Raw genomic sequence first — 46,508 nt, 5'->3', positions numbered from 1 at the left:
GCGGAACGGCCCCAGCGGGCCCGAGCGATCCCCGCTCACGCACCGGGGTGGGCCCTCCGGGCCGGAAGCACGCGTCAGCGCTGGGGCCCGGCGGCTGGCGGGTCAGCGCAGGAAGTCGCGGGCGATGTTCGCTGCTGCTCGTTCCAGGAGGGGGCCCGCTTCCGCCATGCACCTGGCCGGGTCCGGCTCCAGCTCCGTGAGGGCGTACGCACGCCGGATCCCGGCGCGCCCCAGGGCCTCCGGCGGGAGGGCCAGGCGGCCGCAGACCGCCACGACCTCGATCCCGGCCGCGCGGGCCGCCGCCGCGACGCCCGCCGGGGCCTTGCCGTGGAGGGTCTGCTCGTCGAGGGAGCCCTCGCCGGTGATGACGAGCGTCGCGCGGTCCAGGGCCTCGGTGAAGCCGAGGATGTCCAGCATCAGCTCGATGCCGGGGCGGAAGCTCGCGCCCAGGCCGACCAGCGCGCCGTACCCGATGCCGCCCGCGCCGCCCGCGCCGGGCGACGCCGCGGCCTCGGCAGCACGCGGGCCGATGGCGTTCTCCAGGACCTTCGCGTAGTGGGACAGGGCGGCGTCCAGGACGGCCACGTCCTCCGGGCTCGCGCCCTTCTGGGGGCCGAACACCGCCGGGGCGCCCTTCGGGCCCGTCAGCGGGTTGTCGACGTCGCTGGCGAGCACCACGTCCACGTCCGGGAGCCGCGGGTCCAGGCCCGACAGGTCCGCCGTGGCCAGGTCGCGCAGCCCGCCGCCGCCCGGGCCGACCGGCTCGCCCGACGCGTCGAGGAGGCGGGCGCCCAGCGCGGCCAGCATCCCTGCGCCGCCGTCGGTCGTGGCGCTGCCGCCGACGCCGAAGACGATCGTGCGGGCGCCCGCGTCGAGCGCGGCCCGCAGCAGCTCGCCGGAGCCGTACGTGGTGGCCGTCAGGGGTGCGAGGACGCCGTCGGGGAGCAGGCTCAGGCCCGACGCCTCGGCCATCTCCACGACCGCCGTGCCGTCACGCAGCGCGAACGCCGCCGTGACCGGTTCGCCCAGCGGGCCCGTCACGCGCACCTCACGCCGTTCGAACCCGGCCGCGACGGCGGCCGCGACGGTGCCGTCGCCGCCGTCGGCGACCGGCAGGGCCTCCACGTCGACACCGGGGACGACATGGCGGAGCCCGGCTCTCACCCGCTCGGCCACCTGCACGGCCGTGAGCGACCCTTTGAACTTGTCGGCCGCCACCAGCACATGCTGCCGTGCGGCCTCAGTAACTGCTCCGTCCGTCACCTTGCATCCCTTGCTATCGAACAGGCAGTCGCGCCAGGGCCGACCCTATCCGCACGGTCAGACGGCGTGCCACCCCCTGATGTGCCGAGTTTTCGCACCATAGTGGGGCGTCATGAGCATGGAACCGATCGATCAGCCCCCTCCGGGCGCCCCCGCGAGCCACCCGCTGGAGGCCCGGCCCGACCACAAGGTCGTCGGGATCGGGGTGACCGCCGTCGCGGCGGTGGTCCTGTGGGCGTGGCTGGGCAAGGAATCCTTCGACAGCGCCTCGTCCAACGGGCTGGCCTGGGTCCTGGCCAACTTCGGCTGGCTGTTCGTGGTCGCCGCGGACATCTTCCTGGTGCTCTGCCTGGTGATCGCGTTCAGCCGGTTCGGACGGATCAGGCTGGGCCTGGACGATTCGGAGCCCGAGTTCGGGAACCTCGCGTGGATCGCGATGATGTTCAGCGCCGGCATGGGCATCGGCCTGATGTTCTACGGGGTCGGGGAGCCGCTCACGCACTTTCTGAGCCCGCCGCCGGCGAGCGGGGTGCGGGCCGAGTCGTCCGAGGCGGCCCGTACGGCGATGGAGTACTCGTTCTTCCACTGGACGCTCACGCCGTGGGCGATCTACGGCATCGCGGGCCTGGCCCTGGCGTACGCGGGCTTCCGCAAGGGCCGCGGGAACCGGCTGAGCGCCGCGTTCGTGCCGCTCATCGGGGCGCGCAGGGCCGTGTCGTGGCAGGGCAAGGTGATCGACCTGCTGGCCGTGTTCGCGACGGTCTTCGGCACGGCGACCAGCCTGGGCCTGGGCGCGCTCCAGGTGGCGGAGGGCCTCGATCTGACCGCCGGGGTCACGGCTGACCTGTCGACGGAGCTGATCATCATCGCGGTGCTGTCCGGGGCGTTCGTGCTGTCGGCGTTCTCCGGGCTGCACCGGGGCATCAAATGGCTGTCGACGCTGAACATCATCCTGGCGGCGACGCTGATGGTGTTCGTGTTCCTGGTCGGGCCGACCGTGTACGTGCTGGACTCGATCCCGGCGTCGATCGGCGGCTATCTGGAGAACCTGCTGCCCATGGCGAGCCGTACGGGCGCGTTCTCGGACCCGGCGTGGCTGGGCTCCTGGACGGTCTTCTACTGGGCGTGGTGGCTGTCGTGGGCGCCGTTCGTGGGCACGTTCATCGCGCGGATCTCGCACGGCCGCACGGTGCGGGAGTTCCTCATCGGGGTGCTGCTGGTGCCGAGCGGGGCGACGGTCGTCTGGTTCTGCGTGATGGGCGGTTCGGCGCTGCGCCTGCAGTCGACGGGCGCCGCGGACCTCGCGGACGCGGTGCAGGACGGCGCTGAGGCGTCGCTGTTCGCGATGCTGGACTCGCTGCCGATCGGGGCGGTCACGTCGTTCGTGGCGATGGTGCTGGTGATGACGTACTTCGTGACGAGCGCCGACTCGGCGTCGCTGGTGATGGGCTCGCTGACCAGCCGGGGCGCGCTGCATCCGCCGACGTGGCTGGTGGTGGTGTGGGGCGCGCTGATGGCGTCGGTCGCGGCGGTGCTGCTGGTGGTCGGCGGGCTGAACTCGCTGCAGACGGCGACGATCCTGGTGGCGCTGCCGTTCGTGGTGGTCATGCTCGGTCTGTGCTGGGCGCTGGTGACGGAGCTGCGGGAGGACCCGGGGGCGGGCCCGGCGCGGCTGCACGCGCTGCACGGGCTGCGGGACGTCGTACGGACGATGGTCGGCGACGCGGTCACGGAGGCCGCCCCGGCCCGCCACCACCGGCTGCGGCGGGCGGCGCGGGCGCGTACGGAGGGCGAGTCGGAGGGCGACGGGAGCGGCGGCGGAAGCGGCGGCGGCGAGGGGACGTTCTGACGAGGGGCGTTCTAGGGTGGCGGGGTGACCACCTCTGACTACGCCACGTACATCGCCGGTCTGCCCAAGGTGCTCGCCGGTGCGGCCACGCTGCTGCGCGACGCGGAGGGCCGCGTCCTGCTCGTGGAGCCCAACTACCGTGAGGGGTGGGCGCTTCCGGGCGGCACCATCGAGTCCGACGCCGGGGAGACGCCGCGGCAGGCGGCCCGCCGCGAGACCCTGGAGGAGATCGGCCTCGACGTGGAGCCGGGCGCCCTGCTCGCCGTCGACTGGGTGCTGGGCACCGGGCGGCCGCCGATCGTGGCGTACGTGTACGACGGCGGTGTCCTCGACGGCGCGGCGTTCCGCGCCATCCGCCTCCAGGAGGCGGAGCTCGTGTCGTGGAAGCTGGTGGACCGCGAGGACATCCCCGCGTATCTGCTGGGCGCCCTGGGCCGCCGCGTCCTGGCCGCCCTGGACGCCCTGGCGGCCGGCGGCGGTCCGGTCGAGCTGGAGGACGGCCGCCGCCCGGCGGGCCGCTGAGGGGTCGGGTCAGGCCTCGTGGTCGGGGGGCTTGATCTCCCGTGTGCGGTGGGAGTCGTCGGCCGGGGAGGTCGCGCGGGACTCCGTGCGGTGGCCGCGGGCGATGTAGTCGCGGAGGACCAGTTCGACGGCGTCCTGCGGGTTGCCGACGCCCGCGAGGACCATGACCTCCACGACGAGTTCGGCGTCGAGACCGACGTTCACCTTGGCCATGGCGTGGACCTTACAGGTCGGTGCGGATATCCGTTCGCCGCTCGGCGGAACCGCTGCGTACGCTCGGCGCATGACGTTGGTCGCGATCCTCAGCGGTGCCGGTATCTCGACCGACTCCGGCATCAGTGACTACCGGGGCCCGAACGGGCTGTGGCGGCGCGACCCGGAGGCCGAGAAGCTCGTCACGTACGCGTACTACATGGCCGACCCGGACATCCGGCGCAGGTCGTGGCGGATGCGGCTGGACGGTCCGGTGCTGCGTGCCGAGCCGAACGCCGCGCACCGGGCGGTGGCGGAGCTGGAGCGGACCGACGGGTTCGCCGTGCGGGTGCTGACGCAGAACGTGGACGGGCTGCACCAGCTCGCCGGGATGCCGCCGCGCAAGGTGCTCGAACTGCACGGTACGGCACGGGCCGTGGTGTGTACGGGGTGCCGTGCCCGCTCGTCGATGGCGGAGGCGCTGGAGCGGGTCGTGGCGGGTGAGCCGGACCCGGCGTGCACGGCGTGCGGCGGGATCCTGAAGTCCGCGACGGTGATGTTCGGGGAGCGGCTCGACCCGGTGGTGCTGGGCGAGGCCATGGGCATCGCGAAGGCGGCCGAGGTGTTCGTCGCGGTCGGCTCGTCGCTCCAGGTGCAGCCGGCCGCGTCCCTCGCCGGGATCGCGGCCGAGCACGGCGCGCGGCTGGTCATCGTGAACGCCGAGCCGACGCCGTACGACGGGCTCGCGGACGAGGTGGTGCGCGAGCCGATCGGCACGGCGCTGCCCGCCTTGCTGAAGCGGCTTTAGAACAGGGTGTCGGCCGGTGCCTTCGCGCCGCTTTCGAGGCCTTCGCTGCCTTTGAAGGCTTCGATGCCTTCGAAGGCGAGGAGGCGGCGTTTGCGGTCGAGGCCGCCGCCGTAGCCGGTGAGGCCGCCGCTCGCGCCGATGACGCGGTGGCACGGGACGATGATGCCGACCGGGTTGCGGCCGTTGGCGAGGCCGACCGCGCGGGACGCGGCCGGGTTGCCCAGGGCCTCGGCCAGTTCTCCGTACGTGCGCGTCTCGCCGTACGGGATGGTCCTGAGCTGCTCCCAGACGCGGCGCTGGAACGGGGTGCCGTCGAGGTGGAGGGGCAGGTCGAAGTCGGTGCGCTCGCGCGCGTGGTAGGCGTCGAGCTGGCGGACGGCCTCGGTGAAGGGGCGGGGGTCGGGGGTGCCGAAGGTCTCCTCGGGGGGCCGGTGGCGCTGCCCGGTCATGTAGAGGCCGCTGAGGACGCCGTCGGTGGCGACGAGGGTGAGCGGGCCGTACGGGCTGTCGACGACCGTGTGGTTCCTGATCATGGCGGGCCTTCCTCAGGCGGGCAGGTGGTTGATGGGGTGGCTGTCCGTGGCCCACAGGTACTGGACGGCGTACGCGCGCCACGGGCGCCAGCCGGCGGCGTTCGCGGTGAGCGCGGCCGGGGTCGCGGGCAGGCCGAGTGCGGTGGCCGCGCGGCGGACGCCGAGGTCGCCGGGGAGGAACGCGTCGGGGTCGCCGAGTGCGCGCATGGCGATGACCTCGACGGTCCAGGGGCCGAAGCCGGGCAGGGCGAGGAGCCGGCCGCGGGCGTCGTCCCAGTCGCTGTCGGGGCCGAGCTTCACGGAGCCGTCGGCGAGTGCGGCGACCAGGGTGGTGAGCGTGGTGCGGCGGGTGCGGGGCAGGGCCAGGGCTTCCGGGTCGAGGCCGGCCAGCGCGTCGGGCGTGGGGAACAGGTGGGTGAGCCCGCCCTCGGGGTCGTCGACGGGGGTGCCGTGCGCGGTGACGAGGCGGCCGGCGTGGGTGCGGGCGGCGGCCGTGGAGACCTGCTGGCCGAGCACGGCCCGTACGGCGAACTCGGCGGCGTCGACGGTGCGCGGCACGCGGCGGCCGGGCGCGCGGTCGACGAGCGGGGCGAGGTGCGGGTCGGTGCGGAGCTGTCCGTCGACGGCGACGGGGTCGGCGTCGAGGTCGAGGAGCCAGCGGCAGCGGCTGATGGCGTGGGTGAGGTCGCGCGGGTCGGTGAGGTGGAGGCGGCACGCGATGTGGCCGGTGGCCGGGGCGAGGGCGACGATGCCGTGCCCGTACGGGAGGGTGAGCGTGCGGCGGTAGGAGCCGTCGCGCCACTCCTCGACGCCGGGTACGGCGGTGGCGGCGAGGTGGCCGAACAGGTTGGACGGGTTGAGGGGCGTGCGGTACGGGAGGCGGAGGCTGATCGTGCCGGGGGTCGCCGCGGGGCGGGCGGCGCCGCGGTGCGCCCGGGTCCGGAGTTCGCCGGGGGCGAGCGCGAAGACCTCCCGTACCGTCTCGTTGAAGGCGCGGACGGACGAGAACCCGGCGGCGAACGCCACGTCGGCGAGGGGCAGGGACGTCGTCTCGATGAGGACGCGGGCGGTCTGGGCGCGCTGCGCGCGGGCCAGGGCGAGCGGTCCGGCGCCGAGTTCGGCGCGGAGCTGGCGTTCGATCTGGCGGGTCGAGTAGCCGAGCCGGGCGGCGAGGCCGGGGACGCCCTCGCGGTCGACGACGCCGTCGCGGATGAGCCGCATGGCGCGGGCGACGGTGTCGGCGCGGGCGTTCCACTCGGGCGAGCCGGGGCTGGTGTCGGGGCGGCAGCGCTTGCAGGCGCGGAACCCGGCCTGCTGGCAGGCGGCGGCGCTCGGGTAGAAGACCATGTTCTGCGGCTTGGGCGGCACGACCGGGCAGCTGGGGCGGCAGTAGATGCGGGTGGTGAGGACGGCGGTGAAGAACCAGCCGTCGAAGCGGGCGTCCTTGGACTGGACGGCCCGTACGCAGCGCTCGGTGTCGGTGTGCATGGTTCCAGCATCGGTGACCGGGCCGGGGGCTCGCTGGCGGAAATCCGACATGAACCTCGCGCTGCCTGCGGCTGCGTCCCGAACCGCGAGGCCCCTGGGCAGCGGTCGGCCCCCTCGCCCCTGACGAGGGGTGAGGGGGCCGGGTGCGGCCGGCGGGGGGCCGGTGTCAGGCCGTGGCGGCCTGGGCCGGGGTCTCCGCGGCGGCCTTCAGGCCGTTCAGGACGGCGGACAGGCCCGTGATGACCTCGGCGTCGTCCGCCGGGTGGGTCTCGGCGAAGCGCGTGACGGAACCGGGGATGGCGAGCTCCACGCCTTCGAGGACCGTGCCGCCGGCCACGCCCGCGGCCTTGCGGGCCTCGGCCTGCGCCCAGGCGCCGCCGTACTGGCCGAAGGCGGTGCCGATCACGGCGACCGGCTTGCCGGCGATGGCACCGGCGCCGTAGGGGCGGGACAGCCAGTCGATGGCGTTCTTCAGGACCGCCGGCATGGTGCCGTTGTACTCCGGCACGACCAGCAGGAAGGCGTCGGCCTGCGCACCCGCGGCGCGCAGCCGGGCGGCGGCCTCGGGCAGGGCCGCCTCGGTGTCGATGTCCTCGTTGTAGAAGGGCAGGTCGGCGAGGCCCTCGAACAGCTCGACGGTGGCGCCCTCGGGCGCGATGCCGACGGCGGCCTCGGCGAGCTGGCGGTTGTGGGAGCCGGCGCGGAGGCTGCCGACGAGAGCGACGATACGAGCGGACATGGTGACTCCTACGAGGTAGGCCGCGGGGAGCGGGGGTGCGTAACCGGACCGAGGTCCGTTGAAAGTTGTACCAGCTAAACGGACTCCGGTCCACTTTCATTCCCCGCGGCGGTACGCTGCTTCCATGACCTCCTCTCCGCTGCCGCACGGACGTACGGAGCTGTCCCTCTCCCCCGCCGGGGCGCAGCCGCAGCTCCGGGCCGACGCCGCCCGCAACCGCGCCCGCCTCCTGGAGGCCGCCGCGCGGCTGGCCGCCGAGCAGGGCGCGGCCCACCTGACCATGGAGGCCGTCGCCTGCGCCGCCCAGGTCGGCAAGGGCACGGTGTTCCGCCGCTTCGGCGACCGCGCGGGGCTGCTCCTGGCCCTCCTGGACCACCAGGAGCAGCAGTTCCAGGCCGCCTTCATGGCAGGGCCCGCCCCGCTCGGGCCCGGTGCGCCCGCCGCCGAGCGGCTGCACGCGTTCGGGCCCGCCGCGCTGCGCCACGAGCACGAGCACCGCGACCTGTACCTGGCGGCCGCCCAGCCGGACCCCGCGCGGCGGCATGCCGTCCCGGCCCGTGTCGTACGGCGTACGCACCTCGTCGCACTGCTGCGGCAGGCGGGCAGCGAGGCCGATGTCGAGCTGGCCGCCGAGATCCTGCTCGGCTACCTCGACATCGGCCTCGTACAGCATCTGCTCACCCGGCGTGGCATGTCCCTGGAGCGGCTGGAGGACGGCTGGCACGACCTCGTCGCCCGGCTGCTGCCCGCCGGCTCCCGGCCGTCAGCGGGGCAGCGCGAAGTCGATCACGTGGATCGGTGACGGTGTCGTCCCGCCGGACTTCTCCTGGTACATGATCGACAGCACGTCGTCCTGCCGTACCCGGGTCTCGTCGACGACGACCTCCCCGAAGGCGTTGAGGCCGCTGCCGTCGAACAGCACCTTCCAGTCGGTGTAGCCGGACGCCTTCGATGCGCCGACGATCCGGCCGAACGGCATGATCGCGTAGGCGTTGTCGTACTTGTCGAGGATCAGCCTGGTCCGCTGGCTGGAGTTGAGCGGTACGGGGATCTCGGTCTTGCGCCAGGCGCCGGTGCCGATGTCCTTGCGGACGTGGAAGGCGCGCCCGTTGGCGGTGCGGTCGTCGACGTAGTTCGTGGTGCACTGGCCGAAGCGGCCGGGCACGTACGAGATGATCGCGTGCGGCCGGTTCGCGGAGTCGGTGGCCTGGCTCTCCTGGTTCATGAGCGAGTGGTCGGGGTTGAGCGGGTCCACGACGAGTCCGGTGTCGTTGACGGAGACCCGGTCGGAGCCGCCGGTCGTGCCGACCACCGTCCCCGCCGCGTTGCGCCAGGTGCGGCCGCGGTCGGTGGAGTGGACGTAGCCGGTGTCGTGGTTGCTGATGCCGCCGCCGTGGCACATCACGGCGCCGTTCTGCTCGCGCCAGGTGAAGAAGGCGTGCAGGGTGCCGTCGGCGCTGTAGTCGATGCCGTGCAGGTACATGTTCCGGGCGGTGCTGGAGCCGTGCTCACTCCGGTACGTGCCGGTGGAGCTGGTCCACTCGCCGAGCGCGGTCCAGCGGGTGCCGTCGTACTCGGCGAGCGCGTTGCGGCCGTTGCCGGACACGGCGACGCGGTAGCTGAGCTGGAGGCGGCCCTCGGGCGTGGCGACGAACTGCGGGTAGGTGAACCGGGAGGTGAGCCCGAGGCCGTCGAGGGTGGTCTGGACGGGGCCGAACTGGCTCGCGGTCCAGGCCCGGCCGCCCGGGTTGTCGAGCAGGCCCGCGGTCGACTTCACGTAGAAGAAGGCGTCGCTGTGCGAGTCCATGGTGAGGTGGAGCCGCCCGTCGATCCGTGACACGCCCATGGAGATGACGTTGTGCGAGTCGTTGTAGCGCAGCTTGTGGCCGACCGTGACGGTCTGCCAGGTGGTGGAGCCGAGGGCGCGGCGGGCCACGACGGCGTTGCGGTCGGCGGTGTACCAGGCGGCGTACTGGTAGCCCTTGTAGGTGAGGAGCCCGTTCTTCTGGAACGAGTTGTTGTTGACGAGGCCGTTGTACGACACGAAGTAGAGGGCCTGGGAGTCGAGGCGGGTGTCGTTGATCCGGCTGACCGCCGGGGCGGGGTCTGCCGCGTTCGCGGTGCCGGTCGTCAGCGACGCGGCGGAGAGCAGGGCGGTGGCCATGGCCGCGGCGGCCGGGGATCGTCTCATGGGCATGCTCCTAGGCGAGGTGGAACACTTCGGTGAGGGGGCGCATCGCCTCGTCGGGTCCGGCCCCGTCGAGCGCTTCGAAGAAGTCGGACATCTCGGCCTGCCAGCGGGCGTTGACCTCGGTACCGGCCATGGCCGCCCGGGCCCGGTCGAAGTCCTCGGTCTCCAGGTAGCCGACGAGCAGGCCGTCGTCGCGGAGGAAGAGGGAGTAGTTGTGCCATCCGGCGGCGGAGAGCGCCGCGAGCATCTCGGGCCACACGGCCGCGTGCCGCTCGCGGTACTCCGCCAGCCGGTCCTGACGCACCTTCAGCAGGAAGCAGACGCGCTGCACGGGTACGGTCCGCCCCTCAGAAGTCGAACTCGTCGACGTTGTTCCTGTCGAAGACGGCCGGCGGGCCGAGGACGACCTCGCCGTCCTTGCCGATGGTGTACTCGCCGAGCCTCCCGGCCGTGAACTTCTCGCCCTCGGCGCCGGTGATCTGCCCGGACGCCAGGGCGGCGGCCGCGTAGGCGCCGAGGTAGCCGAGGTCCTTCGGGTTCCACAGGGCGAACTGCTCGACGGTGCCGTCCTTGACGTACTTGCGCATCTGGTTGGGCGTGCCGAGACCGTTGACGACGACCTTGCCCTTGTACGAGGACGAGCTGATGTAGCGGGCGGCCGCGGCGATGCCGACGGTGGTGGGCGAGATGATGCCCTTCAGGTTCGGGTACGCCTTGAGGAGGCCCTGGGTCTCCTGGAAGGACTTCTGGTCGTCGTCGTCCCCGTAGGCGACCTTGACCAGCTTCATGTCCTTGTACTCGGGCTTGGTGAGCTCGTCCTTCATGAACTCGATCCAGGTGTTCTGGTTGGTCGCGTTCTGGGTGGCCGAGAGGATCGCGATCTCGCCCTTGTGGCCGAGCTGCTTCGCGATGCTGCGGACCTGGCTGCGGCCGATCTCCTCGGAGCTTGCCTGGTTGATGAAGAGCTGGCGGCAGTCCTTGGCGGTGTCGGAGTCGTAGGCGACGACCTTGATGTCCTGCTTCATCGCGTTCTTGAGGGGCGTGCAGACCGCGTTGGGGTCGTTGGCCGCGATGAGGACGGCGTCCTGGCGCTGCTGGATGAGCGTGTTGATGTACGACACCTGGGAGGAGGCGCTGGCGTCGGAGGGGCCGACCTCCTTGCCGGTGGCGCCGAACTCCTTGGCGGCCTCGATGCCGGCCTCGTCGACGATCTTCTCGTACGGGTTGTTGATCTGCTTGGGCAGGAAGGCGAGCTTCAGGCCCTTCTTCAGTTCGGCGTCGGGGTTGGCCGTGGCGCCGGACGCCGTGCCGGCGGAGTCGTTCCGCGCGGAGTCCTTGGTGGTGCCGGAGCAGCCGGTGAGGGCGAGGGCCAGGGAGCAGAGGGCCGAGGTGGCCACGAGGGTGCCGCGGCGGGTGCGGGAACGGAGGTGCATGAGGGGTGCTGCCTTTCCTGTGCGGTGCGTGGTGGCGCGGAGAGAGCGCGGGGCGGGTCCGGGGAGCGGGGGGCCGGGGCGGGTCCGGGGTGGGCCCGGGGCGCCCGGGGTCAGGTGGCCGCCGCTCGGCGTCGGCGGCGTTCCGAGACCACCGCGATGACGCGGGGCGTCAGGACCGACGCGATCAGGAGGACTCCGGTGACGACGACCTGGACCTCGCTGGAGATGTCGTTCAGCGTGAGCAGGTTGCGGAGGAGTCCGATGAGCAGGACACCGGCGACCGCGCCGCCCAGGGTGCCCTTGCCGCCGTCGAAGTCGATGCCGCCCAGCAGGACGGAGGCGATGACGACGAGTTCGAGGCCGAAGCCGTTGTCGGCGCGGGCGCTGCCGTAGCGGAGGGTGAAGACGATCCCCGCGAAGGACGCCACCGTCCCGGACAGCACGAACAGCGCCAGCTTGATGCGCTTGACCCGGATGCCGGCGAAGTACGCCGCGTCCTCCTGCGCGCCGATGGCGAACAGGGAGCGCCCGAAGCCCGTGCAGTGCAGCGCCACGGCGGCGAGCACCGCGAGCACCGCGAACAGCGCGACCGGGTACGGCAGGAACGTGCCGGGCACGGTCTCGGTGTACGTGGCCCACCGGGCGTACGTCTCGGGGAAGTCGGCGACGGCCTTGGTGCCGAGGACCACGGACGCCAGGCCCCGGAAGAGGGCGAGGGTGCCGATGGTGACGGCGAGGGACGGCAGCCCGACCCGGGTCACGAGCCAGCCGTTCAGCAGGCCGCCGAGCGCGCCGACCAGCAGACAGACCGGCACGATCAGCTCGAAGGCCCAGCCGGAGTCCCACAGGGCGCCCGCGAGCGCGCTGGACAGGCCCAGCATGGACGCGACGGACAGGTCCACCTGCCCGGCGACGACCAGCAGGACCATCGGCAGGGCGATCAGCGCGACCTCGGCGATGTCGTTGAGGGCGGCCGACAGGTTGCCGGTGCTGGAGAAGCCGTCGGTGGTGCCGGTTCCGACGAGGAAGACGGCGACCAGGAGGACGCCGACGACGCTGTCCCAGCGCAGGAACCTGGCGAGGGAGGCCTTCGAGGCGGAGGTTGAGGAGGTGGTCGGCGTGTTCGGGGTGGTCGGGGTGGTGGACGTGGTCATCGCCTGTTCCTCTTCCGCAGGGCGTTGGTGGTGCGGACCTGCACGACGCGGTCGGCGGTGATGGCGAGGATCAGCAGGGCGCCGGTGATGGCCTGCTCCCAGAACGGGTCGACCTTGAGGACGACGAGGGCGCCGGAGATCGTCGTGAGGAGGAGGGCGCCGAGCGCCGCGCCCCACACCGAGCCGGTGCCGCCCGTGATGGCCACGCCGCCGACGACGACCGCGCTGACCACGGTGAGCTCCCAGCCACTGGCCGCGCCGGCCACGACGGTGCCGAAGCGGGCCAGCCACAGGGCGCCCGCGAGACCGGCGACGGCGCCCGAGAAGACGTACGCGGCGAGGACGCGGCGCCGGATCGGGATGCCCGCGAGCCGGGCGGCCTCCGGGCTGGACCCGATGGCGTACAGCTCGCGGCCGCTGCGGTAGGTGCGCAGGAAGTACGCGGTGGCGGCGAGGACCAGGGCGGCGATCAGCGGCAGGTACGGGATGCCGAGGACGCTGCCGCTGCCGAGGGTGAGCACCGGTTCGGGCAGGTTGACGGCGTTGATCTGGCCGCCGTCCGCGAGGGCGTAGTCGACGCCCTGGAGGACGTACAGCATGCCGAGGGTGACGACGAGCGCGGGCACCTTGCCGATGCTGACGAGCGCTCCGCTGACCACGCCGCACAGGGCGCCGACGGCGATGCCGAGCAGCATCGTGGCGACCGGCCCGTGGCTGCTGCCCGAGACGAAGTCGCCGCAGGTGAAGGCGGTGAGGCCGACGACCGAACCGACCGACAGGTCGATGTTGCGGGTGACCACGACGACGGACTGGCCGACGGCGAGCAGCACCAGGATCGAGGCGTTGAGGAGCAGGTCCTTGACGCCCTGGCCGTCCAGGAAGGACGGGTTGGCGATCCAGGTGCCGAGGATCAGGAGGACGAGCGCGCCGCCGATGCTGATCTCGCGGGCCCGGAAGACCGTGTCGGCCAGGCCGCGGGCGTCGCCGCGTCGCTCGGGGGCGGCTGTGGCGGGCGGCTCGTCGAGGGCGGTGGTCACGCGGCCGCCTCCTTTCCGGTTCCTGTTCCTGCGGGCGTACGGCCGGTCGCCGCCGCCATCACGGACTCCTCGGTGGCCTCGTCGCGGGGTATCTCCGCGACGAGCCGGCCCTCGTGCATGACGAGGACGCGGTCGGCCATGCCGAGGACCTCGGGGAGGTCGGAGGAGACCATCAGGACGGCGAGGCCCTCGGCGGCGAGGGAGGACAGCAGCCGGTGCACCTCGGCCTTCGTCCCGACGTCGATGCCGCGGGTGGGCTCGTCGACGATGAGCACGGACGGCTCGGTGGCCAGCCACTTGGCGAGCACGACCTTCTGCTGGTTGCCGCCGGAGAGCACGCCGACGCTGTCGGAGAGCGCGTTGAACTTGAGCTGGAGGCGGACCGCCCAGTCGGCGGCGCGTCCCCGCTCCAGGGCCCGGCGGACGAGTCCGCCCTTGCCGAGCCGGTCGAGGCCGGTGAGGCCGATGTTGCGTTCGATGGACATCTCCATGACCAGTCCGCGCTGGCGCCGGTCCTCGGGGACCAGGGCGATGCCGGCGTCCATGGCCGCGGTGGGCGAGCCGGCGGGCAGCGTCGTACCGCCGACCCGTACCTCGCCGGCGTCGGCGCGGTCGACGCCGAAGACGGCCTGGACCACCTCGCTGCGCCCCGCCCCGACGAGTCCCGCGAGGGCGACGATCTCGCCGCGCCGTACGTCGAAGGAGACATCGCGGAAGACGCCCTCGCGGGTGAGGCGGCGTACGGACAGGGCGGTCTCGCCGATCTCCGCCGGCTGCTTGGGGTACAGCTCGTCGAGGTCGCGGCCGACCATCCGGCGGACGAGGTCGTCCTCGGTGAGCCCGTCGAGGGGCTCGGAGGAGATCCAGCGGCCGTCGCGCAGGGTGGTGACGCGCCGGCAGAGCCGGAAGATCTCCTCCAGGCGGTGCGAGATGAAGAGGACGGCGGCGCCCTCGGCGCGCAGCGCGTCGACGACGGAGAAGAGGCGGGCGGTCTCGCTGCCGGTGAGGGCGGCGGTCGGCTCGTCCATGATGAGGACGCGGGCGTCGAAGGAGAGCGCCTTGGCGATCTCGACGATCTGCTGGTCCGCGATGGACAGACCGCGCGCGGGCCTGTCGGGTGCGAGGTCGACGCCGAGGCGGGCCATCAGCCCGGCCGTGGCGGCGTGCACGGCCTTGCGGTCGATGCGGCCCAGCGCTCTCCGGGGCTGGCGGCCCATGAAGATGTTCTCGGCGATGGAGAGGTCCGGGAAGAGCGTCGGCTCCTGGTAGATCACCGCGATGCCCGCGTCCCGCGCGTCGGCGGGGCTGTGGAACTCCACGGGGACGCCGTCGAGCAGCACCTGCCCGGTGTCGGGCCGGTGCACTCCGGCGAGGGTCTTGATGAGCGTGGACTTTCCGGCGCCGTTCTCCCCCGCGAGGGCGTGCGCCTCGCCTGGGAAGAGCTGCAGGGACACGTCCTGCAGGGCCCGTACGGCGCCGAAGGACTTGGAGACGTCCGTCAGGGCCAGTACGGGGGCCGGGCCCACGTCGGGCTGGTTCATGGAGAGCTCCTCAACGGCGGTGGCGGTCGGGCCCCTCACGCCGTGAAAGGTTTCAACGAGGTTTCCCGGAAGCTAGACGTGCCGATACGACAACGTCAATGGGTCACCCCCTCAAACTTTCAACCTTTGGTCGTTTCGTGATGTGAACCGGGATCATGGCGGTCACGCGCCCTTGACAGGTACGGCGGGCGCCCATAGCTTCACGCCAATGAAACGATTCATTAATCAGGAGCGCTGACGATGACGAGCCGATCCGACGTCTCCGCTGTGAAGGCAGCCCTGCGGGCCCAGGCCATCGAGACACCGTCCTGGGCGTACGGGAACTCGGGGACCCGCTTCAAGGTGTTCGCACAGGCCGGTGTCCCGCGCACCCCTCAGGAGAAGCTGGACGACGCGGCCCGCGTCCACCAGCACACCGGGGCCGCGCCGACCGTCGCGCTGCACATCCCCTGGGACAGGGTCGACGACTACGCGGCCCTCGCCCGGCACGCCGAGGAGCGCGGCCTGAGGCTCGGGACGATCAACTCCAACGTCTTCCAGGACGACGACTACAGGCTCGGCAGCGTCTGCCACCCCGACGCGAAGGTCCGCCGCAAGGCCCTGGACCATCTGCTGGAGTGCGTCGACATCATGGACGCCACCGGCTCCCGCGACCTGAAGCTGTGGTTCTCGGACGGTACGAACTACCCCGGCCAGGACGACATCCGCGCCCGCCAGGACCGGCTCGCCGAGGCCCTCGCCGCCGTGTACGAGCGGCTCGGCGACGACCAGCGGATGCTGCTGGAGTACAAGTTCTTCGAGCCGGCCTTCTACACGACGGACGTCCCCGACTGGGGCACGGCGTACGCGCACTGCCTGAAGCTCGGCGAGAAGGCGCGCGTCGTCGTCGACACCGGCCACCACGCGCCCGGCACCAACATCGAGTTCATCGTGGCGCTGCTGCTGCGCGAGGGGAAGCTCGGCGGCTTCGACTTCAACTCGCGCTTCTACGCCGACGACGACCTCATGGTGGGCGCCGCCGACCCGTTCCAGCTGTTCCGGATCATGTACGAGGTGGTACGGGGCGGGGGCTTCGGCGCCGACGTGGCGTTCATGCTCGACCAGTGCCACAACATCGAGGCGAAGATACCGGCGATCATCCGCTCCGTGATGAACGTCCAGGAGGCCACCGCCAAGGCGCTGCTGGTGGACGCCGACGCCCTGTCCGCCGCGCAGGCAGCCGGCGACGTCCTCGCCGCCAACGCCGTCCTGATGGACGCGTACAACACCGATGTCCGTCCGCTGCTCGCCGAGGTGCGCGACGAGCTGGGCATCGACCCGGACCCGATCGCGGCCTACCACCGCTCGGGCTGGGCGCAGCAGATCGTCGACGAGCGCGTGGGCGGGACCCAGGCCGGATGGGGAGCGTGAAGGTCATGGCAGAGTGGCAGCGACAGCGACAGCGACAGCACGAAGCGGTGAAGGACCTGCTGGAGCGTTCGAACCGGCTGGGCGCCGACCCCCGCAACACCAACTACGCGGGCGGCAACACCTCGGCCAAGGGCACCGCGAGCGATCCGGTGACCGGCGGCGACGTCGAGCTGATGTGGGTGAAGGGCTCCGGCGGCGACCTCGGCACGCTGAGGGAGTCCGGTCTCGCGGCCCTGCGCCTGGACCGGCTGCGGGCGCTGACCGGCGTGTACCCGGGTGTGGAGCGCGAGGACGAGATGGTCGCCGCGTTCGACTACTGCCTCCACGGCAAGGGCGGCGCCGCCCCCTCGATCGACACCGCCATGCACGGCCTGGTCGACGCCGCCCACGTCGACCACCTCCACCCGGACTCGGGCATCGCCCTGGCCTGCGCCGCCGACGGCGAGAAGCTGACCGCCGAGTGCTTCGGCGACAAGGTGGTGTGGGTGCCGTGGCGGCGGCCCGGCTTCCAGCTCGGCCTGGACATCGCCGCCGTGAAGGAGGCCAACCCGCAGGCGATCGGCTGCGTCCTGGGCGGACACGGCATCACGGCGTGGGGCGCCACCAGCGAGGAGTGCGAGGCCAACTCCCTCTCCATCATCCGCACGGCGGAGACGTTCCTCGCGCAGCACGGCAGGCCCGAGCCGTTCGGCCCGGTCCTGGAGGGGTACGAGTCGCTGCCGGCGGACGCGCGCCGGGAACGGGCGGCCGCGCTCGCCCCGTACATCCGGGCGATCGCGTCCGCGGACCGGCCCCAGGTCGGCCACTTCAACGACGCCGAAGCCGTCCTGGACTTCGTCTCACGCGCCGAGCACCCGCGCCTCGCGGCCCTCGGCACGTCCTGCCCGGACCACTTCCTCCGTACGAAGGTCAGGCCCCTGGTCCTGGACCTGCCGCCGTCCGCGCCCCTGGAGGAGGCCGTGGCGCGCCTCAAGGCGCTGCATGTCGCCTACCGCGACGAGTACCGCGCGTACTACGAACGGCACGCCGCGCCCGACTCGCCCGCGATGCGCGGCGCCGACCCGGCGATCGTGCTGGTGCCGGGCGTCGGCATGTTCTCGTACGGCAAGGACAAGCAGACCGCGCGCGTGGCGGGCGAGTTCTACGTCAACGCCGTCAACGTCATGCGCGGCGCGGAGGCCGTGTCGTCGTACGCGCCGATCGAGGAGCGGGAGAAGTTCCGCATCGAGTACTGGGAGCTGGAGGAGGCGAAGCTGCGGCGCATGCCGAAGCCGAAGCCGCTGGCGGCGAGGATCGCGCTGGTGACGGGCGCGGGCTCCGGCATCGGCCGGGCCATCGCGCGGCGGCTCGTCGCCGAGGGCGCGTGCGTGGTCGTCGCCGACCTGAACGCGGAGAACGCGGCGGCCGTCGCGGACGAGCTCGGCGGGCCCGACCGGGCGGTGGCCGTCACCGTGGACGTCACGAGCGAGGAGCAGATCGCTGCGGCGTTCCGCGCGGCGCTGCTGGCGTTCGGCGGCGTGGACCTGGTGGTGAACAACGCCGGCGTCTCCGTGTCCAAGCCGCTCCTGGAGACGTCGGCCCGCGACTGGGACCTCCAGCACGACATCATGGCGCGCGGTTCCTTCCTGGTGTCCCGGGAGGCGGCGCGGGTGATGATCGCGCAGGGCGTGGGCGGCGACATCGTGTACATCGCGTCCAAGAACGGTGTCTTCGCGGGGCCCAACAACGTCGCGTACGGCGCGACGAAGGCCGACCAGGCGCACCAGGTGCGGCTGCTCGCCGCCGAACTGGGCGAGCACGGCATCCGCGTCAACGGCGTCAACCCGGACGGTGTGGTGCGCGGCTCCGGGATCTTCGCGGGCGGCTGGGGGGCGCAGCGGGCGGCGGTGTACGGCGTGGAGGAGGAGAAGCTGGGCGAGTTCTACGCCCAGCGGACGCTGCTGAAGCGGGAGGTGCTGCCGGAGCACGTCGCGAACGCGGTGTTCGCCCTGACGGGCGGGGAGCTCACGCACACGACGGGCCTCCACATTCCGGTGGACGCGGGCGTGGCGGCGGCGTTCCTGCGCTGATTCATCCCCCACCCCGCCCCTTCCCGAATCGGGGGCTCCGCCCCCGAACCCCCGCTCCTCAAACGCCGGAGGGGCTCAATGCGAGCCCGTCCGGCGATTGAGGACAAGCGCCGTCCAGGCGCGATACGGGCGTCCGGGGGCGGAGCCCCCGGTTGACCACCACCCACCGAGGACCCCATGCCATCCACCTTCGCCGCCGTCGACCTCGGCGCATCCAGCGGGCGCGTCATACTCGCCCGCGTCACCCCGGACACCCTGGAGATCGAGGAGGTCCACCGCTTCCCCAACCGGCCCGTCCGGGTCGCCGGGGCCCTGCACTGGGACATCCTGGCCCTGTACCGCGGCGTCCTGGACGGCCTGCGGGCGGCGGGTGCCGCCGCGGGGGGCCGGCTCGACGGGGTCGGGGTCGACAGCTGGGCCGTCGACCACGGGCTCCTCGACGCCACGGGCGCCCTCCTCGGCAACCCCGTCCACTACCGCGACGCCCGCACCGACGGCACCGCCGAGAAGGTCGCCGCCGTGCTTCCGCCCGATGAGCTGTACGCGGCGACCGGGCTTCAGCACCTGCCGTTCAACACCGTGTACCAGTTGGTCGCCGCCCAGGGCACGCCCCAGTTCGCGGCGGCGCGGCGCGCCCTGCTGATCCCGGACCTCATCGCGTACTGGCTCACGGGCGAGGCGGGTACGGAGATCACGAACGCGTCGACGACGCAGCTCCTCGATCCGCGTACCCGCGACTGGTCCCCCACCGTGGCCGCCCGGCTCGGGATCGACGTCGGTCTGTTCCCGCCGCTCCGCGGGCCCGGGGATCCCGCCGGGCTGCTGCTGCCCCACGTCCTGGCCGAGACGGGGCTCGAAGGCCCGGTCCCGGTGACGGCCGTCGGGTCGCACGACACGGCGTCGGCGGTCGTCGGGGTCCCGGCGGCCGGGGACGACTTCGCGTACATCGCGACCGGCACCTGGTCGCTCGCCGGGGTCGAGCTGGACGCGCCGGTCCTCACCGAGGCGTCCCGCGCCGCGAACTTCACCAACGAGCTGGGCGTGGACGGCACCGTCCGCTACCTCCGCAACATCATGGGCCTGTGGCTGCTCCAGGAGTGCCTGCGCGCCTGGGAGGCGCAGGGCCGCCCGCAGGATCTCGACGCTCTCCTCGCCGGGGCCGCGGAGGCCGAGCCGCTCCGTTCGGTCGTCGACGCGGGCGACCCCGCCTTCCTGGCCCCGGACGACATGCCGCGCCGTATCGCGGACGCGTGCGCCCGCACCGGGCAGCCGGTGCCGCGCACCCCGGCCGAGTTCACGCGCTGTGTCCTGGACTCCCTCGCGCTGGCGCACCGCCGGGCCGTCGACGAGGCGCGGCGGCTGTCGGGCCGGTCCGTCGGCACCGTGCACATCGTCGGCGGCGGCGCGTACAACGCGCTGCTCTGCCGGCTGACGGCGGACGCGACCGGCCTGCCGGTCGTCGCGGGCCCCGCGGAGGCGGCCGCCCTCGGCAACGTCCTGGTCCAGGCGCGCGCGGCCGGCGTGATCGGCGGGGGCCTGCCGGAGCTGCGGGCGCTGCTCCGCGCGACGCAGCCGCTGCGGTACTACGATCCGTCAGGCGGCCGTGCGGCCTGGGACGAGGCCGCGTCCCGGATCGCGGAGCGGACAGAGCAGCGGACGGAGCGGCAGACGGAGAAGGAGGACGAGACGTGCGCGTAGCCCTCTTCGTCACCTGCGTCAACGACACCCTCTTCCCCCGCACCGGGCAGGCCGTGGTCCGGCTGCTGGAGCGCCTCGGCGTCGACGTCGACTTCCCCGCGGCGCAGAGCTGCTGCGGCCAGCCCCAGTTCAACACCGGCTACCGCCACGAGACCGAGCCGCTCGTACGGCGTTTCGACGCGGCCTTCGAGGGCTACGACTACGTGGTCACGCCCTCCGGATCCTGCGCCGCCATGGTCCGCGACAACTACCCGCGCATCGGCGCGAAGGCCGCGGCCGAGCACCGTGGCCGTGAGCTGGCCGACGCGGCCGCGCGGGCCGTGCCCCGGACGTTCGAGCTGACCGAGTTCCTCGTCGACGTCCTCGGTGTGACGGACGTCGGCGCGTACTTCCCGCACACGGTCACGTACCACCCGACCTGTCACGGGCTGCGGGTGCTGGGCCTGCGGGACCGGCCGCGCCGGCTCCTGGAGCGGGTCGGGGGCCTGGAGCTGCGGGAGCTGCCGGGCGCCGACGAGTGCTGCGGCTTCGGCGGCACGTTCGCCGTGAAGAACGCGGACGTGTCGGCGGCGATGGGCGCGGACAAGGTGCGCGCCATCCGGGCCACCGGCGCCGACATGGTGTGCACGGTCGACAACTCGTGTCTGCTGCACATCGGCGGGACGCTCGCCCGGCAGGGCGCGGCGGTCCGTCCCGTGCACCTGGCGGAGATCCTCGCCTCGACCGAGCAGGAGCCCTACGTATGAGCGGCGACCCCCGGACGTATCTCGGCATGCCCGCCTTCCCGAAGGCCGCGCACGACGCCGTGCGGAACCCGACGCTGCGCGGCAATCTGCGGCACGCCACGCACACCATCCGCGACAAGCGGGCGAAGGCCGTCGCCGAGCTGGCGGACTGGCAGGAGTTGCGCGCCGCCGGCAAGGCCGTCAAGGACCGGACGCTCCGTCACCTCGACCACTATCTGGTGCAGTTGGAGGAGGCGGTCACGGCGGCGGGCGGCACGGTCCACTGGGCCGCCGACGCGGACGAGGCGAACCGGATCGTCACGTATCTGGTGAAGGCGACCGGGGAGCGCGAGGTCGTCAAGGTCAAGTCGATGGCGACGCAGGAGATCGGCCTCAACGAGGCGCTGGAGGCCGAGGGCATCCGCGCGTACGAGACGGATCTGGCGGAGCTGATCGTCCAGTTGGGCGAGGACCGCCCGTCGCACATCCTGGTCCCGGCGATCCACCGCAACCGGGGCGAGATCCGCGACATCTTCCGCGAGGAGATGGGCCGTTGGGGCCGCCCGGCGCCGGACGGGCTCACGGAGACCCCGGCGGAGCTGGCGGAGGCGGCACGGCTGCATCTGCGGGAGAAGTTCCTGCGCGCCAAGGTGGGCGTCTCGGGCGCCAACTTCATGGTGGCGGAGACCGGCACGCTGGTGGTCGTGGAGTCCGAGGGCAACGGCCGTATGTGCCTGACCCTCCCCGAGACGCTGATCTCGGTCGTGGGGATCGAGAAGGTGGTGCCGACGTGGCAGGACCTGGAGGTGTTCCTCCAGTTGCTCCCCCGGTCGTCGACGGCGGAGCGGATGAACCCGTACACGAGTACGTGGACGGGGACGACGGACTCCGACGGCCCGCAGGACTTCCACCTGGTGCTGCTGGACAACGGGCGCACGGACACCCTGGCCGACGGGGTGGGCCGGCAGGCGCTGCGCTGCATCCGCTGCTCGGCCTGTCTGAACGTCTGCCCGGTGTACGAGCGGGCCGGCGGCCACGCGTACGGCTCCGTCTACCCGGGCCCGATCGGCGCGATCCTCACGCCGCAGCTGCGCGGCACGGCCGGCGAGGTCGACGCCTCGCTCCCGTACGCGTCGTCGCTGTGCGGGGCCTGCTACGAGGTGTGCCCCGTGGCCATCGACATCCCGGAGGTGCTGGTGCATCTGCGGGAGCGGGTGGTGCAGGGCGGCGAGGTGACGAGGAACGGTACGAAGGTCACGCTGCGGCCCGCGAAGGGGCACGCGGCGGAGCGTGCGGCGATGCGTGCGGCCCGCTGGGCCCTGGACCACCCGGCGGCGCTGCGGGCCGGGCAGCGACTGGCGTCCCGCACCCGCCGCCTGCACCCGGAGCGGCTCCCGGGTCCGGGGCGGGCGTGGACGGACACGCGGGCGCTTCCGGAGGTGCCGGAGGAGTCGTTCCGTGACTGGTGGCAGCGCACAAGAGGAGGCGACGGCCGATGAATTCCGGCTACTCCGGCAGGGATCGTGTCCTCGCGCGGATCCGCCGTGCCCTGGCGGACGTGCCGAGGGCCGAGCGCCCGGCGGACGCGCCCGTGGAGCGCGCGTACCTCCGTGTCCACGGCGACAGGACCACGGACGAGACGGCCGAACTCCTGGCCGGGAACCTCGCCGACTACCGGGCCCTGGTGCACCGCGCCACGGAGGACGAGCTGCCGGGGCTGCTGGCCCGGCAGCTCGCCGCGCGTGGCGCACGCTCGGTGCTGGTCCCGCCGGGGCTGCCGCACGCGTGGACGGCCGCCGTGGACGCGACGCTGGTCCACGACCTGGCGGGGAGCACCGCGCGTGAGCTGGACGCGGTGGACAGCGTCGTCACGGGCTGCGCGGTGGCGATCGCGGAGACCGGCACGATCGTGCTGGACGGCGGGCCCGACCAGGGCAGGCGCCGTATCACTCTCGTACCGGACCACCACGTCTGCGTGGTCCGGGTCCCGGACCAGGTCGTCGACTCGGTGCCGCAGGCCCTGGAACGCCTCGACCCGCGCCGCCCGTTGACGTGGATCTCCGGCCCTTCGGCGACGAGCGACATCGAACTGGACCGGGTGGAGGGCGTCCACGGCCCGAGGACCCTGGAGGTGGTCCTGGTCCGGGCTCCGGCTCCGGCTCAGCCGGCCGCGGCGGTCCAGTGATAGGTGACGTCGGGTTCGTTCTCCTCGTTGCGGCCGCCGTCGTCGAACGTGCCGGCGGTGAAGCCGTGCCGCTCGTAGAAGGCGCGGGCGGCGTCGTTGCGCTGGAAGACGTGCAGCGAAAGCTCGTGCGGTGACGCCGCCCGTACGGCCGCGAGGAGCGCGGTGCCGATGCCCCGGCGCCGTACGTCCGGCCGCAGGTAGAGGTGGTCGAGCACGGTGCCGTCGAGCGCCGCGAACCCGACGACGCCGGCCGGTCCTTCGCCCTGCTCGGCCACCCACACGGCACAGCCCGGCAGCACGACGGCCTCGATCCAGGCGCGGGTCTCCTCGTCGCTGTGCAGACGCGGCAGGTACGGCATGGCGGCGGCGCGCGACGCCAGGAACACGCGCGTGATCGCCTCCGCGTCGGCGGCCCGTGCCCTGCGAATGCGTACGTCTGTCATGTTCCGGCTTCCCCCTGTACCGATCCCCTCGATCAACCGATCCCCTCGATCAACTGATCAACTGATCAACTGATCAACTGCGACCCTACCCGGGTCCGGCACCCGTCCGCCCGGAGATTTGTCACGCCCCGTACACTGCACGGCCGCTGCTCACACCGACCACAGCACGGGGGAACCACCACATGAACGTCATCGGCTTTCCGCTCATCGCCGTCAGCTTCGCCCTGGCCTGCGTGGGACTCTGGCTCGCCGTCAGGCGCCGGGAGGGCCGCGCGCGGTTCCTCGTGCTCTGCGCCCTGATGGTGGGCTGTGGCCTGTGGGCAGCGTCGGGTGTCGACGCGAGGTCCTGGAGCCGGGACGAAGTGCTCGCGGTCGTCGACGACGTGGCGGAGGCGTGGGGGCGCGAGCGGGCCGCCGCGAGCGCCGCGTCCGGCCAGGGCGTGCCGGACCGCCCGGACGACTCGCACTTCATGCTGACCCTGCGCGAGACGGCCGACGAGCAGGGCGAGGGGCCGGCGGACGAGCTGACGCTGAAGTCGCCGCGCGAGGACGTGTACGACATCGCCACGCGCTCCGGCGAGCACCGGTTCTGCGTGAGGCTCGCGCCGCGTGAGCGGTTCTCGGCCGAGGTCACGGAGGGACGCTGCCCGGCCGCCTGACGGACCGGATGACGGGTTCCACCTCCACACCCCCGTGAAGTAAGGTTAGCCTTACCTCACCTCAGGGGGTGCCGTTCGCGCGCGCCCGCTGTACGGATGGAGGCGTTCCGATGCAACCCGTACCGCAGGGAGTCCCGTTGAGCACCCGAGCCGACACCGAACCGTCCACCCTGCCCGAGCTGACCGCCGCCGAGCGGGTGCGGTCCGTACTGGCCCGTGCGATCTCCCTGTCCCTCACCACCGACGGCCAGAGCTACGACCTGATCGGCATGCACACCGTCGGCCGGAAGGGGCGGATCACCCTGCACGCCCGGCCGGACAGCCCGCTCGCCGCCCAGGTCGCCACCGCGCCGCGCGGCAGCCTCGCCGCGCTGCTGGAGTTCACGGACATCGCCCCGACCGCGGTCCGCGACCGCGTACGCGCCAGGGTCACCGTCTCCGGCTGGCTGGCCCCGGCGGAGGCGGGAGACGGCGACGGTCACATCGATGGCAGCGGGCGGCTGCGCCTGGACACCGCGCGCGTGACGCTGCGGACGTCGGCGGGCGCGGTGGAGGTCGGCCTCGACGAGGTCGCGCTCGCCGCGCCCGACCCGCTCGCCGTCGAGGAGGCCGCCATGCTCACCCATCTCGCGGACGCCCACGAGGACATGGTGGCCCACCTGCTGACGCTCGCCGGACCCCGACTGCCGCAGGGCGCGGTCCGGGTGCTGCCGTTCGCCCTGGACCGCCACGGCATCACCGTGCGCTGCGAATACGGCGACGCCGGCCAGTGCGACCTGCGCCTCCTCTTCCCGTCCACGGCACGGGACGCCGCCGAAGCGGGCGAGCAGGTGCGCCGCCTCCTCACGGCACCGGGCCGCTGCCCGCACCGGGAGCACCCCTCCCATCCCTGACGCGCGCCGCACCTGATAACTTCTACATTCGCGTAGAAGTAGCGTGCCGGGGGCGGGACCGCCCGCACCCGGGGCGCGTGACGAAGGAGTTCTCATGGCCCTGTGGGACCGCATCAAGGAGTCCGCGTCGACGATGCAGACCCAGCTCATGGCGAAGAAGAACGACCTCACCAGCGGCGCCTTCCGCGACGCCAGCATGGCCATGTGCGCGCTCGTCGCCGCCGCCGACGGCACGATCGACCCCGCCGAGCGCCAGCGCGTCGCCCAGCTCATCGCCACCAACGACGTCCTGCGCAACTTCCCCGCCGACGACCTCCACCGCCGCTTCGAGGCCAACCTGGAGAAGCTGACGGCCGACTTCGCTCTCGGCAAGGTCAGCGTCATGCAGGAGATCGCCAAGGCGAAGAAGAAGCCCGCCGAGGCCCGCGCCGTCATCCAGATCGGCATCGTCATCGGCGGCGCCGACGGCGACTTCGACAAGACCGAACAGGCCGTCGTCCGCGAAGCCTGCTACACCCTCGACCTGCCGCCCCACGAGTTCGACCTCTGAGCGCCCACACGACGGCGTCGCGGTACGGGCGGTCGGCCACCGGCGATTCCCCGAACCCGCGGACGTCGCACCGCCGTCGTCAGCGCACGTGCCGGGCGAACGCCTCGTACGCCGTTTCGTCGAAGAGGACGAACCTGACCTCCTCGACCCCGGTCTCCGTGGCCCGCACCGTCTCGACGGCGATGCGGGCGCCGTCGTCCATCGGCCAGCCGTACACGCCGGTCGAGATGGCGGGGAACGCGACGGTCCGGGCGGCGAGTTCGTCGGCGACGCGCAGCGACTCGCGGTAGCAGGAGGCGAGCAGGGCGGAGCGGTCCTCGTCGCGGCTGTGCACCGGGCCCACCGTGTGGATGACCCAGCGCGCCGGGAGGCGGCCCGCCGTCGTGGCGACGGCCTGGCCGGTGGGGAGGCCGCCGCCGTAGTAGGAGGCGCGCAGCCGGCGGCAGTCGTCGAGGATGTCGGGGCCGCCGGCGCGGTGGATGGCGCCGTCGACGCCTCCGCCGCCGAGGAGGGACGAGTTCGCGGCGTTGACGACCGCGTCGACGTCCTGCCGGGTGATGTCACCGCGGACCAGGGTCAGGCGGGCGTGGTGGGGGTGGCGGTGGTGGCTCATGCGTTCTTCCTGAGGTGGCGCCAGACGGCCTTGGCTGCGTTGTGGCCCGACATGCCGTGCACGCCGGGCCCGGGCGGTGTAGCGGACGAGCAGAGGAACACGGCGGGGTGCGGGGTGCTGTACGGGCGGAGGGACACGCGCGGCCGGAGCAGCAGCTGGAGGCCGCTCGCGGCGCCGCAGGCGATGTCGCCGCCCACGTAGTTGGCGTTGCGGGCGGCGAGTTCGGGCGGCCCGGCCGTGGCGCGGGCGAGGACGAGGTCGCGGAACCCGGGGGCGAAGCGTTCGATCTGGCGCTCTATCGCCTCGGTGAGGTCGCCCTGCCAGCCGTTGGGGACGTGCCCGTACGCCCAGAAGACGTGCTTGCCGCCCGGCGCGCGGGACGGGTCGACGAGGCTGGGCTGGGCCGTGATGAGGAACGGTGCCTCCGGGGCCGTACCGCCCGACGCCTGACGCAGGGCCGTGGCGATGTCCCGGCTGCCGGGGCCGATCTGCACCGTACCGGCGCGGCGGGGCTCCTCGGCGGTCCACGGGACGGGGCCGTCGAGCGCGTAGTCGATCTTGAAGGCGGCGGCTCCGTAGCGGTAGCCGTCGTAGAAGCGGCCGAGGCCCGCGATCCGGGCGAGCGCGGTGGGCGAGGTGTCGAAGACGTAGGCGCGGGCGGGCGGCAGGTCGTCGAGCCGCTTGACCTCGTAGTCGGTGTGGACGGCGCCGCCGAGGTCCCGTACGTACGCGGCGAGGGCGTCCGAGATGGCCTGGGAGCCGCCCCGGGGCATCGGCCAGCCGTTGGCGTGCGCGGCGAGCGCGAAGACGAGGCCGATCGCGCCGGTGGCGATCCCGCCGAGCGGGGCGATGACATGGGCGACGAGCCCGGCGAACAGCGCGCGGGCCGGCTCGTCGCGGAAGCGCCGCATCAGCCACGTCGACGGGGGCAGGCCCGCCAGGCCGAAGCGGGCGAGGGTGACCGGGTCGCGGGGCAGCGCGGTCAGCGGCAGCGACATGAAGTCCCGGGCCAGCGTGTCCCACTTGCCGCGGTACGGGCCGACCAGGCGCCGGTACGCCCCGGCGTCCCGCGGCCCGAAGGACGCGGCGGTCTCGGCGACGGAACGCGACAGCACGGCGGCGGTACCGTCGTCGAAGGGGTGCGCCATCGGCAGGTCCGCGTGCAGCCACTCCAGGCCGTAGCGGTCCAGGGGCAGGTTCTTGAAGGCGGGCGATCCGACACCGAGCGGGTGGACGGCGGAGCACGGGTCGTGGCGGTAGCCGGGAAGGGTGAGCTCCTCGGTACGGGCTCCCCCGCCGACCGTGTCCAGCGCCTCGAACACGGCGACGGAGTAGCCGCGCCGGGCGAGCTCGGCGGCGGCGGTCAGTCCGTTCGGGCCCGCCCCCACGACGACGGCATCGAGCATCGACGGCACCTTCGCACCCCTTCGTCGGCCGTCGGCCGTCGTTCGGCGGCCGACGCCGACAGGATATGCGTCTCGACGTGCCCCGGGACCGCCGAGGCCACGCGGGCGAGCCGTTTTGCGACACGCTCCGTGTGTGCCGCCGTCAGGCCGGCCCGGTGTCCCTCCCGCCCCGCGTCCGGTCGCCCGTCACGGGCGGCCGCTGGGTGTACCAGCGGCGGTCGGACTCCAGTTGGGCGGCCAGGGAGATCAGGCGTTCCTCGGCGCCTCCCGGGCCGAGGAGTTGGGCGCCGACGGGGAGGCCGGCCGCCGAGAAGCCGGCCGGCACGTTGACGGCGGGCCAGCCCAGGACGTTCCAGGGCCAGGCGTAGGGGCAGGCGGCGGCCATGGTGGTGTCGGTGCGCAGGGCGCTCATGCCGTCGAAGGTGCCGATGCGCGGGGGCGGTGAGGCCGTCGTGGGCGTGAGGATCACGTCGTACGCGGTGAACAGGGCGCCGATCCGGCGGTGTTGGCGGGCCTCGCGGGCGCGCGCGGCGCGCAGGACGGCGCCGCCCAGGCGGTGGCCGGTGCGGGTGGCGCCCCGGGTGCGCGGGTCCAGGAGCCGCGGGTCCGGGTGGCGGTCGGCGTACGCGGCGATGCCGGCGGTGGCGCGGGGCAGGAAGCCCAGGCCGATGAGGCCGTAGCGGGGCCTGGCCTCCTCCACGGTGTGGCCGAGCCGGGCGAGCGCCTCGGCCAGGTCGGTGACCGCCCGGCGTACGTCCGGGTGCAGCGGCGTGGGCGTGGCCGTGAACGGCGGCCGCCAGGCGAGGGCGACGCGCAGCCGCCCGGGGTCGCGGCGGGCGGCCGCCGACGCGTCGATCGCGGGCAGCCGCAGCCCTTCGCGGGGGTGCGCCCCCGCGGCCGCGTCGAGCAGCAGCGCGGCGTCGGCGACCGTACGGGCCAGGGGGCCGTTGACCGTGAGGCCTTCGAAGCAGTCGTCGTACGGGTGGACGGAGACGCGGCCGCGTTGCGGTTTGATGCCGACCAGGTGGGTCCAGGCGGCCGGGATGCGGATGGAGCCCGCGCCGTCGGAGCCGAGCGCGGCGGGCACGAGTCCGGCGGCGACGGCGGCGGCGGAGCCGCCGGACGAGCCGCCAGGCGTGTGGCCGGGGTTCCAGGGGTTGCGGGTCGCGCCGAAGGCGGGGCCTTCGGTGAACGCCCACTGGCCGAGCTCGCAGGTGTTGGTCTTGCCGACGACGACGGCTCCGGCGGCGCGCAGCCGCCGCACGGCCTCGCCGTCGGCGGTGGCGGGCGGGATGTCGCCCGCGGTGCCGAAGCGGGTGGGGAGTCCCGCGACGTCGGTGTCGTCCTTGACGGCGACCGGTACGCCGAGGAGGGGCGCCCTGTCCCCCGCCGCGAGCCGCCGGTCGGCCTCGGCGGCCTCCGCGAGAGCGGCATCGGTCCGTACGCAACGGAAGGCGTTCAGGGTGGTGCGGGTCGCCTCGATCCGGTCGAGCGCGGCCCGCACCAGGGCGGCCGATGTGACGTTACCGTCCCTCAACTCCCTTGCCTGGCCGGTGAGTCCGAGGTCCGCTGCGGCGGTGCGGGGGGTGGTCATGCCAGCGGAGCCTACTGGCGCGTAACCTCCGTGTCAGCTCCCGCGCGGCCCCACCTCAGCTTCCGCGCGGCCCCGCATCAGCGCCACGTACAGCAGCAGCGACGCCGCGAGGCCCACCGCCCAGCCGTAGTCCGCGAACGGCTTCAGGAACGGGATCAGCCCGTCCTCGGGGAACGGCCCCTTGCCCGGCGCCGAGTGCGACCCGCCCACCGCCAGCACCCCGCCGACCGCGAAGGCGGCCACGGCGGCCGGGTTCCAGCCGCCCCGGTACCAGTAGCGGCCGCCCGGCCGGTACAGGTCGGCGAGGTCCAGCACGGTCCTGCGGACGATCCAGTAGTCCGCGATGAGGATGCCGGCGACCGTGCCGAGAAGCCCGCCGACCAGTCCCAGCCAGGTGAAGATGTACAGCTCGGGCGTCGCCGTCAGCTTCCACGGCATGATCACCACGCCGACCACACCGGTCACGAGCGCCCCTGTGCGGAAGCTGATCAGCTTGGGGGCGAGATTGGCCAGGTCGTACGCGGGTGAGACGACGTTCGCGGCGATGTTCACCGAGATCGTGGCGACGAGCACCGTCACCAGGGCGAACAGCAGCCCGAAGACGTTGTCGGTGCGGGCGGCCAGCTCCACCGGGTCCCACAGGGGCGCCCCGTACACGGCCTGCGAACCAGAGGTGACGAGGACCGACAGCAGCGCGAACAGCGTCATCGTCGTGGGCAGTCCGAGCGTCTGGCCCCACACCTGGGCGCGCTGCCCGGCGCCGAACCGGGTGAAGTCGGGGATGTTCAGGCTCAGCGTCGCCCAGAACGCGATCATCGCCATGAGGGACGGGAAGAAGACGGGCCAGAAGTCGGCGCCCCAGCCCAGCCGGGACGGCTGGCCGAGCAGCGGCCCGAGCCCGCCCGCCTTGGCGACGACCCACGCGAGCAGCACGAACGCGCCGACGATGACGAAGGGCGCCGCCCAGTTCTCGAACCGGCGCAGCGCGTCCATGCCCCGGTAGATGATGGCCAGTTCGAGCACCCAGAAGAGGACGAAGCACACCCAGAGCGTCCACGGCTGACCGCCGATCCGGGCGGCCTCGGCCCAGCCGCCGAAGAGCTTGCCGAGGAGCAGGAAGATACCCTGCCCGCCGATCCACGTCTGGATGCCGAACCACGCGCAGGCCACCCCGGCGCGGATCAGCGCGGGCAGGTTCGCGCCCCGCAGCCCGAACGAGGCCCGCGCCAGCACCGGGAAGGGGATGCCGTACTTGGGCCCGGCGTGCCCGGTGAGCAGCATCGGCAGCAGCACGATGACGTTGGCGAGCGCGATGGTGAGGACGGCCTGTTTCCAGTCCATGCCGAGGGCGACGAGTCCGGAGGCCAGCATCCAGGAGGGGATGTTGTGGGCCATGCCGACCCACAGCGCGGCGAAGTTGTAGGTGGTCCAGCGGCGCCGCGCGACGGGGACGGGCAGCAGGTCCTCGTTGGCGAAGCGGCTGTCGCCGGGGACGGCGCCCGGCGCGAGCTCGACGCGTCCGGCGGCTTCCGGTATGCGAGGGGCGGGGGGCGGGGTCGGGGGCGGTGTCGGGGGGACGGTGGCGGTCATGGCGGCGGAACCCTTCGTTCGGGGGCGGAACGAGGCCGTGCGGGGCGTGGGGGGTTCGGGCCGTGCGGGGGTTCAGGCGGTCGGCGCGTGGATGATATCGGAGCCGTACCCGTCGGTCGTGGTTTCCTTCGCCTCGTGCGACGCACGGCTCCGGACCACGCGCCCGAACGACGCTGTTGCGAGGACATCGCACCTGGTCATCGGCTGTATGACGGCTGTAGCCGCAAGGGAGTTCGTGTGCCACGGTGGGGCGCATGGAGGGGAATCGGCACACTCATGCACACGACCGCCACCACGACCACGGGCACCAGCACGGCCACGGGCATCGGCACGGCCACGCCGCCGCTGACCACGGTCCCGGCTCGGGCACGTCCGGGCGCACGCGCCTGCGCCACCGAATCGCCCACCTGGTGAGGCCCCACAGCCACGAGGCCGCCGACAGGGTGGACACGGCGATGGAGACCTCGCGCGAGGGGATGCGCACACTGTGGATCTCACTTGTCGTCCTGGGCCTCACCACCGTGGTCCAGGGCGTGATCGTCGCGTGGTCGGGTTCGGTCGCGCTGTTGGGTGACACCATTCACAACGCCGCCGACGCGCTGACCGCCGTCCCGCTGGGGATCGCCTTCCTGCTCGGCCGACGGGCGGCGAACACCCGCTACACGTACGGCTACGGGCGCGCCGAGGACCTGGCCGGTGTCGTCATCGTCGTGACCATCGCCGCGTCCGCGGCCCTGGCGGCCTACGCGGCCGTGGACCGGCTGATCCACCCCCGTGACGTCACCCACCTGTGGGCCGTCTCCGGCGCCGCGCTCGTCGGCTTCCTCGGCAACGAATGGGTGGCCCGCTACCGCATCCGCACCGGGCGACGCATCGGCTCGGCGGCGCTGGTCGCCGACGGCCTGCACGCCCGCACCGACGGATTCACCTCCCTGGCGGTCCTCCTGAGCGCGGGCGGCGCCGCACTCGGCTGGCGCGCGGCGGACCCCGTCGTCGGGCTGCTCATCACCCTCGCCATCCTGGCGGTCCTCAAGGACGCCGCTCGTGAGGTCTACCGCCGCCTGATGGACTCCGTCGACCCCGGCCTCGTCGCCGCCGCCCGGACAGCCCTGCGGAGTGTCGACGGCGTACGCGCCACCGGGCAGGTGCGCATGCGGTGGATCGGTCACGCACTGCGCGCCGAAGCCGAGATCGTCGTCGACCCGCACCTGACCGTCGTCCAGGCCCACCGCATCGCCGTCGCCGCCGAGCACGCCCTCATCCACGCCGTACCCCGTCTGACCGCCGCGACCGTGCACACCGACCACACCCCCGTCGGTGCCGACCCGCACGCCGCACTCGCCCACCACACCGTCTGAGCACCGGCGCGGCAGCGGCTACGTCCAACGGCCATGGCCGCAGCGACGCGGTCCGTCCACAACAGCGCCGTCGCCGGGGCAGCCCTCGGAGGTGCGCCGCGGCTCCGGTGGAGGACCGCCGGGTGCGCTGACGGAGAGACGGCTGTCGACGTCAGGCCCAGCCCCGCTTAATAGTCCTGGTAATCATTGTCATTTAGCATGCCCGCATCGGAGCGAGGACCAGGTCAACCGGAGGCCGGCGATGACGGACGCGACGAGACAGCGGGTGGGCGCGCGCTCGACACAGAAGCGCGCCGACGTACTGCAAGCCCTGGACGCCTGCCAGGACTTCGTCTCCGCGCAGCAGCTGTACACCAGGATGACCGCCTCCGGCCTCCAGGTGGGACTCAGTACCGTCTACCGCACACTGCAGGCGCTCGACCGCGGAGGACGACTCGACACCGTCCGCGACACGGACGGCGAGCGGCTGTACCGATGGCGATCGCCGTCGGGGCACCGCCACTACCTCATCTGCCGCCGCTGCAGCCGCAGTCAGGCGGTCGACACCGACGCCGTAGAACTCTGGGTCGAACACATCAGCGCCACCTCCGGATTCGCCGACGTCGAGCACACGCTCGAGCTCAGCGGCCTCTGCCCCGACTGCCACCCCCCTGCCCGGTAGCGGACCCGCCTTCACGGATCGCCCCCATCAGGCACATCCACTCCATCATCGCCGCGAGCTCACCACACCCCACTTGTGGCTCTTAATGAAAACGATTATCGTCTCACTTGTTCGCGCTCCATCAACGCTCATTAGAGGGGCTTTCCTTTGCGTACCTTCGCGCGCACTCTCACCGTCACCGGCTCCATAGCGGCCGCCCTCGCCATCGGCGGGATGAACGCCGCCTACGCGGCCGGGACCGTGCTGTCCAAGGGCCACGTCGACGTCCTCGACGTCGAGTACGACGGGATCGGTCTCGAACTGCACGTCCACGACGAGTCGGTCACCCCGGACGTCGAGTACGACCCGGCCGACGTGGAGATCCAGGCGCTGCCCGCCTCCGCGTACACCGTCCCGACCGGTAGCTGCTACACCCACCTCGGCACCGCCGGCTCGACCGTCTACAGACTGCCGCAGGTGGAGAACACCGAGCTGCTGTGGCCGGGCATCTCCGGCGAGCACATCGGCACGGGCGTGTTCCAGAACGACAAGGTGCAGGTCAAGCTCACCTCGGTGTCCGGCCCCGGCAAGATCACCGTCTACAAGAACGGCCTCTGCCCCATCAACAACCGCTACTTCGACAGCGGTGACTCCGCCCACGCGAACACCAAGAACGTCACGGCGGGCGAGCACGACCACGCCAACTGGGTCTTCACCAAGGCCGGTACGTACACCGCGACCTTCGAGGTCAGCGGCACGCTGAACAACGGCACCAAGGTCGGCCCGACGACGGCGACCTACACCTTCCAGGCCGGCTGATCCACCGGGGCCGCAGGCCCCGTCGACTCCGTGCCGGAAGCGGGCCCTTGGCAGCCGCCCGCTTCCGGCACGGCCGCGGTCCACCGAATCCCCCGCTCGAAGGAGACGCCCCGCATGCGGGCCTCACTATCGCGAAGCACGACGAGAGCCGCCCTCGCGACGGCCGTCCTCTCCCTGCTCGCCGCCGCACCCGTCGCACTCGCCGCGCAGGACCCGCCCCAGGAGGCGCCCGCCGGAGAACGCGTGGTCCTCAACAGCGGGCACCTCGACCTGGCGGCCCGCTTCAAGGGCGGTGGGCTGGAGTACCAGATCAAGGACGGGACGGTCCCCGGCACGTCCGTGTGGCGCGAGCCTGCCGACGTGCTGCTGCACTTCGACCCGCGGCACGAGATCGTCATCCCGCCCCGCGAGGAGGTCCCGCAGTTCGAGGGTTTCGGTGAACCCGGCGAAAGCCTCTGGGTCGACAAGGACTTCGAGGTGAAGGAAGGGCTGCTGTGGCCCGGCTGGAACACCCTGGAGATCCTCCCCGCCGATGTCTCCGGGCCCGTGAAGGTCACCTTCCCGACAATCGAGGGCCCGGGCCGCTTCATGCTCGCCCAGTTCGAGGACGACCCGGATCTGGGTGTACGGATCGGCGTCACCGTCGACAGCGCCAAGCCCGATCCCGGCACAGTGGAGCTGCCCGCGAACACGCACGCCCATCCCCTGTGGATCTTCGACACCGCGGGCGTCTACCGGATCACGATGGAGATGACCACCACCCTGTCCTCAGGCGAGCAGGTCACCGACCGGGAAACCCTGGCCGTGGTCGTCGGCGACGTGGACCCCTCCACCGTCGAACCCGGAGACGGCACCCCGAAGCCCACGCCGGCGCCGACGCCCACCCCGACCGTCTCGCCGGCGCCTACGGCGACTCCTTCCACATCGGCCTCTCCCACCGGTGGCCCGACCGGCGGCCCCACCGGCGGCCCCACCGACAGCCCGACGGGGACAGCGACCGCGAGTGCGACGCCCACCGCGACGCCCTCGCCGAAGCCCAGCGCGAGCGTGACCCCGTCCGCGACCGCGAGCGCACAGCCGTCGGGCACCAGGACGCCGGACCCGATCGTTCCGGCCGCCGGACATGGCGGCGGCGGCACGGGCGCGGGGTCCGGCGTCCTCCCGGCCGGAGGCGGGACCACCACCGGCGGAACCACCGCCGCGGGCGGCAGCCTGGCGAAGACGGGCGCAAGTGCCGCACTCCCGGCCGGGATGGCCCTCGCCGCCGTACTGGCGGGAGGCGCGGCCGTCGTATCCGTACGCCTCCGGCGGAAGGCGGCGTCGTGACACGGCAGCACATACGGCACATCCGCACGGCCTCAGTCGGCGTCGTCGCCACGGCCCTCCTGGCCGGCGCCTGCGGCCCCGGCACGGGCGGCGGCTCCGCGGACGCCGAGCTGACGGTCTCCACGACCACCGCGATCATCGCCGACCTGGTACGCAACGTCGGCGGTGACCGGGTGGACGTGACCTCCGTCGTCCCGCACCACGGCGACCCGCACTCGTACGAACCGAGCCCCGGTGACGCGGCCAGGATCGCCAGGTCCGACATCGTCTTCAGCAACGGGCTGCTGCTCGAAGAGCCCGGGATCATGAAAATGATCCACACCAACAGCCCCAAGGACACGCCGAAGATCGCGATCAGCGAGAAGCTGGAGCAGTACGGCGGCAAGGTCATCAAGCTCAAGGAGGACCTGGGCCTCAACGTGCTGTGGCTCGGCTGGGCCGTCGAGGGCGAGGTCGCCGGCGACGGCTCCCAGATCCGCACCACCGCAACCGGCCTGGAGGGGCCCGGGGACCTGCACGTCTACCTGACGGACACCCTCGGCACCCCGCAGAGCCACATCGACTCCACCGACGGCTTCGACGCCAAGGACTCCTTCACCCTCCCGCCCGAGGCGCACACCCACGTCAACTGGGCGTTCACAAAACCCGGGACCTACCGGCTCACGGTGCGGGGGCAGACCGAGACCCTGGACGGCAAGACCGCCCCGATCGGCAGCGGCACCATCACCTTCGCCGTCGGCGACGGCCCTGCCCCGGCCGGAAAGAAGCTGCTCGACGGCGGGCACGCCGACGTCGCCCTCAACGCACAGACACAGTCCGTGTACGTACGCTCCGACGACCCCACCACCGGCGAACGGACCGACCACCCGGCCGACTCGGTCGTTCTCGCCGTACCCGACAGGGCCAAGGAGGCCGTGCCCAAGGAGGGTGCCTTCCGCTTCCTCGGCACGCCGGGCGCGGACCTCTGGGTGCTGCCGCAGGCGGTCGTCGGCAAGCACGTCCACGGCGAGATGGACCCGCACGCCTGGGAGGACGTCTCCAACGCCGAGGCGTACGTACGGCGGATCGAGGCCGAACTCGTCAAGGCCGACCCGGAGGGCAGGGCGGAGTACCAGCGCAACGCCACGGCGTATCTCGCGCGCCTGGCGGAGCTGCACGGTGAGGTGGCCGCGACGCTCGCGAACGTGCCCGAAGCCAACCGCAAGCTCATCACCACGCACGACGCCTTCGGCTACCTCGCGGAGGCGTACGGCATGGAGGTCGCCGGCTTCGTCGTACCCGTACCGAACCGGGAGCCGAGCGCGGCGGAGGTCGAGAAGCTTCGCAACACGATCCGGGAGAAGAAGGTCCCGGCGGTCTTCCTGGAGCCGAACCTCGCCGCGCGGGCCGACGTCCTGCGCCGGGTCGCCGAGGACGAGGGCGTGGCGGTCTGCACCATCTACGGCGACTCCTTCGACGACAAGGTCCACGACTACGTCGCGATGATGCGCCACAACGCGAAGGAACTGGCCCGCTGCCTGGGCCGGGAGGGGAGCTGAGCCCGATGAGGCTCGTACGGAACAGACGCAACGGCAGGATCGCGCTCGCGGCGGCGGGCGCCCTGGCCCTCGGCGGAACGGCCATGACGGCACTCCCGCAGGACGGGCCGGAGGTGCCCGTCGTGGCGCCGGTGACCCTGACTGACGGGGTGCTCGGCCTCGGCGAGGGCGGCGTGCTGGACGTCGACGACACGCACCGGGTCACCGGCCCCGACGGGAGGCCGGCCTGGGAACTGGCCCCCGCCTGGGACACCACCGGGCTGCCGCTCGGCGCCGTACGCGGAGACCGCGTGCGCTGGTCGCTGACCGGCGTCGAAGGGCCGGGTGCGCTGAAGGTGTACGAGGCGGTCGCCGGCCAGGACGGCGAGGGGCCCGCCCTACGGTTCGACAGCGCCGACGGGTTGCCGGACGGCTACGACCTGCCGAGCGGGGCACGCGGCGAGACGCGCTGGACGTTCGATGCTCCGGGCACGTACCGGCTGACGCTCATGGCGGAGGCCGAGACGGAGGCAGCGGAGCAGGCACAGGGCCCTGCCACCGCTTCCGCCTTCGCGGCGGAGGAGGGGCACCCGCGGCCCCTGGCGGTCGAGACCAGCTACACCGTGCGGGTCGGGGACGCCGCCATCGCCGCACCCGCTCCGGCCGCTCCCACGGCTCCGGCCGCTCCGGCCGCTCCGGCCGCTCCGGCCGCTCCGGCCGCTCCGGCCGCTCCGGCCGCTCCGGCGGCACCGTCGTCCACCGGTCCCGTGGGCCCGCCCGCCGCCGCTCCTTCCGCCGGCGCACCGGCCGACGCGGGCAGGGCTCCGCTTCCGGCGGGCTCGCTCCCGGTGGCGACCGCCCGGCAGGCCGCCGCACCGAGGGCGAACGCGGCAGCCGAGCCCGTACAGACCGAGAAGTCGGTGCTCGACGAGGGGCACATCGACATCGCCGCGCGCGTGGTGGATGGGGCGTTGCAGATCCACGTCAAGGACGGCACCGTCCCCGGCAAGACCGTCTGGCGCGAACCGTCGTCCGTCGTGCTGCACGTCAAGCCGGAGGCCAAGAAGGTCATTCCGGCGGCCAAGGACTTCGCCTTTCTGGGGAAGGCCGGCGACCCGCTGTGGCTGCTCGACCAGGTTCAGCAGCCGGGACTGCTGTGGCCGGGCTGGTCCACCGACAACATCGCTGCGGGCGCGACGAGGGGCGAGGTGGAGTTCAAGCTGGTCAAGGCCGAAGGGCCGGGCAGCTTCGCGCTGTACAACTACGACGGCCTGTCGGGCGCGACAGTGCGCTTCAACAGCGCGGACGGCGTGCCGGACTCCTTCGGCGTACCGCAGAACACCCACGCCCACGGCGGCTGGGCCTTCGGCAAGGAAGGCGTCTACCGGCTGACGTTCTCGATGGCCGGGACGCTGGCGAACGGCACGAAGGTGAGCGACACGGAGACGCTGGCGTTCGCGGTCGGGGAGACCGACCCGAACACGGTGCCGGTGAACGGTTCGACGGGAGGCTCCGGTTCCGGGCCCACGGGTGGTTCGGGCTCCACGGGCGGCGCCTCGAACGGTGGGACCGCGACCGGCGGAAGTGGCAGCGGCGGAACCGTGTCCGGCGGCACGGGAGCGACCGGCTCGACCGGCAGCGCGACGGGCGGCTCGACCGGGGGGAGCTCGACCGGCGGGTCCACGACTGGCGGCGGCGCGATGGCGTCGACCGGCGCGGGCTCCCCTCTCCTGCTCGGCGGCACAGCAGCCGCCCTGGCCGCCTCGGGCGCCGGCTTCGTCTACCTCACGCGGAGGCGGCGCGCATGACCGACGACGGGACCACTTCCGACTCCGCCTTGCTCCACGTCGCTTCTCTCTCCGTGACACTCGGCGGACGCACCGCCCTCAGCGACGCGTCCCTGACCGTGTCGGGCGGCGAGCTGGTGGGCCTCCTGGGCCCGAACGGCGCGGGCAAGACCACCCTGCTCCGTGCGGTCCTGGGCCTCGTCGCGCCCACGGCGGGCAGCGTGTCGGCCGCGGGAACGGTCGGGTACGTACCCCAGCGGCACGAGTTCGCCTGGGACTTCCCCATCGACGTCGCGGGCGCCGTGCTGAGCGGCCGCAGCCGCTCCATCGGCTGGCTCCGGCGGCCGAAGGCGCACGACCGCGCCGCAGCCGAGGAGGCGCTGGAGCTGGCCGGACTGACGGACCTGCGCCGCCGCCCCATCGGTGAACTGTCGGGCGGCCAGCGCCAGCGCGTCCTGGTGGCGCGGGCGCTGGCCGCCGAGCCCCGGCTGCTGCTCCTGGACGAGCCGTTCACCGGCGTCGACGTGCCCACGCAGGACCTGCTCAACGAGCTCTTCGGCCGCCTGGCCGCGGACGGCAGAGGACTGCTGATGACCACGCACGACCTGGCCGCCGCCGCCCGCACCTGCACGCGGGTCGTGCTGCTGAACCGCACGGTCGTCGCCGAGGGCGGTCCGGCGCTGCTCGCCGACCCCGAGCAGATGCTGCGGGCCTTCGGACTCGACCGGGCGATCGGCGCGGAAGCGGGAGCCGCCGCATGACGGGGCTGCTGTCGTTTCTCACCGACCCCTGGCAACTGCCGTTCATGCAGCGCGCCTTCCTGGTCGCCGCCGTCATCGGCGTGGTGTGCGGCGTGGTGGGCGTGTACGTCGTCCTGCGCGGCATGGCCTTCATCGGGGACGCGGTCGCGCATTCCGCGTTCCCCGGCGTGGCCCTCGCGTACGCCTTCGAGGGCAACCTCCTCCTCGGCGGGGCGGCGGCCGGTGTGACCACCGCGGTCCTGATCGCCCTGGTCTCACAGAACCGGCGGCTCAAGGAGGACACCGTCATCGGTGTCTTCTTCGCCTTCGCCTTCGGCCTCGGCATCGTCCTCGTGTCGACACGCGACAGCTGGACGACCGACCTGTCGTCCTTCCTGTTCGGCCAGGTCCTCGCCGTCGACTCGTCCGACGTCTGGCGCGTCGCCGGTGTCGGCGCGGTGCTCGTCGCCGTCATCCTGGCCCTGCGCAAGGAGCTCGTGGCCGTCAGCCTCGACCGCGAGACGGCCCGCGCCGCCGGCCTGCCGGTCCTCCGCCTCGACCTGACGCTGTACATCATCGTGACCGTCACCATCGTGATGTCGCTGGAAGCGGTCGGCAACGTCCTGGTCCTGGCCCTGCTGATCACGCCGGCGGCCACGGCCCGGCTGCTGACCGAACGGCTGTGGGCGATGACAGTGCTGGCCTCCGCGTTCGGCGGCGTGGGCAGTCTGGGCGGGCTGTACGTCAGCTACGCGTACGACCTCGCCGCCGGCGGCTCGATCGTCGTAGTGCTCACCGGCTTCTTCGCCGTGGCATGGCTGGTGGCCCCGCGGCACGGGCTGGTGGCGCGACTGCGTCCACGGGCCGGCGCCGCCGGCGCCGCCGGTGCCGCCGGAGCCGGCGCGGGGAGCGGCTGACGCCGGCCAGCGGCCGGTGAACGTGAGAAGACCCCGGGCCGGGCAGTGGTCGCAGCCACGGCACTGCCCGGCCCGGAACGTACGCGACACGAACGAGGGGACCGCCATGACGGAACGACATGCACGCCTGGACCTGGGCACCGTCCAGGAGACCCTTCTCATTCCGCTGTACGGCCGGGCCGTCGAGAACCGCAAGGAGGAGGCGGCGCTGCGCGACCCGCGGGCTGAGGAGATCGCGGCGTCCCTCCCGTACGACTTCACGCGCTTCGAGAACCTGCCGAGCCTCATCGGCACGGTGCTGCGCACCGCCCTGTTCGACCGATGGGTCGGCGACTTCCTCGAGGAACACCCGAGCGGCACGGTCGTCGAGCTCGGTACGGGGCTCAACACCCGCTTCGAGCGCGTCGACAACGGCCGCGCCCACTGGTTCGACCTCGACCTGCCCGACGTCATCGCCCTGCGCCGCACGTTCTTCCGCGACGAGCCGCGCCGCAGGATGATCGCCGCTTCCGTGACCGACGACTCCTGGACTGCGGACGTGGCCGCGGCCGCCCACGGCCCGTACTTCTTCAGCGCCGAGGCGGTGCTCCCCTTCCTGGACGAGACCGGGGTACGGCACGTCGTGGACCTGATCTCCACGCGTTTCCCCGGCTCGCTGCTGGCCCTGGACACCGCCGGCCCGGCGATCGTCAGGGCCCAGGACACCCACGACGGGCTGAGCAAGGTGGAAGCGCGGATGCGGTGGGAGTGCCCGGACCCCGCCGGCGTCGTGCGATGGCACCCGGGGACGCGGATGGTGGCCTCCCACACGCTCAGCAGCCTGCCCCCGCAGATGTACGACGAGCTGCCTTCCGATTACCAGGCCATGCTCGCCGGGCTCGCCGCACAGCGCCTTCCGCAGGTCGAGGAGTACCGCCTCTGCCTCCTACGGCTGCCGTGAGGAGCCCGCGACGGGAGGAGCGTCTTCAAGACCGTCGCTCAGCGCATCACCTTCCGAGGGCCGGGATGATCCCGGAGCCGTACGCGTCGATCGTGGCCTCCTTCGCGTCGTGCATGGCGTACACCGCGAACTGGTCGACCCCGAGGTCCCGCAGCCGCCGCAGCTTCTCGATGTGCGCCGATGCCGGGCCGAGGAGGCAGAAACGGTCGACGATCTCGTCCGGGACGAAGTCCGTTGACGGGTTCCCGGCGCGGCCGTGGTGGCTGTAGTCGTAGCCCTGACGCCCCTTGATGTACGCCGTGAGGGCCTCGGGCACCAGGTCGGAGTGCTCCCCGTACCGGCCGACGAGGTCCGCGACATGGTTGCCGACCATGCCGCCGAACCAGCGGCACTGCTCGCGGGCGTGGGCCAGGTCGTCGCTCACGTACGCGGGCGCGGCGACGCAGATCGTGACGGACGCGGGGTCACGGCCGGCCTCCTCGGCGGCCGTCCGTACCGCCTTGACCATCCACTCGGTCAGGTACGGGTCGGCGAGCTGGAGGATGAACCCGTCGGCCTTGCGCCCGGCGAGCGCGAGCGCCTTGGGCCCGTACGCGGCCATCCACACCGGCAGTCTGCCGTTCCGGATCCACGGGATGCGGACGGTGTTGCCGTCGACGACCGCCTCGCGGCCCTCCGCCAAGTCGCGGATGACGTCGATGGCCTCACCGAGCCGGGCCAGCGTGTTGGGCTTGCGGCCCGCGACGCGCATCGCGGAGTCGCCGCGCCCGATGCCGCACACCGTGCGGTTGCCGTACATGTCGTTGAGGGTGGCGAAGGTGGAGGCGGTCACCTCCCAGGTTCTCGTCCCCGGGTTGGTGACCATGGGGCCGACGTGCAGCTTCGTGGTGTGTTCGAGGATCTGGCTGTAGATGACGAACGGCTCCTGCCACAGCACGGCCGAGTCGAACGTCCAGCCGTAGCGGAAGCCGTTGCGCTCGGCGCGCCGCATCAGGCCGACGACCTCGGAGGCGGGCGGATCGGTCTGCAGGACGAGTCCGAAGTCCATACGGGACCTCCTCAGTTCAGGTACTGGCACGTGGAGCGGGGCGTGTACACGCCGTGCCCGGCGCGGCCCGTGTACGTGCGGCGGTCGATGACGAGCTCGCCGCGCGACAGGACGGTCTCGACCTGCCCGGTGACCGTCCTCCCCTCGTACGCCGAGTAGTCGACGTTCATGTGGTGGGTCTCGGCGGACAGCGTCTGCGTGGTGTGCGGGTCGTAGACGACGAGGTCGGCGTCGGCGCCGGGCGCGATGGTGCCCTTCTTCGGGTAGAGGCCGAACATCCGGGCGGGGGTGGCGCAGGCGATCTCGATCCAGCGGCGGCGCGAGATGTGCCCGTCCACGACCGCCTGGTGGAGGAGGTCCATGCGGTTCTCCACGCCCGGGAGCCCGTTGGGAATCTTCGAGAAGTCGCCGCGGCCCAGCTCCTTCTGGCCGACGAAGCAGAACGGGCAGTGGTCCGTGGACACCACCTGGAGGTCGTTGGTGCGCAGCCCCCGCCACAGCGCCGCCTGGTGCTCGCGCGGCCGCAGCGGCGTGCTGCACACGTACTTGGCGCCCTCGAAGCCGGGCTCGGCGAGGTTGTCGGTGGACAGGAACAGGTACTGCGGGCAGGTCTCGCCGAAGACCGGCAACCCCTTGTCGCGGGCGGCGGCCAGCTCAGCGACGGCCTCATCGGCCGACACGTGCACGACGTAGAGGGGCGCGCCGGCCACCCGCGCGAGCTGGATGGCGCGGTGCGTGGCCTCGGCCTCCAGCAGGACCTTGCGGACCTCGCCGTGGTAGCGCGGGTCGGTCTCGCCGCGGGCCAGAGCCTGCTCGACGAGCACGTCGATGGCGATGCCGTTCTCGGCGTGCATCATGATGAGCCCGCCGTTGAGGGCGGAGCGCTGCATGGCACGCAGGATCCGGCCGTCGTCGCTGTAGAAGACGCCGGGGTACGCCATGAACAGCTTGAAGCTGGTGACGCCCTCCTCCACCAGCAGGTCCATCTCCTTGAGCGACGACTCGTCGACGTCGGAGAGGATCATGTGGAAGGCGTAGTCGATGGCGCACTTGGCGTCGGCCTTGGCGTGCCAGGCGTCGAGGCCTTCGCGGAGGGTGTGGCCGACGGTCTGGACGGCGAAGTCGACGATGGTGGTGGTGCCGCCCCAGGCGGCGGCGCGCGTGCCGGTCTCGAAGTCGTCGGACGCGAAGGTGCCGCCGAAGGGCAGCTCCATGTGGGTGTGGGCGTCGACGCCGCCCGGGATGACGTACTTGCCGGTGGCGTCGATGGTGCGGTCGGCGGTCCAGGCGTCGGCGGCGCTGCTGCCGTGTGCGGCGAGCGCGGCGATGCGGCCGTCCTCGATGAGGACGTCGGCGTGGGTCTCCTCGGCGGCGGTGATGACGAGGCCGCCACGGACGAGGGTGCGGGTGGTCATGGGTCGTCGGCCCCCTTGGGTGTGTTCCGTTACTGGACGGTGCGGAGGGCCTGTTCGAGGAGGGCGGCGCCTTCCTCGGCCTCGGCGACGGTCAGCGACATCGGCGGGGCGATCCGCAGGACGCTGGTGCTGTGGCCGCCGCCCTTGCCGATGAGCAGGCCGCGGGCCCGGGCCGCCTCCATGACGGCGGCCGCCGCATCGGGCGCTGCCGCGCCGGTGCGCGGGTCGGCCAGTTCGATGCCGATCATCAGGCCGCGGCCGCGTACCTCGCGTACGAGGGCGTGGCCGGCGCCGATGGCGCGGAGCCGTTCGATGAGGAGGCCGCCGACCCGGCGGGCGTTGCCCTGGAGGTCGTGTTCGAGGAGGTACGCGAGGTTGGCGAGGCCGGCGGCCATGGTGACCGGGGAGCCGCCGAAGGTGGAGATCGAGTGGGCGGTGAGGCAGTTCATGACGTCGGCGCGGGCGACGACTCCGCCGATCGACATGCCGTTGCCGATGCCCTTGGCGAAGGTGAGCATGTCGGGCGGGCCGCTCGCGGCGTGTGCCTGCCAGCCCCAGAAGTGCTCGCCGGTGCGGCCCCAGCCGGTCTGCACCTCGTCGCTGATCCACAGGATGCCGTGCCGGGACAGGACCTCGCGGAACGCGGCGTACAGGCCGTCGGGCGGTGCGGTGAAGCCGCCGACGCCCTGGACGGGTTCGGCGATGAGCGCGGCGACGTCGCCGGTCTGTCCGAGCAGGTCCTCCAGGTCGGCCACGCAGGCGGCGGTGAAGTCCGCGTCGGAGAGGTGCGCGAAGGGGCCGCGGGTGCGGACGGCGCCGTGCGCGTACAGGGTGCGCAGCGGGGAGAGGGTGGTGGTGGCCCAGGTCCTGTTGCCCGTGACGGACACGGTGGAGAAGGAGCGCCCGTGGTAGCTGTTGCGCATCGCCAGGATCTGCTGGGTGCGGCGGTACGCGGTGGCGAGGAGGAGCGCCGTGTCGTTGGCCTCGGTGCCGGAGGTGGTGAAGAAGACGCGGGCGTCGGGGATGCCGGACAGGGCGGCGATGCGCTCGGCCAGCTCGATCATCGGGCGGTTGAGGTAGAGGGTCGAGCTGTGGATGATCCGCCCGGCCTGTTCGCTGACGGCCTTGGTGACCTCGGGGAGCGCGTGGGCGGTCATGGTGGTGAGGATGCCGCCGAAGAAGTCGAGGTAGCGGTTGCCGTCGGCGTCCCAGACGTGGCGGCCCTCGCCGTGGGTGATCTCGATGGGGGTCTCGTAGTAGAGGGCGAGCCAGTCGGGGAGCACGGCCTTGTGACGGTCGTGGAGACGGTGGGGGTGGTTGGCGCGGTTGGCGTGGTTGGCGTGGTTGGGGTGGTTGTTCACGGCTGCACCAGGCCTTCGTACGCGTCGGGGCGGCGGTCCCGGTAGAACGCCCACTGCTGCCGTACCTCCTCGATCAGGCCGAAGTCGAGGTCGCGGACGACGAGTTCCTCCTCCTTGTCGGAGGCGACGTCGCCGACGAAGCGGCCGCGCGGGTCGACGAAGTAGCTGGTGCCGTAGAAGTCGTTGTCGCCGTACTCCTCCTGGCCGACACGGTTGATGGCGGCGATGAAGTACTCGTTGGCGACGGCGGCGGCGGGCTGTTCCAGCTGCCACAGGTAGGCGGAGAGGCCGCGGTGGGTGGCGGACGGGTTGTACACCAACTGAGCGCCGTTGAGGCCGAGTTGGCGCCAGCCCTCGGGGAAGTGGCGGTCGTAGCAGATGTAGACGCCGACCTTGCCGACGGCGGTCTCGAAGACGGGCCAGCCGAGGTTGCCGGGTTTGAAGTAGAACTTCTCCCAGAAGCCCTTCACCTGGGGGATGTGGTGCTTGCGGTACTTGCCCAGGTAGCGGCCGTCGGCGTCGATGACGGCCGCGGTGTTGTAGTAGAAGCCCGCGCCCTCGACCTCGAAGACGGGGACCACGATCACCATGCCGGTCTCGCGGGCCAGGTCCTGCATGCGGCGGACGGTCGGCCCGTCGGGGACCGGCTCGGCCCAGCGGTAGTGCTCGGCGTCCTGCACCTGGCAGAAGTACGGGGCGTTGAAGACCTCTTGGAAGCCGATGACCCGCGCGCCCTGGGCGGCCGCCGCGCGGGCGTGCTCCTCGTGTTTGGCGATCATCGATTCGGTGTCGCCGGTCCACGTGGCCTGGACGAGGGCGGCGCGCACGGTCTGGGACATGAGCTGCTCCTTCGGCACGGCGTCAGAGAGCCTCTACGCACCTCTACGCACGTAGAGCGATACGTAGGAGGAGAACGTAAGCCTCGTCACATCCCGGGGCAAGACCGCCGCTGTTAACCGCCGGAGTCGATCATTTTTCGTACCCGAGTGGTCCACAACGGTCTGTGGTCGCTGTGTCTGTGGCTCAGGTGGCGACCAGGCCCGCGACCCGGAGGGCGTGGACGAACGCGGGCTCGCGCGCGGGGGCCACGGCCCGGACGGCGTCCAGGACCTGCGGGACGAGGCGGGCCGGGGACTGTGCGGCGAAGCGGGCGGCGTCCTCGGGCGGCCGCGCGTCGACGAGCGTCTCGACCAGGGCACGGGCCTCGGCGTCCCGCCCGTTCCCGTGCAGGGCCAGGACGGCCGCCGCGGTGTCCTCGCCCGGCCGGGCCACGCCCTGGCGCAGCAGCTGCCGGGCGTCGTTCCCCCGGCCCGCCCCGGCGAGCGCCCCGGCCAGCGCGGCGAGCCGGTCGGTCGGCAGGGACGCGGCCTCCCACAGGAGGGTGGCCCAGTCGGCGTCGAGCCCGGCGGCGTGCAGCGCGTCGGCGAGCAGCGGGAGCCGTGGCGCCGGCCACCGGGCGGCCTCGCAGAGCAGCGCGTGCGCCTCGCCGGTACGGCTCTGGGCGCGCAGCTCCTGGAGGGCGGTGACCGCGCGGGCGACGGAGGCTCGGTCACCGGGCCCGGGTTCCGGCTCCGGCGCGGGGACGGGGGCGGGCTCGGGTGACGGCGCGTCGGCCCCGCCGAACCGGGCACCCCGCGGGCCCGCCGCGGCACCCGACAGGCCGGGCAGGGCGCCCACCTCCGGGGACGGTGCCGGTGCCGCGGCGTCCGCGTCGTCGTCCAGCCACGCGTACCGCGCCCCACGCGGCCGCCGCCGCCCTGCGACTGCCCGGTCGGGTACGGGGCGGTCGGCGGGCTCGGCGGGGTGCGCGTGGCCGAAGGGGCCCGACGGGGCGGCGGTGCCGGGCGGTTCGTGTCGGGGCGGGGCCGGGTGGTGGTCGCGTGGGTCCGGGGGCAGGCGGGTGAGGCGGGCGTGGAGTTCGGTGACGCGGGCGGTCGCCCGGGTGTGGTCGTCGCGGAGCCAGGCCAGTTCGTGGGCGAGCCGCTCGGCCCGGTCGGTGCCCTCCGGGGTCGCCCCCAGGAGCGTGACCAGCTCCCGGCTGCGGTCCGCGGCCTG

Annotated in this window: 44 protein-coding genes; 23 read left to right on the top strand and 21 right to left on the bottom strand. The window is 72.8% G+C overall.

Going from position 1 to position 46,508, the window contains the following annotated elements; translation table 11 throughout:
- Positions 1 to 102: 102 nt before the first annotated feature.
- Positions 103 to 1,263: a glycerate kinase gene (locus tag HTZ82_RS18295; RefSeq protein WP_175410481.1), complete on the bottom strand. Its 1,161-nt coding sequence runs from the start codon at positions 1,261 to 1,263 to the stop codon at positions 103 to 105.
- Positions 1,264 to 1,375: 112 nt separating this feature from the next.
- Here HTZ82_RS18295 and HTZ82_RS18290 point away from each other — a divergent pair, with 112 nt between their 5' ends.
- Together HTZ82_RS18290 and HTZ82_RS18285 are read left to right on the top strand one after the other, a co-directional pair.
- Positions 1,376 to 3,112 (top strand): BCCT family transporter, encoded by a 1,737-nt coding sequence (locus HTZ82_RS18290; RefSeq protein ID WP_175410480.1) that lies wholly within the window; start codon positions 1,376 to 1,378, stop codon positions 3,110 to 3,112.
- A 24-nt stretch (positions 3,113 to 3,136) separates the two neighbouring features.
- The gene (locus HTZ82_RS18285) at positions 3,137 to 3,634 is read left to right on the top strand and encodes an NUDIX hydrolase (protein ID WP_175410479.1); all 498 of its coding nucleotides are present in this window, start codon (positions 3,137 to 3,139) and stop codon (positions 3,632 to 3,634) included.
- Positions 3,635 to 3,643: 9 nt separating this feature from the next.
- Here the strand turns inward: HTZ82_RS18285 and HTZ82_RS18280 are convergent, their stop codons facing one another.
- Complete coding sequence (locus HTZ82_RS18280) at positions 3,644 to 3,847, bottom strand: type II toxin-antitoxin system VapB family antitoxin (RefSeq protein WP_175410478.1); 204 nt, start codon at positions 3,845 to 3,847, stop codon at positions 3,644 to 3,646.
- Positions 3,848 to 3,917: 70 nt separating this feature from the next.
- Between HTZ82_RS18280 and HTZ82_RS18275 the strand changes: the two genes are divergently transcribed.
- A complete protein-coding gene (locus HTZ82_RS18275; protein WP_175410477.1) occupies positions 3,918 to 4,634 on the top strand; it encodes a Sir2 family NAD-dependent protein deacetylase in 717 nt (238 codons plus the stop codon).
- Here the strand turns inward: HTZ82_RS18275 and HTZ82_RS18270 are convergent.
- From HTZ82_RS18270 to HTZ82_RS18260, 3 genes are all read right to left on the bottom strand, one after another.
- Positions 4,631 to 5,167, bottom strand: coding sequence for a methylated-DNA--[protein]-cysteine S-methyltransferase (locus HTZ82_RS18270; RefSeq protein WP_175410476.1), 537 nt, complete (start codon positions 5,165 to 5,167; stop codon positions 4,631 to 4,633). The two genes, HTZ82_RS18275 and HTZ82_RS18270, sit on opposite strands and share 4 nt — an antisense overlap.
- Before the next feature lie 12 nt (positions 5,168 to 5,179).
- The gene (locus HTZ82_RS18265; protein WP_175410475.1) at positions 5,180 to 6,655 is read right to left on the bottom strand and encodes an AlkA N-terminal domain-containing protein; all 1,476 of its coding nucleotides are present in this window, start codon (positions 6,653 to 6,655) and stop codon (positions 5,180 to 5,182) included.
- A 166-nt stretch (positions 6,656 to 6,821) separates the two neighbouring features.
- Positions 6,822 to 7,394: an NAD(P)H-dependent oxidoreductase gene (locus tag HTZ82_RS18260; protein ID WP_175410474.1), complete on the bottom strand. Its 573-nt coding sequence runs from the start codon at positions 7,392 to 7,394 to the stop codon at positions 6,822 to 6,824.
- A 124-nt stretch (positions 7,395 to 7,518) separates the two neighbouring features.
- Between HTZ82_RS18260 and HTZ82_RS18255 the strand changes: the two genes are divergently transcribed.
- Entirely contained in the window at positions 7,519 to 8,196 is a 678-nt protein-coding gene (locus HTZ82_RS18255) for a TetR/AcrR family transcriptional regulator (RefSeq protein WP_175410473.1), read from the top strand.
- Here HTZ82_RS18255 and HTZ82_RS18250 read toward each other — a convergent pair.
- From HTZ82_RS18250 to HTZ82_RS18225, 6 genes are all read right to left on the bottom strand, one after another.
- On the bottom strand, positions 8,158 to 9,585 hold the full coding sequence (locus tag HTZ82_RS18250) for a BNR repeat-containing protein (protein ID WP_175410472.1): 1,428 nt from the start codon (positions 9,583 to 9,585) through the stop codon (positions 8,158 to 8,160). The two genes, HTZ82_RS18255 and HTZ82_RS18250, sit on opposite strands and share 39 nt — an antisense overlap.
- Before the next feature lie 10 nt (positions 9,586 to 9,595).
- Positions 9,596 to 9,916: an L-rhamnose mutarotase gene (locus HTZ82_RS18245; protein WP_175410471.1), complete on the bottom strand. Its 321-nt coding sequence runs from the start codon at positions 9,914 to 9,916 to the stop codon at positions 9,596 to 9,598.
- 16 nt (positions 9,917 to 9,932) lie between these two features.
- Positions 9,933 to 11,018, bottom strand: a complete 1,086-nt coding sequence (gene rhaS, locus HTZ82_RS18240) for a rhamnose ABC transporter substrate-binding protein (RefSeq protein ID WP_175410470.1) — start codon at positions 11,016 to 11,018, stop codon at positions 9,933 to 9,935.
- A gap of 110 nt (positions 11,019 to 11,128) precedes the next feature.
- On the bottom strand, positions 11,129 to 12,172 hold the full coding sequence (locus tag HTZ82_RS18235) for an ABC transporter permease (RefSeq protein ID WP_175410469.1): 1,044 nt from the start codon (positions 12,170 to 12,172) through the stop codon (positions 11,129 to 11,131).
- Positions 12,169 to 13,209, bottom strand: coding sequence for an ABC transporter permease (locus HTZ82_RS18230; RefSeq protein WP_175410468.1), 1,041 nt, complete (start codon positions 13,207 to 13,209; stop codon positions 12,169 to 12,171). Before HTZ82_RS18230 ends, HTZ82_RS18235 begins: the two co-directional genes overlap by 4 nt.
- Positions 13,206 to 14,750, bottom strand: a complete 1,545-nt coding sequence (locus tag HTZ82_RS18225) for a sugar ABC transporter ATP-binding protein (protein ID WP_175410467.1) — start codon at positions 14,748 to 14,750, stop codon at positions 13,206 to 13,208. The genes HTZ82_RS18230 and HTZ82_RS18225 overlap by 4 nt, the downstream gene beginning before the upstream one ends.
- A gap of 240 nt (positions 14,751 to 14,990) precedes the next feature.
- Between HTZ82_RS18225 and rhaI the strand changes: the two genes are divergently transcribed.
- From rhaI to HTZ82_RS18195, 6 genes are all read left to right on the top strand, one after another.
- Positions 14,991 to 16,160, top strand: a complete 1,170-nt coding sequence (rhaI, locus tag HTZ82_RS18220) for an L-rhamnose isomerase (RefSeq protein ID WP_175410466.1) — start codon at positions 14,991 to 14,993, stop codon at positions 16,158 to 16,160.
- Positions 16,161 to 16,165: 5 nt separating this feature from the next.
- The gene (locus HTZ82_RS18215) at positions 16,166 to 18,229 is read left to right on the top strand and encodes a bifunctional aldolase/short-chain dehydrogenase (protein ID WP_175410465.1); all 2,064 of its coding nucleotides are present in this window, start codon (positions 16,166 to 16,168) and stop codon (positions 18,227 to 18,229) included.
- Positions 18,230 to 18,406: 177 nt separating this feature from the next.
- Positions 18,407 to 19,927 (top strand): rhamnulokinase family protein, encoded by a 1,521-nt coding sequence (locus tag HTZ82_RS18210; protein ID WP_175410464.1) that lies wholly within the window; start codon positions 18,407 to 18,409, stop codon positions 19,925 to 19,927.
- Complete coding sequence (locus HTZ82_RS18205; protein WP_175410463.1) at positions 19,918 to 20,673, top strand: (Fe-S)-binding protein; 756 nt, start codon at positions 19,918 to 19,920, stop codon at positions 20,671 to 20,673. Before HTZ82_RS18210 ends, HTZ82_RS18205 begins: the two co-directional genes overlap by 10 nt.
- Positions 20,670 to 22,151, top strand: coding sequence for a LutB/LldF family L-lactate oxidation iron-sulfur protein (locus HTZ82_RS18200; RefSeq protein WP_175410462.1), 1,482 nt, complete (start codon positions 20,670 to 20,672; stop codon positions 22,149 to 22,151). The genes HTZ82_RS18205 and HTZ82_RS18200 overlap by 4 nt, the downstream gene beginning before the upstream one ends.
- Entirely contained in the window at positions 22,148 to 22,837 is a 690-nt protein-coding gene (locus tag HTZ82_RS18195; protein ID WP_175410461.1) for a lactate utilization protein C, read from the top strand. The genes HTZ82_RS18200 and HTZ82_RS18195 overlap by 4 nt, the downstream gene beginning before the upstream one ends.
- Here HTZ82_RS18195 and HTZ82_RS18190 read toward each other — a convergent pair.
- On the bottom strand, positions 22,813 to 23,280 hold the full coding sequence (locus HTZ82_RS18190; RefSeq protein ID WP_175410460.1) for a GNAT family N-acetyltransferase: 468 nt from the start codon (positions 23,278 to 23,280) through the stop codon (positions 22,813 to 22,815). The two genes, HTZ82_RS18195 and HTZ82_RS18190, sit on opposite strands and share 25 nt — an antisense overlap.
- Before the next feature lie 182 nt (positions 23,281 to 23,462).
- Between HTZ82_RS18190 and HTZ82_RS18185 the strand changes: the two genes are divergently transcribed.
- From HTZ82_RS18185 to HTZ82_RS18175, 3 genes are all read left to right on the top strand, one after another.
- Complete coding sequence (locus HTZ82_RS18185; protein WP_175410459.1) at positions 23,463 to 23,939, top strand: hypothetical protein; 477 nt, start codon at positions 23,463 to 23,465, stop codon at positions 23,937 to 23,939.
- Positions 23,940 to 24,076: 137 nt separating this feature from the next.
- Entirely contained in the window at positions 24,077 to 24,832 is a 756-nt protein-coding gene (locus tag HTZ82_RS18180) for a DUF2470 domain-containing protein (RefSeq protein ID WP_175410458.1), read from the top strand.
- Between the two features lie 94 nt (positions 24,833 to 24,926).
- Positions 24,927 to 25,382 carry a tellurite resistance TerB family protein gene (locus HTZ82_RS18175; protein ID WP_175410457.1) on the top strand — a complete coding sequence of 152 codons (456 nt, stop codon included), beginning with the start codon at positions 24,927 to 24,929 and terminating at the stop codon, positions 25,380 to 25,382.
- A gap of 79 nt (positions 25,383 to 25,461) precedes the next feature.
- Here HTZ82_RS18175 and HTZ82_RS18170 read toward each other — a convergent pair whose 3' ends face one another.
- The 4 genes from HTZ82_RS18170 to HTZ82_RS18155 all read right to left on the bottom strand — a co-directional run bounded on the left by HTZ82_RS18170 (position 25,462) and on the right by HTZ82_RS18155 (position 30,585).
- On the bottom strand, positions 25,462 to 25,995 hold the full coding sequence (locus HTZ82_RS18170) for an O-acetyl-ADP-ribose deacetylase (RefSeq protein WP_175410456.1): 534 nt from the start codon (positions 25,993 to 25,995) through the stop codon (positions 25,462 to 25,464).
- Positions 25,992 to 27,410, bottom strand: a complete 1,419-nt coding sequence (locus HTZ82_RS18165; protein ID WP_175410455.1) for an NAD(P)/FAD-dependent oxidoreductase — start codon at positions 27,408 to 27,410, stop codon at positions 25,992 to 25,994. The genes HTZ82_RS18170 and HTZ82_RS18165 overlap by 4 nt, the downstream gene beginning before the upstream one ends.
- Positions 27,411 to 27,543: 133 nt before the next feature.
- Positions 27,544 to 28,995 (bottom strand): amidase, encoded by a 1,452-nt coding sequence (locus HTZ82_RS18160; protein WP_175410454.1) that lies wholly within the window; start codon positions 28,993 to 28,995, stop codon positions 27,544 to 27,546.
- 33 nt (positions 28,996 to 29,028) lie between these two features.
- Positions 29,029 to 30,585 (bottom strand): NCS1 family nucleobase:cation symporter-1, encoded by a 1,557-nt coding sequence (locus HTZ82_RS18155; protein WP_175410453.1) that lies wholly within the window; start codon positions 30,583 to 30,585, stop codon positions 29,029 to 29,031.
- Positions 30,586 to 30,861: 276 nt separating this feature from the next.
- Between HTZ82_RS18155 and HTZ82_RS33090 the strand changes: the two genes are divergently transcribed.
- The 10 genes from HTZ82_RS33090 to HTZ82_RS18110 all read left to right on the top strand — a co-directional run bounded on the left by HTZ82_RS33090 (position 30,862) and on the right by HTZ82_RS18110 (position 40,629).
- A complete protein-coding gene (locus tag HTZ82_RS33090; RefSeq protein ID WP_375540832.1) occupies positions 30,862 to 30,999 on the top strand; it encodes a hypothetical protein in 138 nt (45 codons plus the stop codon).
- Positions 30,996 to 31,943, top strand: coding sequence for a cation diffusion facilitator family transporter (locus tag HTZ82_RS18150; RefSeq protein WP_375540831.1), 948 nt, complete (start codon positions 30,996 to 30,998; stop codon positions 31,941 to 31,943). The genes HTZ82_RS33090 and HTZ82_RS18150 overlap by 4 nt, the downstream gene beginning before the upstream one ends.
- 241 nt (positions 31,944 to 32,184) lie before the next feature.
- Complete coding sequence (locus tag HTZ82_RS18145; protein ID WP_217624282.1) at positions 32,185 to 32,604, top strand: Fur family transcriptional regulator; 420 nt, start codon at positions 32,185 to 32,187, stop codon at positions 32,602 to 32,604.
- A 147-nt stretch (positions 32,605 to 32,751) separates the two neighbouring features.
- Positions 32,752 to 33,402, top strand: a complete 651-nt coding sequence (locus tag HTZ82_RS18140; RefSeq protein ID WP_175410451.1) for a choice-of-anchor M domain-containing protein — start codon at positions 32,752 to 32,754, stop codon at positions 33,400 to 33,402.
- Between the two features lie 114 nt (positions 33,403 to 33,516).
- Positions 33,517 to 34,728, top strand: a complete 1,212-nt coding sequence (locus HTZ82_RS18135; protein WP_175410450.1) for a choice-of-anchor M domain-containing protein — start codon at positions 33,517 to 33,519, stop codon at positions 34,726 to 34,728.
- Positions 34,725 to 36,266 carry an anchored repeat ABC transporter, substrate-binding protein gene (locus tag HTZ82_RS18130; RefSeq protein WP_175410449.1) on the top strand — a complete coding sequence of 514 codons (1,542 nt, stop codon included), beginning with the start codon at positions 34,725 to 34,727 and terminating at the stop codon, positions 36,264 to 36,266. Before HTZ82_RS18135 ends, HTZ82_RS18130 begins: the two co-directional genes overlap by 4 nt.
- 5 nt (positions 36,267 to 36,271) lie before the next feature.
- Positions 36,272 to 38,053, top strand: a complete 1,782-nt coding sequence (locus HTZ82_RS18125; protein ID WP_175410448.1) for a TIGR03773 family transporter-associated surface protein — start codon at positions 36,272 to 36,274, stop codon at positions 38,051 to 38,053.
- The gene (locus HTZ82_RS18120; protein ID WP_175410447.1) at positions 38,050 to 38,793 is read left to right on the top strand and encodes an anchored repeat-type ABC transporter ATP-binding subunit; all 744 of its coding nucleotides are present in this window, start codon (positions 38,050 to 38,052) and stop codon (positions 38,791 to 38,793) included. Before HTZ82_RS18125 ends, HTZ82_RS18120 begins: the two co-directional genes overlap by 4 nt.
- Positions 38,790 to 39,689, top strand: coding sequence for an anchored repeat-type ABC transporter permease subunit (locus HTZ82_RS18115; RefSeq protein WP_175410446.1), 900 nt, complete (start codon positions 38,790 to 38,792; stop codon positions 39,687 to 39,689). The genes HTZ82_RS18120 and HTZ82_RS18115 overlap by 4 nt, the downstream gene beginning before the upstream one ends.
- A gap of 106 nt (positions 39,690 to 39,795) precedes the next feature.
- Entirely contained in the window at positions 39,796 to 40,629 is an 834-nt protein-coding gene (locus HTZ82_RS18110; RefSeq protein ID WP_254711941.1) for a class I SAM-dependent methyltransferase, read from the top strand.
- Positions 40,630 to 40,675: 46 nt separating this feature from the next.
- On the opposite strand, the gene HTZ82_RS18105 is transcribed toward HTZ82_RS18110, so the two are convergent.
- From HTZ82_RS18105 to HTZ82_RS18085, 5 genes are all read right to left on the bottom strand, one after another.
- Positions 40,676 to 41,677 carry a TIGR03842 family LLM class F420-dependent oxidoreductase gene (locus HTZ82_RS18105; protein ID WP_175410445.1) on the bottom strand — a complete coding sequence of 334 codons (1,002 nt, stop codon included), beginning with the start codon at positions 41,675 to 41,677 and terminating at the stop codon, positions 40,676 to 40,678.
- Between the two features lie 11 nt (positions 41,678 to 41,688).
- The gene (gene hydA, locus HTZ82_RS18100; RefSeq protein WP_175410444.1) at positions 41,689 to 43,092 is read right to left on the bottom strand and encodes a dihydropyrimidinase; all 1,404 of its coding nucleotides are present in this window, start codon (positions 43,090 to 43,092) and stop codon (positions 41,689 to 41,691) included.
- Between the two features lie 29 nt (positions 43,093 to 43,121).
- Positions 43,122 to 44,453, bottom strand: a complete 1,332-nt coding sequence (locus HTZ82_RS18095; protein ID WP_175410443.1) for an aspartate aminotransferase family protein — start codon at positions 44,451 to 44,453, stop codon at positions 43,122 to 43,124.
- Positions 44,450 to 45,292: a nitrilase-related carbon-nitrogen hydrolase gene (locus HTZ82_RS18090; protein WP_175410442.1), complete on the bottom strand. Its 843-nt coding sequence runs from the start codon at positions 45,290 to 45,292 to the stop codon at positions 44,450 to 44,452. Before HTZ82_RS18090 ends, HTZ82_RS18095 begins: the two co-directional genes overlap by 4 nt.
- Positions 45,293 to 45,476: 184 nt before the next feature.
- Positions 45,477 to 46,508, bottom strand: a 1,032-nt coding sequence (locus tag HTZ82_RS18085; protein ID WP_175410441.1) for a UL36 very large tegument protein, incomplete at its 5' end; no start/stop codon positions are given.

Origin of the sequence: Streptomyces sp. TRM64462, assembly GCF_013362995.1 — a bacterium.
In the GTDB taxonomy this organism is placed as follows: domain Bacteria; phylum Actinomycetota; class Actinomycetes; order Streptomycetales; family Streptomycetaceae; genus Streptomyces.
Note: the sequence above shows the minus strand (reverse complement) of the source record. Positions and strands in the feature narration are given on the sequence as shown.

Bases quoted from the DNA above. Each gene is read 5' to 3' on its own strand.
- HTZ82_RS18255 (WP_175410473.1), top strand. From the start codon at position 7,519: ATGACCTCCTCTCCGCTGCCGCACGGACGTACGGAGCTGTCCCTCTCC.
- HTZ82_RS18195 (WP_175410461.1), top strand. From the start codon at position 22,148: ATGAATTCCGGCTACTCCGGCAGGGATCGTGTCCTCGCGCGGATCCGC.
- HTZ82_RS18175 (WP_175410457.1), top strand. From the start codon at position 24,927: ATGGCCCTGTGGGACCGCATCAAGGAGTCCGCGTCGACGATGCAGACC.
- HTZ82_RS18210 (WP_175410464.1), top strand. From the start codon at position 18,407: ATGCCATCCACCTTCGCCGCCGTCGACCTCGGCGCATCCAGCGGGCGC.
- HTZ82_RS18235 (WP_175410469.1), bottom strand. From the start codon at position 12,172: ATGACCACGTCCACCACCCCGACCACCCCGAACACGCCGACCACCTCC.
- HTZ82_RS18250 (WP_175410472.1), bottom strand. From the start codon at position 9,585: ATGAGACGATCCCCGGCCGCCGCGGCCATGGCCACCGCCCTGCTCTCC.
- HTZ82_RS18275 (WP_175410477.1), top strand. From the start codon at position 3,918: ATGACGTTGGTCGCGATCCTCAGCGGTGCCGGTATCTCGACCGACTCC.
- HTZ82_RS18145 (WP_217624282.1), top strand. From the start codon at position 32,185: ATGACGGACGCGACGAGACAGCGGGTGGGCGCGCGCTCGACACAGAAG.
- HTZ82_RS18110 (WP_254711941.1), top strand. From the start codon at position 39,796: ATGACGGAACGACATGCACGCCTGGACCTGGGCACCGTCCAGGAGACC.
- HTZ82_RS18125 (WP_175410448.1), top strand. From the start codon at position 36,272: ATGAGGCTCGTACGGAACAGACGCAACGGCAGGATCGCGCTCGCGGCG.
- HTZ82_RS18185 (WP_175410459.1), top strand. From the start codon at position 23,463: ATGAACGTCATCGGCTTTCCGCTCATCGCCGTCAGCTTCGCCCTGGCC.
- HTZ82_RS18135 (WP_175410450.1), top strand. From the start codon at position 33,517: ATGCGGGCCTCACTATCGCGAAGCACGACGAGAGCCGCCCTCGCGACG.
- HTZ82_RS18160 (WP_175410454.1), bottom strand. From the start codon at position 28,995: ATGACCACCCCCCGCACCGCCGCAGCGGACCTCGGACTCACCGGCCAG.
- HTZ82_RS18120 (WP_175410447.1), top strand. From the start codon at position 38,050: ATGACCGACGACGGGACCACTTCCGACTCCGCCTTGCTCCACGTCGCT.
- HTZ82_RS18155 (WP_175410453.1), bottom strand. From the start codon at position 30,585: ATGACCGCCACCGTCCCCCCGACACCGCCCCCGACCCCGCCCCCCGCC.
- HTZ82_RS33090 (WP_375540832.1), top strand. From the start codon at position 30,862: ATGCACACGACCGCCACCACGACCACGGGCACCAGCACGGCCACGGGC.
- HTZ82_RS18225 (WP_175410467.1), bottom strand. From the start codon at position 14,750: ATGAACCAGCCCGACGTGGGCCCGGCCCCCGTACTGGCCCTGACGGAC.
- rhaI (WP_175410466.1), top strand. From the start codon at position 14,991: ATGACGAGCCGATCCGACGTCTCCGCTGTGAAGGCAGCCCTGCGGGCC.
- HTZ82_RS18270 (WP_175410476.1), bottom strand. From the start codon at position 5,167: ATGATCAGGAACCACACGGTCGTCGACAGCCCGTACGGCCCGCTCACC.
- HTZ82_RS18115 (WP_175410446.1), top strand. From the start codon at position 38,790: ATGACGGGGCTGCTGTCGTTTCTCACCGACCCCTGGCAACTGCCGTTC.
- HTZ82_RS18260 (WP_175410474.1), bottom strand. From the start codon at position 7,394: ATGTCCGCTCGTATCGTCGCTCTCGTCGGCAGCCTCCGCGCCGGCTCC.
- HTZ82_RS18280 (WP_175410478.1), bottom strand. From the start codon at position 3,847: ATGGCCAAGGTGAACGTCGGTCTCGACGCCGAACTCGTCGTGGAGGTC.
- HTZ82_RS18090 (WP_175410442.1), bottom strand. From the start codon at position 45,292: ATGTCCCAGACCGTGCGCGCCGCCCTCGTCCAGGCCACGTGGACCGGC.
- HTZ82_RS18290 (WP_175410480.1), top strand. From the start codon at position 1,376: ATGAGCATGGAACCGATCGATCAGCCCCCTCCGGGCGCCCCCGCGAGC.
- HTZ82_RS18170 (WP_175410456.1), bottom strand. From the start codon at position 25,995: ATGAGCCACCACCGCCACCCCCACCACGCCCGCCTGACCCTGGTCCGC.
- HTZ82_RS18105 (WP_175410445.1), bottom strand. From the start codon at position 41,677: ATGGACTTCGGACTCGTCCTGCAGACCGATCCGCCCGCCTCCGAGGTC.
- hydA (WP_175410444.1), bottom strand. From the start codon at position 43,092: ATGACCACCCGCACCCTCGTCCGTGGCGGCCTCGTCATCACCGCCGCC.
- HTZ82_RS18190 (WP_175410460.1), bottom strand. From the start codon at position 23,280: ATGACAGACGTACGCATTCGCAGGGCACGGGCCGCCGACGCGGAGGCG.
- HTZ82_RS18265 (WP_175410475.1), bottom strand. From the start codon at position 6,655: ATGCACACCGACACCGAGCGCTGCGTACGGGCCGTCCAGTCCAAGGAC.
- rhaS (WP_175410470.1), bottom strand. From the start codon at position 11,018: ATGCACCTCCGTTCCCGCACCCGCCGCGGCACCCTCGTGGCCACCTCG.
- HTZ82_RS18215 (WP_175410465.1), top strand. From the start codon at position 16,166: ATGGCAGAGTGGCAGCGACAGCGACAGCGACAGCACGAAGCGGTGAAG.
- HTZ82_RS18200 (WP_175410462.1), top strand. From the start codon at position 20,670: ATGAGCGGCGACCCCCGGACGTATCTCGGCATGCCCGCCTTCCCGAAG.